Source organism: Agrobacterium sp. LEGMi-208b, from assembly GCF_059511785.1.
Map to the genome: position 1 here is coordinate 114,144 of NZ_JCALIC010000003.1, position 55,866 is coordinate 170,009.

The following is a 55,866-nucleotide window of genomic DNA, read 5'->3' on the forward strand; positions in this document are numbered from 1 at the left end:
TCGATATTTCGAGATTGCCGAGCAGACGTCTGTCCTGGCGACACTTTTTGTTCGTCCGCGAGTTTGCTGTTGTTCGGATTAGGTGGAAGCGGTGTTGTCAGGGAATCACCAGATAGGCCTGCGCTTGCATCCTTGACCCCGAGCGAGACCGAACCCGAATTCGCATTTTGATATCGCGCAGAAGTGTTTTCACCGTGCGATGTTTTGGGCTTGGAAGATATGTGCGCCAAAAAAGTAGCGCCGGCAGTCATGCCAACGATGATCCAGAAACTTCGATAGGGTGCGGACATCGGTTGTTATCCTCTGTCAACTTCGACTTGTTTTAAACGAACCAGCGCGTCAAGCATCGTTTGCGGCGGCGCATTACGAAAAGTCTCTGTTGCTTCCTTTAAGCGATGTAAATCATCAGATGCGTTGCCGAGTTCGCGTTCGATCTTCGCGCGTTGTTCACCAATTTTGTTTTTGACGTCTTGAACAGCTTGGGGGTCCGTAGGGATTGACGCGTTGAAAACGAACTTCTTGGTGATCGAACTCGCCCATGCCTCCATTTCCCCCACAAGAGAAGGTCCGAAGCCCGGTATGCTACCAATACGTCCGTTGCGAACGTCCCATGCCGTTTGGAAACCGTAAGAGGCAAGCGTGACTTTGCGACCCTGCCCGATGCCAGAAATTTTCGCACGATCAATTGATTGGGATTTCATGTAGCTGATGAACTGAATTTCGCGCTTTTTCTGTTCAAGCGCGTTGAGCATCTCACGTTCTTTCGCTGGAAGCCCTGTATGAATGTTCCCAAGCGACAGATAGTGATTTCTTGTGCTCTCGAATTTCTCGGGTCCGGCTTGATCTCGCCAAATCTTTCTTTGCTCTTCCCAGGCTGTTTGGGCATTCTCGTGTTGCGCTTTAAATCTTGTTTTTATGTCTAACGAGCAAGCAGTGGTGAATATTGTGCCAACCGCAAGCGCGGTTCCCCAGAAGCCATGCACAGCCAATGCGAGGAAGGAGCCAATCGCAAGAGCCGTTGCGCCAGCAAGGACGGTGACATTGCGTTCAAATCTTGCCGCGCGGCCCGCCGCCGATATCTGCACGACGGGAAGTGGAGCGAGCGCTGCTTCAAGCTCCGGTGGTGCTGTGGGAGCAGGGATCGCTCGGATTGTCGAAAGAAGCTGGCTAATATCCATAGTGATTCAGTTAGCGACGATACCGAAGGCGTTGAGCACTTCGGGCGTAATGGTTCCGGTGACTTTCAAATTGTAGTCGGTCTGCATGGCGATCAACGCGGTTTTACTGCCTGGGCCGACCTGCCCGTCGATCAAGCCGGAATAATAGCCATACGCGGTCAACGCTGTTTGCACCTGCATCACAATCCGTTTGAACTTGTCGGTGTTGCCTGCAAGAGGTTTCAGCGGGACGGCAGGTGGTGTCGCCGGCGCACTATAAAGCGGTGCAGGTGTTGCCGGCACGGACGGTGCTACGGGTACGCTGGGTGCAGAGGGGTAGATTGAGCGCGCGGGCGGGCTATAGGATCGAGAGGGTGATGAATAGGTTGATGACCCACCATAGCTATAGCCTCCGCCGCTGCTTGATCTATGGCTTGAGTGTGAGCGATGACTGGAATGAGATCGGTGTGATCGGTGGCCCGCAAGGGTGAAAACATGTTTGAGCTTCAACCGCTCCAGGATAGTTGGAACCGAGCTCTTTTTCTCAACGACTTCGCCAATAGGCATGGCCGCTGTCTTTGACGGCAGAAAACCCGCCGCCAAAAGCGACGGGATCAGGAATAGCCGCGATTTCATAATGGCCCCAATGCAGTAAACCCCTCGCTATGATCATACCATTGAAAAAAACCACCACAAGTTTCACGAGCGCTGCAAATATCGCAAAAATCAAGATACTTTCGTTTCCAGTCTGAAATCGTTGATGGAGCATTGGAACGGTAGGATTCCGGGACGGAGCAGGCCGGGAAATTGTAGAGCCAAGCCTGTGTTCCTCGAGCTGTCACAATATCAAGCGCCCGAGCGAGTGGATCAAAATCGACAGACGTATCTTTAAACGACGATGTCCAATTCATGCGGCCATAGCCTATGCGCTCGAGCTGCATGACTGCCCAAAACGAAATAAAATTCAGCCTCGTGGCGATGAATTCGGCAAGCGCCGGCAGGTCATTCCAGTTTTGTTGCAGGATAACCGTCCGAAGCTCAACAGAGGCGCCGGCTCGCATCAGCGTTGAAAGTCCCCGTTCAAGCGTTTTAAATGCACCCTCTTTTCCTACTATTCGATCATGAACTTTGGCTGTTGCAGAGTAGAGTGGAACGCCCCACAGAACACGATCCCAACCGAAGGCTGCGATTCGTTCGACGTCATTCCCATCAAGGTGCTGTGCATTCGTTAGAACATGAAATCGGATGTCGGGTCTTGATTCAATGACGGTCGAAAGCATTTCGAACAAGCGATGCTTGTGAAGCAGCGGCTCGCCGCCGGAGATGCCGATTGTCGCACCCGATGGGGCAAGCATCGCCGCCAGAGCGAAATGCTCAAACATGTCGTGGTGATACTTTTTCGGGGGTTGCGAGCACATAACGCAAATCTGGTCGCATTGCTCGGTAACGAGAAACGTGTTGTGCTCCGAATGAGCTCGGATCAGGCGATGGGCGCTGACTTGTCCCGGCAGGAGTAGCAGCACGTCGCCGTCCATACTCTCACCGGTTCGTGCATAGACACCCATGGAAAAGCCGTTGAAATCATACTCCCGGCGGTCTCCAGCAACATCCAGCAGAACAGCATCGTGCGGACCTCGGTCTTCGCACAGTTCTTCACGGAGCCGAACTACGAGCGGAGTGTCGATCGGTAGCGGATCAACTTTGAGGCGCAAATCGATCATCGGTGAAACTTCGAAAATGATCGGTCGAACCGGACAGATCCCGACCAAATCGCGAGGGACTTCTGGACCTTGGGATCCTCTGAATAGATCAGGGAAAAAATCTTGTCGAAGATATAAGTGTGGCGCTGGCAAAAGTCAGTGAGATGCTTTGGATGGTCGATACGTCCATAACGTGATAGATCGTCGACCAGATCAACACCGCAAAAAGCCTGATAGGGACAGTGCACGCAATCGGGATGGAAGTTGTTGATCGCTTCGCCGTTCAGGACCTTGATCTTGTCTGGTTTCAGACCAGTGAAAACATCCCCCATTGACAGATCGAGTTGCCCCACACGGGTGACCATTCGCGCTTCGTCGGTCGGATAAAATTTCCCATCGTAGTCGATCACAACATAGCTTTGGCCAATGATGTTGGGGTTGCGGAGATCGGTGTGATGGTTGTGGCCTGACCGCAGGACACGCCTTAGACAGTGCGTAAAGTAATATTCTTCTACGGCCAGATTTGCATCCCAGTTGTATGAAATCAGTTCATCGATGAACAGGGAGTGATATCGGTTCCAGGCAGCAGCATTCGCCCGGGCATCAAACCTTTTGCGTGCAAAGCCCTGATAGTTGACGGGCCGCAGATAAATCGACCGGATTCCATAGTGAACAAAAGAGTCGATCAGCGCCCTTGGGGTCGGAGGATTGCGGGGGTCAACGGTTGGAAGGGCAGAGACTTTGTCGGCACCGAGCCGTTCGACCGCGGCATCAAGGTTCTCGAAGAACGCAGATGTTCTTTCCGTTGTTACGGTGCGCTGAGCCTGATGAATTTCCCGGGTTGCATCGAGTGAGGTGCTCGTGAAAACGTCTGGTTCATTCAGGACTGTCCACGCCTCGTCCGAGACTTCCTGCAGGTTTGTGCAAATAACAAACTCGCATTGATCGAACCTACCCCGACAGAATGCCAGCACCTGTTTGATAATATCCAGACGGAGTAAAGGTTCACCTCCCTGAAACTCAATCTTGATGTTGCTGGTCGACAGTCCGTCCAGGAATTCAAAAACAGCTGCCAGCGTCTTCTCGCTCCAGTCGAACCCCGGCGTACCTTCGTTCACCCGCGAAACCTGGCAGTAGCCGCAGGCGAGATTGCATCGCAGCGTGGGTACCAGGATCACGTAGTCCATTTCGGACGGGAGGTAGAGGCGACTGGCGAAACGGTGTTCAAAGCCCAGATAGGCAAGGTCACCTAATTCATCAAAAGCGTGCCCATTGGTCTTTAGAAACTGGAGATCGGCAGAACTCAGTTCGTCGCGGGCATACCGGTCAAGAAACCCCTCGTCTGCTTTGAAATAACCGCCGGCGTCATCTGCGAAAAGTACGTGCCCGTCGTTGCCGATGCGAAACTTAAGAGGAGCGACCAGCAAGGCCGGTTACTCCCTCGATCAGTATTTTGCGTAGTGGCAACGTCTGCTCAAAAATTTTCTGACGGTAGAGACAGAACTGGAAGTCCTGTTTCACGCGTGGATCGTCTGCATTCGGTCCCGTAAAGCGAACCGAACTCCCTTCCACGGTCAAGTCGACCTCCGGGTATAAATATCGGAAGCGAACGGACGCATCCGGGAGCCATGGCTGTAGCTTCTCATCGATGAACAATTCTGAACCGCTTCGTTGTGTTTCCATTTCTAAACCAGTCCACAGAGTTGACCCTCACAGGCTGCAAGACAAGAGATATACTATCTCAGGTTTTGCGAAAGGGAAGTCAAGCATTGGTCGGATGCGCCGACTTTGTGCTTTAAAAGCTCGATCCATTCGCCGTCATCGAAACCGTAAAACTGGATAACACATTCGCCTGATTCAGAGTCTGACCATTGGGCTGTCATCAACCGGCTGGAAAGCTCGTATTTCAAGGTAAGGTCCAGGTTGGCTCGGCCCCCCACGGGCAGCTTGAATACTTCTCCGGTGCGTACGTTCCCGACATAGGCGTTTGAACATCGTGCCCCGCAATCGATTTGAATGACTGCAAGTTCACCGGCAAAAGCGGGACCTTCGGCCATTCTGCTTGTGATCTTGTCCTGGTAGTTTCGAAGCGTTGCGCTCGGACCACCAAGATCGGGTGGGTTCCTGGGGCCTGAATAAATGCGCGCAACAGGCAATTGTGCAGGTTTGATCCGTGCGAGCGATATCTGTCTTTTACGTCCTGCAGCCATATTATCCGTCGGTTGCCAAACAATCGGACGATATCCCACATCAACCACCGATGTCGTCCCGCGAAGGGTCTCAAAGTAACTGATATCAGAGAGCGCCACGGAGTGGAGCGTAGCCACAGTAGCCATGTGAGCATACGCATCGGCGCCGTACCGGCGTTTGAGATCGATGAGACCCGAGCGACTTATCGTCGTCACGAAGGTTGCGACAACGGCAGAGTCTGCGACCTCGTAAAAACTCGAAATCGCCACACCACCGTCCGAGGTGCTCACTACGGGCGAACCACTTGCTGGCATTATTCCGAGATTGCCGAAGCGCTGCCTGATTGCTGCGAGGGTTGTTTTACCGAACCGAAAGTCTGAAAAATACGCGAGTTGAGATAACCCTCGGCCGTCCCATGCGGCCTCCAGGCGCACCAGTTTCTCTGTCGACTTTTCGGATGTTATGGACACCTTGACGCCATTTGCGACATTCAATGTTCCATCCACATATGCGGCGAAGCTATTCTGCCAGGTAACATTTTCCAGCTTCGACCGATTTTCGCCGATGGAATGACCGGCAATTGACTGAGCCGAAGCGCGCCCACCAGGGATGAGAGAAAGCATGGCTGCAAGACCAAGCAAGCCGACCCAACGGGAAAAAAATCGTGACTGTTCAGAGAACATTTGTGCCAGCCCCCCGCGGCAATTTTTGACACCCCGATTGCCTAACGGCGCTCCCACACCTTTAGATATGGCAAGACGTCCATTTCAGCGACGGCCTCTGCAGCTTCCTCGCACGACATATACGCAGGTGTTTTCGCAATTCGCGGCCGGAATACCTGCAACTGCGATTTTGCTCGTTCGTATTCTTCATTTGTCAGATTACTCCCAATAGTCGCGTCCACAAGTGAGTAATAGTCGTCGCATCGATCTTCAACTGCGAGAACACCGGCTTCAAATCGAGCGAAGCGATCAACTGCGTCAGCATACGCAACTAAGGGGACCGCGGTCATTACAACTGAAATGACAAGTTTTTGGATTTTTGTCATTGAGTTGCCTCTCGAGTAACATTCGCGGCGAACCTGCTGCTGATGTGATCTTGGTTGTATTCGGATACGTGCCGCAGCTGCATTTGCCTCAAGAGGGCTGCCCGGTTTTTAAGGCTGCTTTCCAAAATAGCTATTTCGCTTGCCAGATGGGGTCCGCGATAAACGATGGAGGTTTCATGACGAGCATAGTCGCCCGATCGATGGGCGCTGCACCAGTTGAACGATCCGACCGCAAGGAGCGCATCATCGACCCAAAGCAGTTTGCTGTGTAATTGTTCTACGGGGCGAACAGCAACTCCAAAACTGGAGAGAAGATTGTCTGCCTCTTCGAATAAATCTGCATTGCTGGCTTTCCCCCGGGTAAGAACCGGATCCGCATAGACGCTCATCTGAACGCCGCGGGCTTGAGCCGCGCGGATCGCGGAGATCAGACCGACTTGCTCCATCGTTCCGATTTTGATCCATGGCGACACAATCGCGACGCGCTGTTTTGCCTCTGACAGCGCGCGAAGCATAAAGGCGTCATGCTCAGCGGAGTCCCGCAGCATTTCAACTGCAAGCGAACCCTTGGAAAGATCGATGCGAGCTTGTTGCTCGAACACGATCTCGTTTTCGGGGTGCTCAAACAGAAAGCGGGCAAGAAGTGAGCGGGGCGTAGCTGGTGCGGCGGCCGCAAAGACATCCATGTCGCCAAAAACGAGGAACGCGTCCTTGGCGCGTGACACCGCGACATTCAACATACTGGGAGACTGGTCGATAAATCCGCCGTCCGCATGCTTCGTATAGACCGGGGAAAAAATAACGATCTGCCGCTCGGCACCCTGAAGGGCATGGACGGTCCCGACGGTGATTCCGGTTTCCTTGCTTACGTCGATCCCAAACTCCCGGCAGACGGCGCGGACTTCAGAAACCTGCCGGCCGAAGGGTGTTACCACGCCAATAATGTCACCTAATGGCTTTTTGTAGCGTTTCTCCAGACTTTCGGCATTGGCTTTTATCCATGCGGCAATCATGCGTGCTTCGAGCAGGTTGTAGCGGCTGCCGCCGGCTGCCTGGGCAATTCCGTCGACATGCAGATAGCCCATCGGAGGAATGTCCATATCGACGGATGGACCACGTTTTGGCTGAAGTGTTCCCTGGTAACAAAGCTCATTGCAAAACCGAATAATGTCGTCGTAGCAACGGCGGTGTTCGAAAAGATAAAGCCCGCGTTCGAGGTTTTCGTAGGGATGGAAGCGGCAGGCCGATTGAGCCAGGCGCATCACGCTGCCGGTTCTTGATGTCATGCCAACGGCTTCCAAGTTCTCCAGGGCTTCTCCCGCGCGCCCATGAGGTATCAGTCCTGCCTCGGCGAGATTGCCTGCGTCGACAGTCGCGGTCAGCGATGTGATCGGTTCGATTTGCTGCGTATCTCCAATGACCAACGCCCTCTTGGCCAAAGAGAACGACGGACCGGCAACTTCGGGCAGTACCTGTCCTGCCTCATCGACAATCAGAAGATCGATGTAGTTGTAGAGGTATTCAGTCTGGTAGCTGCGTCCAACCTTGTCGCGGCAAGTCATCTTGCCGGGCAGGGTGGCAAATGTCGAAACTGCGCAGGGTGTGATCATCATGCGCATCCGCCAAAGCGCCTCAACCATATCGCGGTCGCTTTCACCTCTTTTATCCTTGCGGACCTTCTCCAGCGCGGGAAGGACCTTTTCCAATTCAAGAAGCCAGCGACCCTCCCAGTAATGCGTCGCCAGTAGAAACATCGAAAAGCGGATGGTCACATCGGCGTGGCGGTCGAAGTCCAGAATATCAGGATCCGCTTTCTTGCCGCCGATACCACTATATATTGCCTGGAACGCACTGATGTGGTCCCGCAAATTCGTTATTTCGCGTTGCGACTGGTGATAGGTTTCAGCAGCTTGACGCGCCGCGTTCTGCTTATTGGTGACGAAGGCTTTGAGATTTGCTTCGATGTGTTCAAGCCGTGTCTCGTCGAGCAAAGTCCCGTCAACGCCCAATTCGCGCAAGAAAACTCTGGCGCGGATAACGCGCTTTTGCGCAACAAAAGGAAGGAAGCTGAGCGCGGAGGTGAGCCATGGTTCTTTGGCCAGCCAAATATCCCAGAGCTTTAACAATTCGCTTGCCGCCGCCGCAATGGTTTCGCTCTCTACCTTCCCCGCCAACAGCCGCTGAATGGCATTGTCGGGATCGACGCCAAGCGTTTGGCGGAGCTTGGCGCGTGCATTTACAAGATTGCGCCAGGTTTCATCAGCGTCGAGGAGCTTCCGGCTGTAATGCTCGATGTTTGCGCGTAGCTGCTTGACCACTGTTTCAACGGTCGGTTGTTTCAAGTGCGGAAATCCGAGTTTTGCGGCGTTTAGATAAGCAGTCCTTGCTTTTGAGAGGAATGGCGCTGTTTCTCTCTGCCTGAAAAATGTATCGGTCTGGTACTTTCGCGTTGCTTCATTTTCTTTTGAGAAGGATGCAAGGAAAAAGCCAAAGCTGAAGAATTCCGGCAGCCATCGTCCTCCAAAAACTCCATCTCCTTTCGCAAAATCTTTCGCGAATGCATCAATGATGTTGGTGACAGCTTGATTGTTCGTTGAAGCCGCGATGATGAGCGGCGGATTGCCACCGGCAAGTGCTGCCTTTATCCACTCTCCCGCAATTGCCGACAGCAACATGGTCGTCTTTCCGGTTCCGGGAGGTCCGTTCACGGCAAGGATTTCACCGGTTCCGGCTTGAGCAAGATGCGCCAGTACTTCCCTCTGCTGGTCGGCGACTGGAAACGTCTGATTGGAGTGACCCAGTCGATCGTGAAGAATGAAGGGCAGTCCGATGGTGGGCTCGATCTCCCGGATTTTCGTCCTTGCAAAATTGGCGAGCAAAGGTGCGTCCGGCCGTTCTTTGATCAGAGTATCGCTTAGCGCGAGTATCTGGCGAACGGTCTGTGAGGTATTGGTTGCCAGACAGATCAGACCAGAGTCGATAGTCGTGTATTCTTCGTCACCGTGGGGCCAGCTTGCTCCAACCTCTTCCAACATCTTTTTCCAATAGGCCTGGTATGCAGACCACATGGCGGGGTCTGCAGGATTGGCTTCAAATGGCCTCATGGTAAGAAAGCGGTCGAAGTCGCGCATGTTTCCGATGGAAAATCCACCACCAAGAAGAGGGTCAAGGATATCGCGAGCGATCCGGGTGTGGCCGGGTATGATGCGGCCTTTTCGATCGACCGCCGCGTCAGTCAGAATAGGGGCAACCTCAGCTGGCAATCCGTCGTTCTTGACTGCGCCACGATCAAGCATCCTGCGAACGTGCAGTGGCCTGTACAGCACTTCGACCTGTTTGAGGGTATCCGGTTTATCTTTGAAAAGCGCGTTGATCGTTTCCTGAGACAGTCGTCCGGTTTGCGCTTCCTCAGACGTGACCGTTTGAAACTCTTTGCTTGCCTTCGTTGTCAAGCAAGCATCCCGCGATGCACTGTCGGCCACTGCGGCGCGCCAGTATTTCAGAACGGACAGATTGGCTTTCATGTTGTTGCCTCAAGCAGATGCACTTTGTTCTCGCTGGAGCCCAGCCGCGTAGTCGTAGTGCGCACCTTTGCAATTTACGCGTTAACACTTTGTGTTATGCTCGCTAAAAGCTGGCTGACCAAGCCGAAAACGGCTTCCGCCTCCCAGCAAGTGCGGCATCGGTTGGCCGCTATCGCAATTTGGATATTATAAACTGACAGTATGCTCGCGGCCCGCCAATCGGTGTAACCGGTGTTCTGGCCCCACGTTGTCCGCTGTGCCTAATCTGTTATCGAGTTTCCATGGATGAGCAAAGGGGAGATTCTCCTTGGAGACCACGTTGGAGGTTCTCACCACGCGGCGGGGCCGACCTGAGGCTCATCGCCAATGGCCGGACGAGGTTAAGGTACGGGGGTGTGTCGGAGAGTTTGCAGCCGGGTGTGACGGTGAACGAAGTAGCGGAACGTTGCGGGCTGAAGGCCAATCATCTGGCGTCATGGCGAACACTGGCGCGACAGGGCAAGCTGGTTCTGGCCGAGCCGGAAGATTCGGCCGAGTTCGCCGCCGTAGTCATCGAGACGCCTGCGCCGGAGCCACCGACGGTCAAAGCAGCCTCCCGCGCCGAGATCGTCGTCGGTCTAGTCACCATCCGTCTTGAGGAAGGTACGTCTGCCGCCCGGATCGCCGCCATCGCGCGTGCCCTGGCGGTGGCGTATGATCTTCCCGTCGAACCGCGTGCGGATCATTGTGGCGACCAAACCCGTGGACTTCCAGATCGATGAGCTTTTGCCGTGGAATTCTCCTGCCCTTTGCGTCCAACTCGCCACTTCCTAGAGGGTGGTTCTTGAAGTAAAACACGTTGATGAAAAACGAATTGGTTCATGAAATCTGGCTCGATCCTGAGCCAGATGGTCAACTGCTCCCCGGTCTTTGTCTGGCTGGTCCCATGGGAGACAATTTTAGAGCGCTCCTCAATGAGGGGGCCGTGAAGGCAGGCGAAATAACCGGGCACAGCTATTTCGATGTCATGACGAAATACTGGAAGCTTCAGAGCTGGGGCGAGTACCAGACGGAGCACCGACAGGATCACGAGCCATATCCGGACGAGTGGGTTCGAATCCAACGCCCTTTTATCGACAGTATGTGAATTGCAGATTGACTGCGATGACCACTCAGTCGCTTGGCGCTGAACACCACTGATCTTACAGGTGAGCACCGTACTTTTGGTCAAGTGTGATCGACACATCGCTTACCAATCGGTGATACTATCAAGCCAAGTTCCTGATGAGCTTACGGGTCTCACGCTGAGGGAATTTGTGAATAACAGCGCAGGGAGCAGGCTTTGCTCCTGAAACAGACGGTAGCACCTCAACCAACTCACCGGCCGAGGCTGACGCCAATCCTGGCCGACAGCAGGCGCTCGGAAACTTCGTCCATACGGAAAACCCGATCGCCCTCACCGCCGCTGATAGGGACAGTGAGGCAAAGTGCCTCCGGCCTAGTGGCCGATTTTCGTGGGGTGTTGCTACTGTATGAATATTCCATTAGGCCTTGACTTCAGCCAGAACTAGTGTGGACTGTTGCATAGTATTGCTGTGCCCTGAGTCCCCGTCATAAGGTACGCGCAGGCTTATTTTCGTAGATCAAGGAAGGAGAGCATTCATGGCACTTAAACCAGGACCAAAGCCGATAGCGAAATCCACAGGGAAACCGGATCAGCGCCGCCGCGATAACAAAAGCACACCAGGGAATACACCGTCCCTCAAACCTAGCAAGTCCACCAAATAAGGCACCTCAGAGAGGTGCTCTCGCTGATTTGCACTTCTACCGCAGTATTCGATTGAACCTGCGCGAAATGCCGCGCGGACTGCGTGCCTGTCGGATGTAATGTCCAGCTTTCTCGAATTCCCCGCCGATACCGGTCAGTCCGATAACGGCCCCAGAATGGGACCTTCTTTCATCGCCGATCGACGGCCTCTTCAGGCATGGAGGGTCCGTTAAGCTATTGGATTTCGCCTCAGACCCTTTCAACTTGTTCGACCTCGAACCCTTACTCAACTCATTTCTTAGGTAAGACTTTCTGTTTCGGTTGATACAGACGCCGTTTGACGTTTGAGCGCAGAGCGTTGCGGAGATCCTTGTCCACCACCGCCAGGTCGAACCATTCCGGGTCAAAGTAGCCGCCGCACCAACGAATGGTCTCGGCATATTCTGGATCTTCCCGATCGGCGATGATCTCCAGGAACCGCTCATAACCTGACACACCACCAACATCTTCCGGCGGTCGCGCCCTTTCGCCGGCGATGCAGCTACCGTTTTTGGGTGTTGACGCGAGCGTCAGGAACTCCTCCACCACAACCGTATGCCGCCAGCCATCCCCGAAATCATAGTGGTAGCTAAAGACTGCACCTTGCTCGAAGTCCAGCAAGCGAACCTCTCTCTGATCGAAGACCCGAGGATCGTCATCGGTCGCATCCTCCATCAGGGCCTCGACGTCGCCATACCGCAGACCACCGATGCGGAATTCATAGAGATGATAGTTCCACCAGTTGAATGCGGCCTGAATTCCGAGATGCAGGTGCTCCAGGTTCCAATGGGCAGGCAGGACCAAACGGCGCCAGACGTCCGGCTCGATCTCGTCGATGGAAACTCTGATCTGCACAGCGTTTGCGGCTTTGAACATTGGAAGAATGAACAAGGTTGGGAGAAGATCGTCAAGAAGGCCGCTCGATCGTGGCACTTTTATTGGAGTTGGATCGTCCTGGCGGCGATCCGCGGCTTGTGCAGCCTTCGACGCTCACTATGTCTGAGATGACCCTGAACAGGAGCATCGCATGGATCAAATCGCGGCCGATCTGCTGTCGAAAGTCTGCATCGAAATTCTTCCGCCGGATCGCGATGAAACGTGGGCGTCGGATGCAACGACATGTCCGTGTTGTGGAAAGTTGCGCCCGGCATCCAGCATGGATGACGACGGCTGCGGGATCTGTGACGAATGCCTCGCGCCTTGACCTCCTGCAGAAAAGCACCTCCACCTGTCCTGGCGACGTTCGAAGAAGCGCTTGCGAAATTGCCGGAAGGCTATGTTGACGGAAATTTTGGTAATCGATCATGGGGCGTGACCGTCAAGCGGTCGGAGGATGGCAAACGAACCTGGCTTTATGGCGAGGAGCTTGGCGGAACCGATATCGTCAGCTTTAACTTCTATCAATCGATTGGGTCGGGGCCGATGCTGATGCCGTGCGAAATGTCCTCTGCGACGGTGGTCGAATTCGTTCTCGGCTTCGAGCCGAGTACGGAGAAAGCTGCGCCAAGGCAGCGCGGCTGGATGCCGCGCGCCACTCGCTGAAATCCAATCCTCATGATACTCCTCTTGCCTCAAAAAATGGGGAAGAAGGCGTCTACAAATCTCGGGGCTATTCAGGCCGTCATCGCAAGACGGCCTTCACCGTCTTGCAATTACCCACATCTGAGTGTCGTTGCCATTTCGGTTCCGAGGCGAATGTCTGTCAGCCGACTGAGGCCGCGCCAGACGACCGTATTTCCCGGTGGCGGATCTGATGTTCTTGCAAGATAACCACCCAAACGAGCGAGTTTGGTGAGATAAAAGTTCAGCGATCCCGGCGTCGCTTGCCGGTTGCCTGCGTTGCTGACCATTTGATCGAGAATTTCAATTTCCTGTTCGGTGAGAGCCACGGTTGGCGGTGTTTCGGGCGCAGTGCGCGCGAGCATTGTCAACCAAAGCACTCTCCAGCTCATGATGCAGAACACAGCGACGAGGTTTGCCAGTCGATCGGCTGTTCGTAATCTTGCATCTTCAGCCCGGCAACCGGACTTGAGGATCTTATGGAAGACTTCAATCTTCCAGCGCATTGCATACCATTTGATTTTTTCGATTGCGTCCTCGCAGCTATTCACCTCCAGATCGGTCAGTAGCTTCCACTCGATGCCCTTGCGGCTGGCCGGGGGGTTGGGCTCCACTGCATGGATGACGGTCAGGTCTAAAGCAGGATATCGTTTCTTCTTGCCGATGGGCGGCAGCACCCGGATCCGTTTGAATCGGATATCCAGGTGGACTTTGGTGACCTCGTCGGTATCGGCGCGAACTTCGATGAGATGCCGGCCAACATTTTCAACATCGCGCATTTCAGCCGATATCGTGTGATCCCCGTTGCCAGCTAGCCGGTCCACGATGGTGCGCACGATGAAGTGCGTGCCAAGCTCCTTGGTCAGGCAGTAGAGTTCGTAGATATCACTTTCGCGATCGCCTACATGAATGCATCGGTCCGGTTGACCGAGAAGCCCGACGGATTGGCGCAGATTTTCAAGCCAACGGATGCTTTCCTTGGTTTCGATCGGAACACGTGTCGGATTGATCTTGCGTTTGAGCTGAGCCGTGCCCTTGAATTTGTCGCGGCTCCAGAACTTGACGGCCGCCAACCCTAAGGGTAGCCCATCCAAGGTTACCGCAAGGCTCGAATGCATCAATATCCCGCAGACCGTATGGTGGCGCAGTCGCTCCTGTTTGTCGCGGCCACTGTTGACGCTCTTCGTAAAGCCGACGGCATGCGGATTGCGGCGTTGATAGGTAAACTCGGTCGTATCCTGCAGCACCAAGATCGGACCATTGGATGCGTCGTAGCGTTGAGCGGTCGCGGCGAAATGCCCGTTGAGGATATCACCTTCCTCAACGTTCGGATTGGAGAAAAACCGATAAGCGGCTTTTGTGTTGGCCCAGTCCTGGCAGGCGAAAGGAATGGAGCCGCCCATATGCTCTCCAAGCTGTCGTAAAAGTTCTGTGCAACGTCGGCCAAGACGAGCATCCTTGAAAGACCCCGCGTCTATTTCCTGCTTGCTCCAATGGCCGTCACTATCAGCCATCACATCGTCTCGAACCGACATAAAGCACCGCCTTAAAAGAATCAGGTGCTCGACACAGAATCACAAGTGATTCTTTCGATTCAAGATTTCGGCGAAAGCTTTTCGTAAACGAGTCCGTTACTTATGGGTAATTGCAAGCTTCACCGTGGGCTTACGACCTCAATGAGGTCGAGACGTTCCTCTTCGAACTTTTCAAAATTCCAGATCATCGCAGGCGGGCTCCCGGTTGGACTTTGCCTGAAACGTAGCATGAGCGGATCGGTTCAAACCGTTAGCATTTAGCGTAAATTTTATCTAAACTTTTATCTAAACTTTGCGGCCTGCTGCGGCTTCCGTGGACACCGAGTTATTCCTTATGACATGTTCCAGCTGTGAAAATCTTGACGAGGTCGTGCGCATCAGGACGCCGTATGAGCTGTTTTCGGTAGTCAGAACAGTGCGGCAGGCGTTAGCTGATGGTGATATCGAGGGAATTGACGCTGGTCCTATGGAGGGTAGGACAGCGTTTTGCGATTTGACCGCTAACGGCCCGCTCGACGATCTTTTACTTTATCGGTTTCGGTGCGCCGAATGCTCGCAAAATTTCGAGTTAAGCGCAGAAACGTATCACGGAAGCGGTGGATCTTGGCGCAAATCTACGCCCATTGAATCTGCATGATTGACGCCGCGCCAATCGGTTGATTCAACGCTGCCTTTTGGAGGCAGGTTTGAGCCGGGGTGATCTCACCGAAGCAGAGTGGCGGATTTTGAGGGTTTTGCTGCCAATCGAACCTAAGAACCGTAGTCGAGGCAGGCGTCCCGAGCAGAACCGAGCTATCATTAACGGAATCCTTTGGCGGCTCCGATGCGGAGCGCCTTGGCGCGACGTTCCGACCAAGTATGGGAATTGGAACACCGTCTATCGTCGGTTCGGAGGTGGAGCGAAGCCGGAGTCTGGGAGACCGTGGCGGTAACGCTGGCCGAGGTCATGGCAGACAGCGGCCACTACAGCATCGACAGCACCACAGTCCGCGCCCACGTCTCGGCAGCGGGCGGAAAGGGGGACTCATCGACGCGCTCTTGGCCGCTCGCGGGGCGGGTTCACCAGTAAGCTTCACTGCCTGGCTGATGCCCTTGGACGACCGCTCGCCTTCCATCTGACATTTGGCGAAGCAGCAGACAGCAAGGCCTATGAGGAACTGATTGACCTGCCCGAGCGCACGCCGAATGCTTTGCTTGCCGATAGGGGCTATGATGCAGACGCCATCCGCGCCAACCTTGCGCAACGGAAGATCGAGGCTGTCATACCCGGCCGATCAAACCGCCGCGTGAAATCGAACATGATCGGAAGCTTTACAGGCAGCGCAACCGCATCGAGCGCATGTTCGGCCATCTCAAAATCAACCGTGCCATCGCTACCCGCTATGACCAACTGGCAAACAGCTTCCTCGGCATGGTGCATATCGCCACAGCCAGATACTGGCTCAAATTTGTTCACGTCGCCTGGGTTGATGGCCCGAAGCGAAGAGCGTTCTCTCAGAAAGCACTGACGTTGTTCGCTAGATAGAGCACGTTGATCAAACGCGCATCACGGCTCATGGACAGGCTCTTCGACGAAGGGTAGATTAATTTGGTATCCGCTCACAATGGTCGCAAAGTCTGCTCACCTCTCAGCAGAGATCGGCGATCCTCGCTCGAGGTCAGATGGTAACCGCGATCACCAGCATGCGTCAAAAAACCCCCACGAGATCGGCGATCCTCGGAATATTTCTTTCTGGATTCGCGTCAGCAGCAATTGCCCCATATCAAACGCTCTTAGCACTTCAAACTTTCGGGCTTAACGTTGAAACTTACTCGCTCCTGCTCGCTATCAATTCAGGCGTCGCCGTATTAGTCGCAATCTCTATCGGATCTTTGACTGATAGGTATTCGCAACATCGTGTGACTTTCCTCAGATTGAGTGCGGCATTGGGCGCGGCGGCCTTTCTCCTCATCTTCCTTTCTCGATCGGACTACTTCTTTGCTGTCGCGTTCATCCTGATCCTTCCAATTCCGGCGACCCTACCTGGACAGAACTTTGCAATTCTACGCGAGCAGATATTGAGCCTCGCAGCAGAACGACGTCCGTTCCTCCTTGCAACTGGCCGGGCGTCGTCTTCGTTAGCATGGACGATGGCGCCTGCTTTAACGGCTTTCCTCTTATGGCAGGGCACGACATTGGTGTCGCTCACTCTCGTCTCCGCAGCGTGTTATGGAATTTTGCTCTTTCTCATATCGGGCTCCGCAAACCCAATCCGTAGCGATCGGTATGGTGACGGAACAACAATCAAAGGGTTACTATCTCGGACCACAATCGCGCCCCTATTGGCAGCAGGTCTTCTGGACGGCTGCCTCAAACTTTATGGGTTGATTTTTCCACTTCTTATAACGGAAACCTACGCACAAAGCGTGGGCATGCTCGGATTAGCTAGCGGTGGTATCGCACTTTTGGAAATTCCGATGATTTTCGGATGGGCCGTCCTTTTGAAGCGCCTGACCAACCGAAGAGTGTTAACGATCGCAGCGCTCATCGAGGCGATCCACCTGCTTCTGGTTCCATTGATCAACTCTCCAATTCTCTACTATTTATGGCTATCCACCCATGTGATCGCGGCTTCGGCAATCCTGAGTGTAAGCATAGGCTACGTTCAGGAGATTGTGCGTGGACCCGGCCTCGGAAGTTCTCTTATTACAGTAACAGGGTTTCTGGGATCCATGATTGCGGCGACACTATTCGCTTACACTATGTCAGTTGTGGACCTGCACCAGATACCACTCGTCGCCGGCGTCTTATGTCTTGTTGGGGCAGCGATGGTCTCCGTTAATTGGACAGATTTTTTCAAATCTGTGGCCGCGTCGGAGTCAAGCAAAAGTCCACCACAACTTGAGGCAGATAACATCGAGACGCGCGAGGGTATTTGATCGCGCTCTTCATGCGGGAGATCAACTCCCCGACGGCGTGTCTACGTATATTTACTTATTTTACTATTTTCAGCTGATTTTGTTCATAAATTTCGTGAGTATATTCTTGATATTTATCGGAATTTGCTGTTTTGTTTTGCTAGTAGATGGCTGGCTGCATCGAAATTTATCCTCTTAGGCGCGCGGTGCTAGATAGGACTGAGTGTGGCCTTGAGCCACCGGACCAGCACAATTTCGCCTTAGGGCAAGAACTGGAGTTCGTGATGAAAGCTTCGGAGAGGGACGTGTCTTATCCTGATAGTTTCTATGAAGCTCACCGTGACGGAATGACTCGCTCAGCGAAGGTGGTGCTTTCGGTTTTGTATGAGATCTTCAAACCTGAGTCGGTGATCGATATCGGATGTGGTCGAGGTGCGTGGCTCCGCGAGGCTGGCTCTCTTGGTTCAAAGATTCTGCAAGGGGTTGAAGGTGCCTGGATCGGAAAAGAAGACCTTCTCTCGCCTGAGATTGATTTGCAGACGGAGGACCTTGAAAACCCAAGTATAGCCGTTTCGATGCGATACGATTTGTGTTTGTCCCTAGAGGTTGCTGAGCACCTACGTCCGTCGTCTGCAGAAACCTTCGTGGAGCTTTTGTGTCGAGCGTCGGATGTCGTGCTTTTTAGCGCGGCGATCCCGTTCCAAGGTGGAACAAACCATCTGAACGAGCGGTGGCAGAGCTATTGGGCGGAGCTGTTTCGCACGACGGGCTACGAGTGCTACGACGTCATAAGGCCGAAAATCTGGACAAACAATGCTGTGGAGTGGTGGTACCGGCAAAACATTTTGTTGTTTGCCAGGGAAGGAAGTCCGGTGAGTTTCCGATTTCATGCCGAAGATCGCGCGGGCGCGTTTTATGATCTTGTTCATCCCGCTAATTTTGTAAAAAACATCCAATATATTAACAGCACCGAGGCGGAACTGCGGGCGCAGATTGCTCAACTAGAATTCAAATTGCGCAACTTCGACTGATGCTTAGCGGCGGGATTTTGGGGTCGATCCTTGCCCCAAGGACTTAAAAGAGCATGGCAACAAACGTTTCGTATTCACTTGTTCCCTCGATTTCTCGCGAATTGGTTCCGGGATTGACCCGCCCCACTTTCGAGCACAATCGAATTCAGGATTTTTGCTTGACCTCAAGTACTGTTGAGGTCCTACAACCGTAAGATCGTGGTGTTACAGGTATGACGAGGTCCGATGATGGTGATGATGTTCAGGTACTCGACCAAGAAGTTCCCGCTTAGATTTGCGGTGGCGATGGCGATCGGAATATACGTGGTGGCGGTCGCAGTCGCGATATGTATCTTCGCGATCATTGGTACGTTTCTCGGAAAAGCATTTGTTCTTTCAGAGCTTGCGACGGTATGTGTGGTCGGTGTGCCTGCAGGCTTTTCCTCCGTAGCGCTGAGCTCTCACCCCCTTGTACGTCGCCGGATCGCCGTTAGTTCGGTCCCTGCCGTGGTCTTTGCTATTGTCTACTGGATTGCATCAACATCGAAACCTGATCTTTGGCTTTCGAATTTTATCGCGAGCTTCGGTATCGGCGGTGGGGCGGCAGTGCTATACGCTTTGCTATTCCTAAACCCGCCCGTCATTCCGCGGGTGAAGTGAATGTTGCGGATTGCGCGTCCAAAATAAGAGGCAGTCGCCCCTCATATTCTGCGGCATTCAATTACCTTGTCGGTCATCATAGACATGCAAACGGACGTTTCGAAAGCTGGGATTGATCTGAATCGTGACGGCCTTCATGAATTCCCGGCGTGGCATCATCACGGCAATATTGTAGTCAGGAAACCTCTCCCCCGCCTCGATAACCTGAGACAGGGATGGATTGAAGAGCACGTGGCTTTCTTTGCTGGTTGGAATGCCGAAAGCTTGGGTGCGAGCGGCGAATTCCATGGCCAAGACGCAGCGCGTCCAGTCTTTCGAGGAACTGCGAGGATCGAAATAATCTTTTACAATGTGCTGGAGCCTTACGGCGAAGCACGGATGCTTATTCTCAAATACGAGCAGATTGGACGACCAGCGTTCAAAGCGGCTCTGCTTGTCCAGTGTCTCGTGGTGTTGATGGTATGCCGCAATGGCAGGATTGAAAACGAGCTTGGAACCAGTGGAGACGAGCCTAAAGGCAAATTCGCAATCTTCCAATCCCCAGCCGGTGAAATCCTCATCAAAGCCACCGACACGCATCAGCGTTTCGCGTCGCACAGCAACGTTATGCCCGTAACATAGGTGCCAACCCATTCTTATCGAACTCATATTGCAGGAAAGTAGGTCAAACACCCGGAAGCGTTCGTCGGGCCGAGAAGGTTGGTGCCAAGGTGCGTCTCCAGAGACATCGGCAGAGTCCGTCAGGAAATTACGTTCTCCAAATTGAATGATATCGTCCGGGTACTCATCAAATGGCAAGCAACTGTTTTCCACGAAATCCGGCTTCGTCACCTGGTCACAATCGAGAAATATGATGATCCGTCCGGATGACCGTCTCCAACCGGTATTTCTTGCCGCGCTGATGCCCCGTCTTTCTTGGCTGACGAAGACAAAATGAGGCTCCGAGTATTGCGTCATCAACATCGCGTCCGGTTGTTCGATACTGCCGTCATCGATGACAATGACTTCAAAGCGACGGGATGTGACTTGTTTTTCAAGCGAGGCGAGCGTTGCGCCCAGAGCCGATTGGCGGTCACGATGTGGAATGATGACGCTACAGTCCATAATGTTCCTCTGTCATTGGAGGGGTGCCAGTTTTCTTGAGTTGTTTGATGAGAATACTCGCCGCATGTTATGCGTTCTCGGTGGAAAAGGGGCCGGGTCCACTGTTTCCACTGGAGCGATGGTCTGCATGTCGCCAAATCACGCTCGGAGAAATCACATCACCATTCAGGCGTGTGCGGTAGCGGAATACGGTCTGTTGCATCTCCTGAAGCAAATCGTCCGCTAGCGTGTGTGGGCGAAGTCCGAGGTCTCTAAACCGGTTGGATGCGACCGCAAATCGGTGATCTTCCACTTCCCCGCGGGGGTTGGGTATGGTGCCGATTTCGGCTCCGGTAAACCGCGCGACAGTTTCTGCAACGGCGCTGACGGAAAGCGTCTCTGCCGTTTGATGATAGACTTGTACCCCTGGTGAGTTGCGGCGTGTGGCAGTGAGCGCGGTTTCGATGCATTTGACGGTGTCAGAAATGTGGATAAAGGCCCTGGTTTGTTTTCCCTTTCCGTAGACGCTAAGCGGGAGGCCGAGACTTCCCTGCACCATAAAGCGGTTAACGACGGTTCCGTAATATTCGTCATAGTCGAAGCGGTTGACGAAATTTTCGTGCATCTGCGTTTCGGCCGTTTGCGTTCCCCATACGATGCCTTGGTAAAGATCAACCACGTCGAGGCCGAACATAGATTGATAATAATCGAGCAAGACGCCAATCTGAGCCTTTGACGCATGATAGAGAGAGCCGGGGTTGACCGGGAATCGCGCTCGGACGCGAGCGGGGCGCTCGTTGCCTGCGACATAGCGAAAGTCGACGAGGCCTTCTGGGATAACGCCCGGATGATCGCTGTAACCGTAAACGCCGATCGACCCTAGGTGAACGAGCCGTACGCCCCAAAACTCGGATGCGAGCAAATGCAAAACATTCTGAATGGCGAGTATGTTGTTGAAGATTGTGTAGTAACCATTTACTTGGTCCCCCATTGAATACGGGGCTGACCGCTGTGCGGCGAGATGAACGATCGCATCCGGTTCGAATTGCCGGAGTGCAGACCTCAGCCCATCGAAGTTCTCCGCGATATTCAGTGACTGGAATTGTAGGTTTCCCGCGAATTCCGTGTTCCAGGTTATAACGCGGTGCTCAAGGCTAGCGATAGGCGTAAGCGACTGCGCTGCGAGATCGTCGGCAATTCGCCGACGCGAGCCATCATCGATGATGAGGACCTCATGTCCTCTGTTGGCAAGATGCAGCGACGTTGGCCAGCCGCAGAACCCATCGCCGCCTGTAACTACAACCTTCATTTTGATCTCCTTCAAACGTCAATTGCGGATGGCCGCTCGGGGAGAGATATTGAGTGTATGAGCTCCTGATCCGGATTTTCTCGCTTGCTATAATTATTTTGCCAGGGACCACCGTTCCGGGCCCAAGCATGGATCTCCGGCGCCCGCTCGTGAAACAGGTGCAGGAAGACACCCCGATGGCGAATGACAGGAACGAGGCCGGCGACCTTGTTGTAGAAATCACGATCTTCGCCGCCCCATCCTGCGAAGCCTTCGTTGAACCCGCCGACACGCTCGAAGATTTCGCTTGTTACCCAAATGCAGCCGCCTGGCGAGTTTTTCGTAAGATAACCTGTAAGTGGGCCCGTGCCTTTCACGCCTTGTGAACGAAGGCGGGAAGAACCGAGAATGTCGATAAAGAACATGTCGCGGAAAGGCATGGACGCACAGTCGCCGCGTAGAAGCGAACCGGTAATGCAAATGTCTATGAAAAACCGATCGAGATAGGCGTCGCTGTCTAGGACGCAAAGCAATTGCGGCTTGGTAGGGAGTGAACGATATCCAAGGTTGATGGCGGCCGACTTATTGAAAGGTCCAGAGTCTTTCTGGAACCGATAGATGGCGCCGCTCGCCGTAACCTCGCCCTCATATCGACTGATGGTGTCTGACTCGACGACCGCCACCGTCAGGTTGGTAAATCGCTCTCTGGCTTCTGCCAGTCGTTGGAGGGCAAGCCGGAGATTTTCTAGGCGCCCATCTGACGCTGCTGTTGCACGAAAGGGAATTATTATCGCGATAGACACCGACGTATCCGAGAATTCGCTCAGTTCCTGGTCAGCGCGGTCGAACGACTGTCGGCAAAAAAGTTGCGTCGATTTTTCGGCGACCTCCGCGGCGACCTCCGTGATAGAAGCGCTCCGCTGAGATTCTGGAGCGGACAGAAAGGCGACGATCGGACCTCTTACCAGCGAGTACAACATCTCATAGTCGACCGGTCCACCTCGGTTAAATTGGAACCTAATATGCTCGGGAACCTCGTAACTGTGATGCAGAGCGGAGAATGCTTTGGCGTGGATTTCCCGATTTTCCAGCCAGCGTTTCGGATTTATGAACTTTGGATAGGGATCTGCGTGGGTGATCGTGGAACTGATCAGCGCCCGCTCAGTATCAAATTCGCACTCAACATTTTGCGCAAACATATCAATGATCCTCGTTGCGTTCGTCATCAAAAACCGATTGCGGTATGGGTGCCTCAGTGCTTTGGCGCCTTGCACCTCGTCGGGGATTAACTGAATCACTTCCCTTCAGTGCTGATGGTCAAATAAAGTGGCCCTTCCATCGGCTAATTCGGTTGTACTGGCAGTACATCCGAGCGAGTACTGCGCCGCGAAGATCTTCTTTGTACGCAAAAGGCCTAGTTACAGTCCGTCTGCCCTCACGACGCCAAGTGCGCTTCACCAAAGTGCGATGGCGTAAGAAACATTCCGGTTCGGCTAACAGTCCAGTTAGTAATGGGCATAGTTCGCGAAAACGAGTGCGGTATCTCGCATGAAGGATGCACCATCGACTTCCGCACATCGACGGATACGATCCGTATCTTCGGCCAATAACCCGCAACCACGGTCTTCGAGATGCTTTATCCAATAATTCGGCGGCTGTAGATTGACATGGTGGTGACCGCGCTGGCCAGGCAGTGCGTGAGTCATGACTATGATTTTCCCACAGCACAGGCTGGAGAGGACATTGTCGAGATGCTCTTCATCAATGTGCTCAACGACCTCCTGGCACAAAACGAGATCAACGTTGCAATGAACGGCGGATTTCGTGAGATCGTGCATGAGGGTAGGGTAAACTGCGTTCCTGACGTTCTCGCCAAGGCCGTCCACTGCGATAACGCTCACGCCCTGCCTGTAGAGAAAGTCTGCCGCATAGCCGGTGCCGCTCCCTACGTCCAAGGCGGTTCGGACAGCAAAGCGGGATACGACGTACCGCAATACAGACGGGCAGTATGTAAAGGGATCGCCGTACTTGATATTTCCGCCAAGGTGCTTGTGATCCGCTGATAGCGTCGGTACGAGACCGCGATAGTTATTCTTTCGGTTCGATGCGGTTGTCTGTTCCATATTCATCTGTCCCTCCAGGCCTTGGGCGTGCCAACCAGGCAACGGTAACGCAGTCAAAACTCAGGGATTGATGGCACCCGGCTTAACAGCCACTTTGGTGCTCACCATCCAGCGGCCTCAAGAAAGGTTTCATTGAAGACCTGCGGATACATTCCTGCAAGCATCATGCCGTTGAGCCGGAGGTTATAGGGTGTCATCGAGATCAGACTCGATTCCCTGTTCCTAAACTTGCGATGAAAATATTTCTTATTTTCAACATCCGATCGGTCGGACTGTTCATTGTCCTTTTCTTGCGGGTAATGGACCGCTGTTGCCGCTCGGCGGAAGCAAAACCGGTTTCCGGCAACAAAAAGACGATAGCCCAAGTCGAGATCTTCAAAACCCCAGGCTCTGTAGTTGGGATCAAACATTCCAACTTTCATGAGGGCGGAACGTTTTGCGGAAATATTGCAGCCCCAAAAAGCGACCCAAGGTGCAGGCTGTACCGCAAGATCCTCTCCATAAATTGCGTAGAATTTCTCGTCCCGGATATCGTGACCTGACCTCACTGTTTCCAACCGCAGGATGGTCGCGGTAACATCATCGGGATCAACGAGATGCTCGAAATCGGCATAGTCCTCCATCTGTCCGCGGAAGCCATAGGTGTAGCCGACGACTGCAGCATCGGACCGAAGGTCCTCGTTGTGACAATTGACGTGCTCATCAACGAAACGAGAGGATGGCAGGACGCCGGCGTCAGTGAATATGCAGATGTCTCCGTTGGCAGCGATGATCCCGGTATTGCGCGCCTCCGCAAGGCGAAAGCCGATATCCTCCTGAAAATGATATTGTAAACAAAGCGCACCGGTGTGTCGCGCCACGATCGCCTGTGTGTCGTCGGATGACCCGTCATCGACGACGATGACTTCAAATGCGTGACGAGTCACTTGCCTCTCAAGGCTCTGCAATGTCCAGTCCAATAACTGCGCCCTGTTATAGGTCGGAACTATAACGGACGCTTCAAAACGATCATCCATGCGCATTCTGCTCTCCGATTCAGTTCAAATGGATCTTGTGGTGACTGTGCCAGGGCAAAGAAGCGCGCCGATTATTTCCCGCTGTCTGGTTAAGTAGTCCTCTGTGTCGTGTGTTCGTGCTGTGGCGCTTTCGCTCCCCGCCCGGAGGGCGTCGAGAATTGCGCCGGCAGACAGATTGCGTAGCACAACGGAATTCTCCATTCCGTCGAACGTTCTTATGAACGGTTCGATAGGACTGAAGAGGATTCTCACTTTGTTGGCGCAGAAGACTTTTGCCTCACACGCAACGATTCCAAATGCCTCAAATCTCGAAGCCAGAATGACATACCTAAGGTTACGGCTTGACAGGACAGCATAGGGCGCGTCCGGATCAAATTCCCACCCGATCGTGACTCGGTCTTTCGGTAGCACCTCCGCCAACGCCTTGACACGATTGAGATAGTCTGGCTCGGCGGTCGCGTCCGGCATCAGTAGTGCCAGGTGGTACTCATCAAAGTCCGGGTCGGTGAGGAATGTTGCAGCTGCCTCGAGAATGAGATCGAATCCCTTTTGTGGCTTGCAGCGCCCCCAAGAGAATATGAGGGGACTAGCTGTCGGCAGTAGGTCGATAAAATCTGATCGGCTACCGAATTTTTTCTGATAGCGCGAGGAATTCAGGTCGAGCACGTGTTCGAAGGCCAACATATCGACTTGAGACACACCATATTGCTCGCGAAGTACTGTTTGGAAAAACCCGCTGACGTACCCCACCCGACCGTGCAGCGAAGTGTGTATTTGTATGGCGTGCCTTTCGAATTCGTACCTGTCCGTATCAATGTCAAATATCGAGCCCAGGCTGTGTGGGACCCAAACACAGGAGAGGCGTTCAGGAGATTTCAAATATTTCATCGTCGCCGCAAAGGGCGTGTCGTGAAGGACCGCGACCACTCGATCGTATCGCTCGCAAAGCTCATCCAGCTTCTTTGCTGCTTCGCGGCTCAAGAAAGACCATTGCTGAAGAACGGAGTTCATCGAAGTGCCGAACCACATGCTGGTCCACTCGCGTGCGTCCGACAACGTGGGGAGGCAGACGATGCCTCCGCCTGTCTCGGCGCATTTCTGCTTTGTTATTGCCAATAGGTCCTCGCGCAGCCCAGTTGCCCCTTCGAGCATTTTAGGAAAAAAACAATGCAGAGAGACCGAAACTTGAGTGCCCGACACTTCTGCTTCGACCGCCTCCGAGAAGTGTTCAATGAATGAGTTGACGACGACACCGACACCGGTCTCCATGCTTTCCATTCCGTCGATTGCGCACACAACGATCGCAACTTTCTCCACCGGCGCCTCCTGATGGTTATCTATTTTTCGCCGACGATCATCGTGTAGCGAGCCAGTGCCCCGATCGTCGTTGCGGTCGTTTGCAGGCCTACCCCACGCAGCAACTCAACAATTGAATCAGTGGGATGAAGTTTGCCGTGACGCGTATTCAGCATCATGTGAAGTGAAAAGCCTGCTGCACTGGGAGGCGCCGTCCCGGTGGGATCAAGCGTCATCGTCAGAATGATAAGTTTGCCGCCCGGGCGGAGTAGCGAGACCACGCCCTCAATGATCACCTGGATTTCGGCGTAGGTGAAATAGTGCAAGCAGTCGTTTAGCATGCACAGATCACACTGCTCATCCGTCCGCCAATCAGTTTTACGTATGTCAATTTCGCGGAAACTGAGGCGGGACTCCAGGGCACCCGAGCGGAACTGTTGCTCTGCAACTTCTCTTGTCGTCGCCAGATCCCAGACCTCACCGGTAACGTTCGGGTATTGTTTGGCTATTTCCGCTAGATAGGCACCATGTCCACCGCATATATCGAGTACTCGTCCGGCACCTGCAAACAGGCCGCTCTCCAACAACTGGGCAATGTTATCCTTTGCGAGCCGTATCATCGCCTGATTGAATGCAGCGTTGGCCTTGCTGTCACTGGCCAGCCGATTCTCCTGCTGATGCACGGTGGAATGCTGTGTGACAAGAGACTGCCCTATCATTGACCAAAGGGACCATTGTAGCCGTTGATGATCGATAATGGGACCAACGAACTCTGTGGATGTGGAGCGAAGGAATGAGCCAGACGAGAGCGTATTCTGGAACCTCTCACCAGCCTTGCGAAGCAATCCCAAAGCGGTCAACGCGTTAAGGACGATTTCGCTTTTCTCCGGCAGCCAACCGCGGCGTGCTGCAAGTTCGGCAGCGCTGGTCTGATCAACAAGGTCATCGAAAAGCCGTTCGGCGACGGCGAAATGTAGAAGCGCTGAATCATGAAACTGGTCGCCCATCCTGAAAATGGAGCCTACCGTCATTTCTGGAATTGCGTCGCTCATTTTCTTCCTCGTCGTTCCTGTTTGTTTGGGTTATGCCGATCACTGCACACACTCGGACCAAGTCCTGAAAGTAGTCGGAGGAAGCCGCGCTTGGCGATCAGCAGGCATGCCAGGTGCCAAGTAGGATCACCGGCCAGGGCACGCTCGTGCCAGATCCGCTGCTTTCATAGTTCGTTGGAGGGACGCATGCGTCGGCTCAACAGCAAGACATGCCTCAGTTGCTTGCCAAAAGCTGAGAGGCATATCGAAACGCAATCTGCGCTGTATTTTTGGCGCGAAGCTTCTTCATGGCATTGTATCGATGGACCTCAATGGTTCTCTTACTGACCGCGAGATCCACAGCTGCTTCCTTGGCAGACCGCCCCTGTACGATCAGCCGAAGCACGTCTTTTTCTCTTTTCGTGAGGGTCGCAAGCTCGTTTGCAACACTCATTGAAGACATATCAGTGGGTGCTGGTTCCATCTCTTCAAGCTCTCCGCTGGATTTTGGGCGGATCTGAAGAATCTTCAAAGACATCGCCTCGAATCCCCGATCTTTCCCGAATGGAACGGATCGAGTCGGCAGACACGTCAAAGACGCCGGCAACGGTAGGTAAGCCGTCGTACTCGTAAGGCGATCCCAAGCGATCGAACCGACATCCCGCCCTGCGGAGAATACGCTCAAGGAACAAATCATAAACCGACACGATGTTCAGAACACCCGCACCAAGCGCAATTTCAAACAGGCCTGTCAACAGCTCGCCGGTGGTATAGTTTAGTCCGTGGTCAGTGTGGGCAGTGACGGCTTTGGTGTCGACACAAAATCGGGAGCTCTCCCAGATCAACGGATGGCGAATGAGAGGTGTCCTGCTCATTGTCTCGGGAAAAACGTCCGAGAGCATGTGAGGACCTGTTGTGGGGAGGAGCCTGAGCGATGCGAGAAGTTGCCCCTGCTGGCTCACCGACAGAACGTAAAGCGGATTTAGCTTGTCAAAGCGATCAATTTCTTTCCCGGCGTTGACGACGACAGACCAGCCTCTCCTGTCGAGAAACGATCGGGCTCGAAGTCGATAGAGCTGGTCAAGCAATTCCTTATTTGTTTGCGCGAGCTGGTCGGCATAATCGAAAATAATCATCAAACCGCTCCTCCAAGACGGTCGCAACATATTCATGCATGTCGTGTTGATAAATACTCGATTAGTTGAGTATTGACTTCATAATATGCCCCGGCGCACGGCAACAGCAACCGCCTGAGTTTTGTTGGACGAGGATAGTTTTGAGATCGCATTTCGGAGATAGAAGTTTGCCGTGTTCTCGGTCAAGCCCATGATCTTTGCGCTTTCCCAAGCGGACTTGCCTTCTGAGGCCCACTTCAAAACATCCGTTTCGCGCTTTGATAACTGAGGCGCTTGAATCTCCATTGCACCGCACAAGGCCAGAACCTCGAGGTGAAAAAAGTAAGCAAACATGGCGATTTCGCCAAATCTCAGGGATTTGAATTGTTCCCAGTCGCGGGAAGAGAGATCGCTATTGATCGAAAACATTGCCTTTTCGCCGTAGGCGCCACGAATGGGAAAGGAGAGGCCTTGGTGGCTAACCCCGAATTCCTTTGCCTCTCCAAAAAATCGCTTTATTGCGGCCCCTGTGTATGGCCGTGAACTCCAATCGAATGGGAGAATGCCAGTCAGGCCTTGTATAATTGCAGGATCAATTCGGAAATATTCCCTGCCGAGGTAATGACTCGCCCATTCTGCCGAGTAGGTGGCTATGGCGAGTGGAGCGGCGTCCTCCGCAAAAGGAAGCGAGATTGCGAGGTACGCCAGGTTGGTTATGCCTGCAATGCCCACAAAGGACCTGAGGTAACGTCTGGCATCCTCGAGCGTCTCGAAAGCCGGTGGATTTCTATCGAACATAGCAGGCCTCCCGCCTGATATTCAACCTATGCGAGATAAATGGATCACGATTGCATAAAGAGGTCAATGTTAGTTGTGTTCACAATTTTGGGTTGGCCTCCACGACGTCATGATGTGATCGTTTCTGCCAGCCGAAAACCCATTACGTAAAACGAACGGTCAAGCGGACCGCCATGTCGGCGTCGACAACGGGCCATGTCTCGAAACCGCGTAAATGATCCACCCCTCGCGACCCGATACTTATCGCCCAGAAACGAGACGAGATCGTCACGGACGAACTCGCCACCGGGATAAGGCATATAACAATCACTGACATATTCTTCGACCGTCCCCGCCATATCAAAAACACCGAAAGGAGACGCGCCTTTTGCAAAAGAACCAACGGCCACGGATCGAAAGAGACCGAGCTCAAGGGTGTTGGCAGCTTCGGTGTCGAATTCGTCGCCCCATGGGTATTCAAGACCAGTTGAGCCGGCGGCGGCGTACTCCCATTCGAATTCGGTCGGGAGCCTGAAGAGGCGACCGGTTTTTTCGGACAGCCATCTGCAATATCGGTCGGCTGCTTCCGGCCTAACGGAATAGACGGGATGATTGCTCCTTTCTAAGGGAAAATAACCAAACGGCCAGGATGTAGGTGGCGTTTCCCTGGGGTTTTCGACCAAGAAGCGGCGATATTCGATGTTGGTGACCGGATATTTGCCGATTCTGAAAGCCTCGAGATTGATCTCAAACGACGGTGTCTCTTTGATCAACCACTCTTCTTTCAATCCCAGATCCGGATGTCGCGCACAAATCGCACCTACCTCAGTGGGTGAGGTTCCTATCTTGACCTGCGCCCGCGGCACTTCAGCCATGCAAGGAGCCGTTGCAGCCAGACGATGGTCTCCCATCAACCCCAGCAAAATCCCTGCAGCCAGACGATCGGCCAGTGATGCCCACGCCGATTCCACCACGGCCGCGAGTTCTTCGTTGCCGCTGCCCTTCAAAGCGAAGATATTACCCTTGATCGAGTCAAAACGACATGAACGAAAGCCTTCCGCGGTACCAAGCGCTTCCCGGTCCGACATAGCATTGATATCGGCGGCATCTCCGATGTAGCGGCTGACGCCGGGCATATTTATATCCATCTGATCTCCTCCCTGATGGCCAATGTCTCGCGATCGATCTCGCCTGCAGTGCAGGCAGTTTGAAAAAACGTCATCCGCTTCCTGTAAGGTATCGCTCAGAGCAATCCGGACCTGACGCTGCCCAATTGATGAGTTCGAGAACCGACGTCGGACAAACATCATCGGCTCCCAAAGGTGCGAGCATCAGCCGTTCGTTACCACCAATACAGGGTCCTATTGTAGGCGGTCGCGCCCTTCGCAGTCGCTCCAGCCTCTCGAAACGCATTCTTTTAGGCATGCGGTCCTCCGATCGGACTTGTAATGTCGCGGCCGACGATTTTGCCGTCCAGGACGATACGTATCCGACAGACGGGTTGGGAAAACGCCCCCCCCAACCGGTGCTGATGAGAGTTAGCGCAGTCATGTATTGTGCGTCACCCATCTGTCTGCTCGCTGGAATTGTCAGGCGCATCGTACTTTAACAATTGCGCCAAAGACAAGTTTGAGTTAAGCGTTTACGAAATAAAATCGTATAAAAACAAATGCTTAAGTAAAAACTACTAGATTTCAGCTGAGTACACCTCGGTCGATTTTTTGCGTCATTGAATCAAAATCCGGGAGGTTCTGAGAAAATGGCATCACATAAGATTACTGTTCGCCAGCGCGTGACAATCCCGCTGGGAATCAAAGAAGCGATCGCGGAATTCATCACCTTCAATGGATTCCTCGATGGCAAGGAACATTTTGCCCTTTGCGTGAACCCGCATCTGATTGAGGGTCTGCCTCTCGTTCGGGTGCACTCCGAGTGTGTCACGGGAGACGTTTTTCAGTCTTTGCGATGCGACTGCGGCCCTCAATTGAACGAGGCGATTGAGCGCATGACTGAATGTGGTGGATATATAATCTATCTGCGCCAGGAGGGACGCGGGATCGGTTTGAACGCCAAACTTGATGCCTACAAACTCCAGGACGAAGGATTGGATACCTTCGAGGCGAATGTGCGTCTCGGGCATGCCGCCGATCCCCGCTCCTTTGAAGCCGCCGGTGCGATGCTTTTGGCTCTCGGACTTGGCGCGATCCACCTCATCACCAATAACCCTCTCAAAGTAAGAGAAATCCGAGAGGCCGGTATCGCCGTTGTGAAGGCTTTGCCAACAGGCGTTCACCTCAATGAGTTCAATCGCCGATACCTCGAAAGCAAAGTCGCTTTCGCAGGCCATAACATTGAGTTTGTTCCACAAACGAGGAGAACAGTATCATGAAACACATCGCGCCAATCAGCGGCGTTGCCAGCTTCCAGGATATGTACGTCGCCAGCGCGGGGTACGACAATCAGGTGATCCTCTGGGATGCGCGGTCGCATCAAGCCCTGGCCAAGGTCAATCACGACCATCTGGCTAACATGTGCGTATTCTCTCCCGTTGGCGATCTGCTCGCCAGTGCTAGTAGCGATTATACAGCACGCATTTGGGACGTCCCATCAATGCGGTTGCGAGCTGTCCTTTCGGGTCATACAGATGACGTCGAGATGGTGGCGTTTTCCCCTGACGGAAAACGTGTCGCAACCTGCTCACGAGATCATTCGATCCGCATTTTCGACATTGACGGCAATCATCTGGCAACTTGCCTCGGACATACTGCTGATGTGATCTCGGTCGCGTGGATGCCTTCAGGTACCGAGATTGTTTCGAGCAGCGACGACGGATCCGTTCGCCAGTGGACAGCCGGCGATGGTTCGCAACTCTCTGTCAGCAACTTTGACGGGATCGAAACCGATACGGTAGCGATAACCCCCGAGGGACTTATTTTTGCGGGAGATGATGAAGGCCGTATATCGATCCTGCGCGGAGAGACAGCAATTTCGAGTGTGACTGCACATGAAGCCGGCATCAAACGACTTGTTTACTCTCCGGTGTCGCGGCAACTGGTCAGTCTCAGTTATGATCGGAAGATGAAGATCTGGCAAGTCAATGCGGAAGCGATCGTCAAACTCGCCGAGGCTGCATTGCCAAATATAATCTGGCCTCGGTCTTGCTCCTTCGTGGGTAAAGAGAAGATCGCTTTTGCCACGTTCGGCTCGACCTATGCAGTCTACAATATTCGAAACGGTACCTGGGACGATATTGACTATGAAGCGAGCAAAAGTGTGAACGCGGTTTTGCCAGTTGGAGACGCGTTGTATACGGTCGGCGACGCTGGCATTGTAAGGAAAGACAACGCGTTTGTTGCCGATATGAACGGTCTTTGCAACTTTTTTACGCGCTTCGGCAGCACTCTCGTGACCGGCGGCCAGATGGGGAGTATTCACAATGCGATGACGGGAGAAGTCGTTTATCAACACCACTCTCCCCTAAACTGTGGATGTGCGTTTCTGCGCGATGATATTCCGCATGCCGCAATCGGAACTTACACCGGCGAAGTGGTTATCATTCGTGAGATCGACGGCAAGGTTGAAGTCGTGACGTCGATCAAGATGCACGAAAATGCGATCAAGGGCGTGGCGACAGATGGCGAAGTGATCTTTGCAGTTAGCGCCAACCGCAACGCGGCCGTCGCCTCCATTGGCTCGTTTTCAGTCATTGAGACTTGGATCGGAAAGCACCGCCAGATCGCAAACGGATGTGCCGTCGTCGCGCCAGGCGTATTTTGCAGCGTGAGCAGGGACCTAACCTTACGGATTTGGCGACGGAGCGAGATAGAGGAAATAAAAACGCCCCATCGAAACTCTTCGAAATGTGTCGCTGCTAATGAAACGTACATCGCCACGGGAGACTACGGCGGACGCATCGCAGTGTATAACCTCGAGACTAATACGTGGCTCAATGTCGTGCGCCCAAGCACCAGCGGCATCTCATCGATTTCGACGGATGTACGAACAAGCAGCTTCGTGGCGAGTTGCTACGACGGAAGAGTCTATGGTGTGACCATTTGCGACGAAACCGTTTCGGTGAGTGTGAGACTAGATGTGCCCTATAATCAGTTAATGGCGGCCGAATGATCAGTGACAGGTTCTCGATCACAGATACAACGTATCGCTTATCACCCATTCTGACCGTCAACAGAGCAGTTGAGAAACTGCTGTTTGAAGGAGATCATCATGGCGTCTAATCCAACGCTGGAAATAATAAAAGTCAGCGAGATAAAACATCTCAACATCCTGGTGAAGAACTTGGACATTTCATGGGCGTTTTACAGTGAAGTTTTGGGCTTCTCGTATGTGAACCATCTGGGCCCCAGGAAGATCGCCGCGTCTTTCCGCGGTTTCGATTTTTTCTTGGAGGAAGCGGTCGATTACCAAGGAAAACCTGATGAGAGGATCCACTTTGGAATTCGGACTGACCGTCAGGGAGTGCTGCTTTGGGGGGAGCATCTGAGCAACAATGGAGTCACCCTTGTAAGGGGAAACAATCCCGAGGCAACTATCTATGAGATGACAGGAACGTCTCGTGTTGCTCTTTATTTCCAAGATCCCGATGGATGGACAATTGAGGTATATAGCCCAGAATAACAGCTGTTTCGATAGGGATCTAAATGGGTGTTCTTGCGGAATGGAAGTCGCTGTTTTTAGGCGGTAATTTTTCTAAGATAGTGGTCTTGGGTGGCGGAATAGCTTTGCACGCGATCAACATTTTTGTTGGATCGACTTTGATGCCCTCAATCGTAAAAGATATTGGTGGTGTTGATCTTCTCGCTTGGAACACTACTCTCTATATAGTGGCCTCGATACTCGCATCGGTGTTTGTTGCCCACCATCCGGCGGGCTTGGGGCCTCGTCAGGTTTACGCAATCGGAGCGGCATCATTCGCCATCGGCAGCCTTCTCTGTGGTACTGCGCTGCACATGGAGAGCATGCTCTTAGGGCGTTTTGTTCAAGGGTTCGGCGCGGGCATTCTTGTCGCCATATCCTATTCTATGGTCCGGGCGTTATTTATAGAAAGTCTATGGCCGAGAGCATTGGCTTTGATGTCGGTGGTGTGGGGGGGGGCGACTTTATTGGGACCCGCAATCGGCGGAGTCATGGCTGCCGCAGAATTATGGCGGCTCTCTTTCTGGATACTTCTGCCTGCGGCGTGTTTTCTCTTTTTCATTGCATGGTCAGTACTGCCTGAGGAGTTTGCTGGTTCGAAAGACTCGCCGCCACCATTGCTTCAGATTGTTCTTCTTTCGGTGTCGATCATGTTGCTTTCGTTGGCTGGCACCGCCGCAGAATTGAATATTCTCATTGCAGGGGCCTTTCTTCTTCTCGGATTTATATGCGCGGCAGTGATTGTATGGCGCGAGAATTATTCCTTGGCAAAACTCCTTCCCACGGGTGCATTCTCAATGCACTCACCGTTATTCATTTTGTACCTTATGATGATCTTAATCTGCGCCTGCCAAGCGAGTGAAATTTATGTACCGTACTTCTTGCAGCTCTTAAAAAAACAGCAACCGCTTTGGGCTGGCTATATGGTGTCGACCATCGCTTTTGGATGGATGTTGGGAGCGATCTGCTCTGCGGGACTTATCGGACGAAAAGCCCGAATTGCCGTCCTCGTTGGGCCCATCGTTGTTTTTCTGTCGTTTGTAGGGCTTTCAATTTTTCTTCCTGTGCCCAGGGTCGCCGTCGACCGAAACGAAACGGTCGCGATAGTAGTTTGCTTGTCCGGATTGGGTTTAGGGATAGGTGTTTGTTGGCCACATCTGCAAAGTTCGGTGTTATCTCGCGCACTGCCTCGCGAAGAGGATTTAACCTCGGCGTCTATCCCCATTATTCAACAGTTCGCTAGCGCTTTGGGCGCTGCGGTTGCCGGATTGGTCGTGAATTTCAACGGCGTGTCGGACGTAGTGAATTTGAATAGTTTATCGAATGCTGCATGGTGGCTGTATTTCACTACCTCTACCGTCGCTGCGCTTGTTGTGCCGCTCGCCCTCTTCGCAACGCGCATCGTCTCGCCGATTAAGACCTCTGACCCAAATGGGATAAAATCATTGAATAAGACCTCCCTCGACAGGATTACTGATGTGTAACCCGAAGGTACCGATCGAGCGAACCCGTATGCTAGATTGCCACAGATCCTCTAATAGTTCCAGTTGCATAGGGTGTGATTAGACGGATCTAGGGTTCGAATCCTGTCAAGGCGACACGATCGGCTAGCTCTCGCATTTGCCGTTAAACCGAGGGTTGGTCTGCGATTGAGTTGAGAAAGGACTCCAACTCTTCAATGCTGGCCATGACAGACCCGAATTTGGGCGGCGTCCCAAATATCATGGAGGACATTCTCTCGTAGTCGGATGCGAGTTTTTTGCGCATCTCGGGCGTGGGCACCAGCCGAAAACTTCCTGGGACGGCTCGATCATATCGATGGTCTGGCGCGCGATACATCAGCTCTTTATGCCGGCGGCAAGCCTCGGCAAGGTCAAGCATCGATGCAGTGGCCTTGCCGTAGTCGGGATTCATCCAGATTTGATGAACATCGTAGTAGTGGCGCGAGTATCGGTTGAGGTCTGGAACTTTCAGCGCAGGACTATCCGGCATACTTCGTTTTTCGGTCATCTCCGTCATCGCGTGAAGGATCAGAGCTTTCTCCCAAAAAGTGCGCTCTGGCTTGACGGTCGTTACATTCTGGACCGTCAGGTCAAGTGCCCTTTGGCATTTCCGAGGCAACGTATGGAATGATCTCTCGCTTCTCGGCCGGAACCGGATCCGGGCGTGCCCCGCCTTCGATGCGCACTGCGGCCTCGACATAACCGCCGCTCGTGTCAAAGACGCTTTTGTATCCCAGAACGAGTACGTCAAGCGCCTCCTTCTTTCGGTAGAGATCGTATCCGAAGTCGAGCGAAAAATGCCCCGATTGTCCGGTCTCTCCCTCGACCGCAGCGATTTCCTCATCGAGCAAACGCTTGAGAGGTCCGGACATATAATGGCGCGCCGCCTCATCTACTTGCTCGGCGAGAGCCTTCTGCTGCTGACTGACGGAGGGAAGGGCTGCGATATCGGCTTCGAGCGGAACCTTTAGATCTGCCTTGTAGATGCCGATGTCGATATCTTCAGAAAAACGCGTTATCAGGCCATATGCTTTGCTGAGGCTGGTGCCGCCCTTAAAGTAGAGACCGATAGCATCGTCCTTGCGCCGGTTGAACAGGAAGTCCAGCACCCAGCAGACGTATAGATCCTTCTCGATATTTTCGGCCCGCGTCTCGAGGTCGGACGCAGCGGCGGAAAATAGTGCTCGACGCTCGTCAGCGGTCGAGCGAAGGATATCAATGAAACTCTGGTGCATGTTCATCCATTCCCCCGCGGCCCGGCGGAGTGTTTCCGTCTTCCTGAAGTGGCGGATCGGCGGTTATCGTCTCGACAGCCTGGTACATCCAGGCTGGGATGGCGTGAATGTTTTCGCGCAGATCTTCGACGATCGGCTGCCTATGATGGCTTCGTGCCAGGTAGCGGACGATACCATCGACAACGGTCTCCAGATTGGATCGCTCGTCGCGAAACCAGTGAAGGGCTTGGATCACTCGCATTGCCGGCCGCCCCGCCCAGAAAGCGGTCTTTGCCGAGATGCGCTTGAAGTCCAAGATGTAGATCACGGGCTTCGTGGCCTCCGCATCGCCGACATTGGCCTCGATCTCGATGGTTCGGGGATATGTGTCCGCATAGATTGTTGACCTGGCGGGGACGGCCGTCGTCAGGCCAAGATCATTGGCAGCCGTCATGCCATCGACGCAAACACGAAGCTTGTCACGTCGCGCGATTGCATCGATGAATGAGGCCCGTGGCGGAAACACCATCTTGCCGATCAGTTGGCTGACTGCTGGCTTGTCGTAAAGACCACGATGAGGGCGGCGGATGTCGCCGCGATTGGTCAGCCTCTGCAGCGCCTTTTCGACGGCGTTCGGTGTTGCGATATCCAGGAAATCGGAGCGGGACCAAACCCCCGAAGGTGCCGCGTCGGCGATCCGTTGGTGAATGCGTTCCAGAGTGTCAGATGTGGGATCCGGCATAATTATCCTACATTGTGTCCAAAAATTGTATACAAAAATTGGTCACTAAAAGCAACCCCCCTCTACTGACCAATTTTTATATCGAAACATTGGTCAGTATCGTAGGCCGGCTAGGCTTCCATGTTGTGAGGTGGATGTCTTTCCAACGGATGCAAAGCCGGCGCAGACAGATTACTGAAGCAGCTGCGCCTTGATCGCCTGTCCGACAATGGTCAACTGCAGCACCGGTGCGCCGCGGATGAAGCTCTCCTCGACTAGTTCCATCTTTTCCAGTCGCTCGACAAGCTTCTCCGACAGCCGCTTGTCACCCACCAGCCAACCCCTGCCCACTTTCCTCTGTCGCCGGAAGAAAGCAATTGCTCGAAGCGCTTCTTCTTGCGTCCGGGTCGGACTGCCTATTGCCTCGACGGCGGCAGGATGGTCTGCCGTATTGTTCATGGTCTCCGCCCCCCGTTTTCGTTCGACGGGTTATCGGCTGCGGGCCACTCGTTGGCCGGTTCTTCTATCGGTTCATCCGCGGGATCAGGGTTGCGATCATAGGCGTGCTGTCGCTTTGCCAGAACTTCCTGAAGTGTCTCTACGACACGCGCTGTTCCGTGTCCCTCACTTGCGAAACGATCGATGATCTCAGCGACGGCATCATCCAACTGCTGAAACAGTCGTTCCTGATTTTCAGATCTCTCACTCATCAAAAATCCTCCTGATCAGCCACCGACCCGGCGCTGCTGCCAATCCTTGTATGGCGCCATAGCTGGCCCGGAAACCGATCCTCGATCGCCGTCTCCACCATGGCGATTTGGGCGAACACATCGCTGTCATCGCGGTCTTCAGGACGAATGCTCTCGCTTGCTTCCTCAAGCTTCTTCATCAGCCCAAACACTTCCTCGTCCGTCCTCGCCGCCAGACGGTCTGCGAACTCTACGGCGTCGAAATCTTGCATACCGTCACTCCTATGGTTCTCTATCGGCCATCGCCACGGGTGGTAGGCTTGGAAACGACCGCACCAACATGTCCTTGAGATATGCTATTCATCATCCAGTTCAATCCAGACCGGCGCATGATCGCTGGTGTGCTCCCAGGCCCGCGCGAACTTGTCGACGCTGCAGGTCTGCAGTCTTTCCCGCAGCAATGGGCTCAGCAGGAAATGGTCGATGCGAAGACCGGCGTCCCGGGCAAAGGCGTTGCGGAAATACTTCCAGAACGTGTAGATTCGCTCCTCCGGATGCAGCAGCCGGATGGCGTCCGTCCAGCCCATGGCAATGAGTTTGGCAAAAGCTGCGCGCACCTCAGGGCGAAACAGGGCGTCATCCCGCCAGCGCTCCGGCTTGTAGACGTCGAGATCGGTCGGCATCACATTGAAATCGCCGACCAGAGCCACAGGAACATCGAGTTCGAAGAGTTCCTCGGCGTAGGAATGCAGTCGCTCAAACCAGCGGAGTTTGTAGTCGAATTTCGGCCCAGGTGCTGGGTTGCCGTTCGGAAGATACAGGCAGCCAATGACGATGCCATGGATAGCAGCCTCGATATAGCGGCTGTGGCTGTCGTCGGGATCTCCCGGCAGTCCGCGTCGTGTCTCGCGCGGCTCCTGATCCTTAGCAAGGATTGCCACGCCATTCCAGGATTTTTGGCCGTGCCAGATGGCACCGTAGCCCGCACGCTCGATCTCGCGGCGTGGGAATTTGTCGTTTGGCGCCTTCAATTCCTGCAGGCAGACGACATCAGGCTTTGCCTCGGCGAGCCAGCGGAGTAAAACATCCAGCCGACCGTTGATGCCGTTGACGTTGTAGGTAGCGAGCTTCACCGGCGTGTCCGTCAGTGCTTGCGATCGCCCGTGTCGCCCTGACCCGGTTTCGCATCGTGCTTCGCGTCGTGGCGTGCATCGGCCGACAGCGAGCGAGAGACGTCGACACTCTCCTTGAATTTCCCCTCCTTGTCACGGCGGACATAACGCTTGTCGGTTCCCGTATCGATCAGTTCGCGTTTGCTCATGGCAGTGCTCCTTTAGGTTTGCTCCATGAAGAAACGCGTGTGACCAGGAAAAGATGCACGGGAATCAAGAGACTAGCGCAGACTCGCAAAACGAGTTGGCCTGATCGCGCTAAGTCCTTGAAAATTGATTCGTTTCGACTCGGAACAATTACATGCTGATTCGCTTGAATCGCCTAGGTTGTGTCAGGAGTTCTGCGTCATGGTTGCCCCGAGAGCGAATTGGAAAGGCTTCATCAAGTTCGGAGAGGTCGCTTGTCCGGTGGCGCTGTACACTGCAGCATCATCCTCGGAAAGGATCGCCTTCAACACGCTGAACCGCAAGACCGGCAACCGGGTCAAGCGCGAGTTCGTCGATAGCGAGACAGGTGATCCGATCGACCGGGGCGACCAGGTGAAGGGCTACGAGGTCGAAAACGGCCAATACATCATCCTTGAGCCCGAGGAGGTCGCGGCCGCAGTTCCTGACAGCGACAAGACGCTCAAGATCGACGCCTTCATCCCCTGCCACGAGATCGACGACGTCTATTTTGACGAGCCGTACTATCTGGCGCCGAACAAGATGGGCACGGATGCTTTTTTTTTGCGCGACGGCATGAAGAAAGCCAAGGTTGCCGCGATTGCCCGGACCGTTCTCTTTCGCCGCGTTCGAACCGTCCTCATCCGTCCGCATGGCAAAGGGCTGATCGCCACAACGCTGAACTTCGATTACGAGGTGCGCTCCTCTCAGGATGCGTTCGAGGAACTACCCGATCTGAAGATCGAGGGTGAAATGCTGGAATTGGCTGAGCACATCATCGGCACCAAGAAGGGCAGCGTCGATGCCAGCACGTCTGAATAGGGGAGGGCAATTGTCCTGCTCCGCGTCGCCTGGGTGAAGTCGGAATATTTGATCTTCACCGTCACCGTCTTGCCGCTGAAACCTTTGGCCTCGCAGTAGCCCCAGACCTTTTCCGCAAGCGGCCGGAGCTCGTTGGTCACGAACTCGAGGTCGTCAATGTCCGTGGCAAACGTATCTTCCGCGCCGACGGACTTACGCACCCGGTCCGGCCTGACCTGCCGCTCATTGATGCCCCGGGCAATGCCATAGAAATACGGTCCGAACTTTCCGAAATGCTCGACCAGAAAAGGCAAGGACTTTGCCTTCAGATCCGCACCGGTCTCAATACCAAGCCGGTGCATCTTTTCCGCTGTGGACGGGCCGACGCCATGGAATTTCTTGACCGCGAGCTGTTCGACAAAGGCCGGACCGTTCTTCGGCGTAATCACCGCCTGGCCGTTCGGCTTGTTCAGATCCGACGCCATTTTGGCCAGGAGCTTGTTGTATGAGATCCCGGCCGAAGCGTTCAGTCCGGTGACCTCCTTGATCCTTGCCCGCATTTCCAGAGCAATCTCGGTGGCAATGGGCATAGCCTTCAGATTTTCGGTAACGTCGAGATAAGCCTCGTCGAGCGACAAGGGTTCGATGATCGGCGTGTAATCCGCAAAAATCTCGCGGATCTGTTGCGAGACGGCGCGATAGACTTCAAACTTGGGCTTTACGAAGATCAGATTGGGGCATCTTCGCGCCGCCGTGACTGACGGCATTGCCGAGCGCACGCCGAACTCCCGCGCCTCGTAGCTTGCTGCTGCAACGACGCCACGGGCAGCCGCTCCGCCAACAGCCAGGGGTTTACCACGAAGCTCCGGATTGTCGCGCTGCTCTACCGACGCGTAGAAGGCATCCATGTCCACATGGATGATTTTTCTGACGGTTGAGACGGAGGCGAGATCCATTGCGATTAAGAGTCTCTAGTGAAACGAAACAAGAACATAGCAGCTGCCGGTGACGCATCCAAGTCCTAACCCTCAATTGCTGCATCTGCCGAAGGAAACTCCTCGGTTCTTCAGGCGTTTGATCAATAACCCTAGCGAAGTGGAGATTGACCGATGGCCAACGATAGCACCTCGACCACAGCAGTTTTCGAAACGCGTGAGGCTGCCGATCTTGCGGTGGAACATCTCGTCCAGCAACATGGTATTGCCCGGCCTGACATCTTCGTCCAGTCGACCTCGGCGAAGAATACCTCCGGCTCTGCTCCCTCCGGCGGGGACGTCTCTTATGACGGTAGTGCGCGCAGCGATGCTCCGCTAGAAGGAGAGATCGAAGTTTCCGCCGATATCAATTCCAGCATGATCCGCACTGTTCAGCGGACGTTCGGTGACCTTGGCGCGACCCGGGTCTCCGGACGCTGATGTCCAGCGTCTGGGATGGAGGGCTGACATGCACATCGATGGCGCATGCCAATGCAAAAAGATCACCTATAAAGCCGAGATCGATCCGCAAGACGTCGCGATCTGCCACTGCACCGACTGCCAGAGATTGACGGGAACCGCCTACAGGGTGACCGTCAGCACACAACGCAGCCATTTTCAGATAACGTCCGGCGAGCCCAAGCTTTACATCAAGACCGCCGACAACGGCCGCAGGAGGTTCCAGTTCTTCTGTGCTGATTGCGGATCGCCGATCTATACGACGGGCGAGGATGAAGACGCCAAGCAGGTTGGGATCAGACTGGGAACGGTAAATCAGCGTCGGGAGTTGGAGCCCCGCTCGCAGATATGGTGCTCCTCGGCGTTGGCGTGGGCTCAGGATCTGACCCGACTTCCGGAGCGAGCTGGGGATTGAGCGTCTCTGTTGAAGTTGACGAAGTTGGATGGACAGTTCGAGACAGTTTACCGCCCGGGGACCAGCATTGTCGTGTCGGGCCAGACCGCAGTGGCGCTCACGGTCGCAAGAATTGCGCAAGCGGCGGGACACGACGTGACAGTTTTGAACAATGGCGAAACATACGAGGGTTCTTATCCAACGATCGACCCATTTACCGCCGTCGTGCTTCTGCACCACGATCTCGATGCGGAGGAGCGGATTCTCGAACGCGCACTGCATTCAACCGCGTTTTACATCGGCGCGCTTGGGAGCACGCGTACTCATCTGAAGCGCCTGGAACGTCTGCGGCGCGCGGGTTTTTCGAATATTGAGGTAGACCGCATAAGGGCACCCATCGGATTGTTCGGACCGACCAGGGACACAACCTCGCTGGCATTATCGGTCCTGGCCGACGTCGCCGCTTCCAGATTGACCATCTATGCTTGACTACGCGCGGGGTGATCGGACAAGGGGATGTCTTACGATTGCCGCGCTCGTCCTTGCTGCAGGGAGATCGACCCGCACTGGTGGCTCGCACAAGCTGTTGGCGACATTCGGCGGCGTCCCGCTAATTCGGCGATCCGTCTTGGCGGCGAGTGGATCAGAATGTGAGAACGTGATCGTGGTCACTGGACATCTGGATGACGAAATCCGTTCCGCGATCGAGGATATTCCCGTACGTGTTGTTCACAAGTCGGACTTTGAGTCAGCAATTGCGACGTCCATCATCGTTGGACTGCGCGAAGCGATCTGCTTGCGCGCCGCCGGGGTTATGATCTGTTTGTCCGACATGCCCGATCTCACGAGTGAGCATCTCAATCTCCTTGCCACCAAATTCCAACAATGCGATGGAGAACCAATTGTTCGGGCTGTCGCTGCCGGCGAACCTGGCCACCCGATAATCTTTCCTGCTAGCACTTATCCGGAGCTATCGAAGCTAGCTGGGGATGTCGGCGCGCGCGAGGTCGTTCGGCACCATTGGAGGTCGACGATCGTCGTGGAGATCGGACCAGCAGCCAGGACGGACCTCGATACGCTGGAGTCGTTGCGGGAAATAGGCTGGTTGCCCGCCCAATGTTGAAAATCGGGTCGGCCAATCCTATAGCGTTGGCTGGGGTTCAAAGGCCGATGGAGGCGGCGGTTGTGGATACGCAGCGCGGCCATTCCCTCAAAGATGATTTAGGTGGCACGACCCATTAGCGCCGAAGAGGAAGCGGCATCGTCGCGTCTCGTTGACGACGAAGGCAACCCATAAAAGTATGAAATTCCGTCTCTGGAAGATTTTTCAGGCCGGATGAAGGGGAAAGCCGTGGCCGACTCACAGTATGAAGCCGCGGTTAGCAGCGTCGATAACTAGGAGGTCGTTTGTTGCAACGGCTTGGGTGGAAGAGCGACGATCTTCGTCGGTTACCGTACGAACCTCAGTATGGTCGGAACGCTACGTTCGCCTCACCGTTAGGACCTAATCCTGTAGTAGATAGCGTTGGAGCGCGTGCGTACGCGCCATTCATCGACGGCGCCTCGGTCAAGCAGATCTTCGACCACTTTGGGGTCAAAGACATGGAACGTGATCTGACGAGCCCGCCCATTCAGCCGGACCGTTCTGGTCCCCGCGCTCGTGAGACGTCCGTCGGCAAGCCAGCGATGCCTTTCCCCAGCTTTGATGGCGAGAAATCCTGTATCTCCCGGGGAATGATCGGCAGGAGTTCAATTCCTTCCAACGCGCGCGAGATGATCACAGCTGCCGTATTAAAGGCAGTTTTCTCATCTGCCGGCATTGCGAGGATCAGATCAGGGCCATCGAGTGAAAGGGCTTTTTTAGAAACGATGGGGAGCCGGGACTTTGTCTCCTGAAGGATGCCCTTCGCCCGCACTGCTGAGCCAAGCGTGGCGGGGGGCGACAGCGTCCATGTCCTGAGCAGTTCTACGTGGGTTTTTTCAGTTTTCGGCATGCTTGATAAATGGGTTCAGCACCCTGTCAGGTCAACCACAGTATCGAAACGAATGATCGCTGGCGCTCTGGGCTTACCCTAGACATGACGAATGAACGGGATGTCGTCGCCGCCTTTTGAGACCGGTGCGTCGTTGCGGCGTGCAGCAATTGCGTTCCGTTGCAGCGCCCAGCGCCAAAGCAGCAGGTGAACGCCAAGTCTCAGCGCGAGGTGGTTTCAGCAAGGATTGCCTCCAACCCATCTATTGTGAACGGCTTCGACAACTGGAGTGCATCCGAAATGCCAGATGTCGATCTTGCGCCATCGTCACCACTGGCAAACACGATATGCATGGCCGGCCAGCGCTCCCGAGCCTGCCGCGCCAGATCAGTCCCTGACATTCCCGGCAAACCGACATCCGTCAGCAGGACGTCGATTTTTTCTGTCTCGAGAACGGCAAGTGCCTTTTCTGCCGAGCCAGCTTCAAATACCTTGTGGCCGAGTTCACTGAGCATATCGACTGTTGACATCAGGATAAGCGGCTCGTCTTCCACGACAAGTATTCGCACCTGCGCCAGGCTGGTCATCGGATGACTTTGCATAGGTGCTATCTCATCGCGGTCGAGCCGCTCGACGGCGATTTGCTGTTGCCGCGCGTTACTCAACACGTGGCGAACCTTGCGGGCAAGCGCTTCACGCGTATACGGCTTGGACAACAATTCAACACCTGTATCCAGCCTGCCGCCATGGACGATCGAGTTTTCCGTGTATCCCGACGTGTAGAGAACAGCGATACCGGGAAAAAGACCCTTGACCTTTCGCGCAAGTTCCGTGCTCCGCATAGGGCCCGGCATGACGACATCGGTAAAGAGCAAATCGACATGCACGCCGCTGTTGACGATGGCAAATGCCGATTGAGCATCATGTGCTTTCAGCACCCTATATCCCAGATCGGTCAGAAGCGCGACGGACGTATCGCGCACCCCGTCGTCGTCTTCCACGACAAGAATAGTCTCTGTGCCACCGCTTGTCGGGATGACACTAACGTCTGCCAGGCTGTCTTCCACTTGCATGGTTCGCGGCATATAGAGCTTCATGCTCGTGCCAAGCCCGACTTCGCTGTAAATTCTCAGATGGCCCCCGGACTGTTTGAGAAAACCATAGACCATGGAGAGGCCTAGACCACTGCCTTTGCCTTCGGTCTTGGTGCTGAAGAACGGCTCCAGAACATGTTCGATGATGTCCGGGGGTATGCCTGATCCGGTATCGGTCACAGCCACGAGCACGTATTGTCCCGGGTGCACGTCGTCGTGCGTGCGTGCGTAGTCTTCGTCAAGCACGGCATTTGCCGTCTCGATTGTCAGTCGCCCGCGGCCATCCATTGCGTCCCTCGCGTTGATAGCAAGGTTTAGGATGGCGTTTTCCAGCTGTCCGGGATCGATCAACGTATTCCACAACCCGCCAGAAACCACAGTTTCAAGCTCGATCTCTTCTCCCAGTGCCCGGCGCAACATGTCGTCCATATTCTGGATCAACTTGCGGACATTGACGACTTTTGGTTCTAGCGGCTGCCGACGCCCAAACGCTAACAGCTGTGAAGCCAGTTTCGCACCTCGGGCGACGCCGGCCAGCGCATTCTGAAGGCGTTGTTCTGCACGGGCGTTACCGCCGATGTCCTTGGACAACAGCTGCAGGTTGCCGCCGACAACCTGGAGGAGATTGTTGAAGTCATGCGCGACGCCGCCGGTCAAATTGCCCAGCGCCTCCATTTTTTGCGCCTGCCTCAACGCGAGCTGCGCGGTCTCGCGCTCGACCGTTTCTTTCTCCAGTTCCAGAAGCGCGCTGCGTAGTTCGTGGGTGCGCTGCTCCACCCTCTGCTCAAGCGTGTGATTAAGGCTCTGTAACTGTTCTTCCGCCCGCTTCTGGTGCGTGACATCGAAACCATCGACGAATATGCCCGTGACATCTCCGGTCTGATCAAAGATGGGCTGATAGATGAGGTTGATGAAGCGCCTGTCAGGCTCTTTTTCATCGTCTCGCTGCAGGGAAACCGGAAGGGAGCGACCGATGTAAGGTTTGCCGGACCGATACACTCCATCCAGCAACTCAAAAAAACCCTGGTCGGCAACGTCTGGGAGCGCGTCCCGGACACTCATGCCGATCAATTGACGATGCCCGACCAATTGAAGATAGGCGTCGTTGACGAGTTCGAAAACATGATCCGGCCCACTCAGAATACACATGAAGCTGGGGGCCTGCTGAAACAGGGCCCGCATGCGGTCTCGTTCCGCGGTCCGCTGCTCGACTTCAGAGGAGAGCTGGCGGTTAAGCTGCTCAAGAGCTATAGCGGCTTTCTCTTTGAGTTCAGCCGCCTCGGCCAGTGTGGCCGCTCTTTGCCGTTCCGTCTCGAATGCCTCGGCATTGGCAAGGCGAGATGTAATCTGGCCTGCAACGAGCTTCAGGAAATCAAGATACTCGTCGGTCACGGCGCGGTGAGGATTAAGACCGCTGATCAATACACCCCTCGGTTTGTCGCCGCCCTGGCCAATCAGGGAAATCACAGCCGCCTGTCTCGCTGCTTTTGTCCATGGACCAGAAGGAACATCGGTAATGCGTGACAGGTCGATCAAATCGACAGGCTGTTGCTTCCACGTGGTTTCGCGGTCCCAGATGTTATCTCCGCGACATATTTCCGGCGGCAAAAGCATATGGTCGTCCTCTGCACCACAAACCCATTGGCGATGCGCATTCCCGTCTACATCAAACAGATACAACGCGCTAAAGGGCAGGTCCCGGGAGTTTTCGCAAAGAGCTGCGCGTGACGCCTTGATCACTTCGCTCGACGTTTCAGCAGACGCCAGTCCCGACGCTAGTGCCCGCATCGTCGATACACGGCGTTCTGTGATGACCCGCTCCGTATCTTCGCTGACGGTGCAGAACACGCCCTCAACGTCGCCGTTCTCGCCGATAAGCGGGCTGTAGGAAAAGGTGTGATAGGTTTCCTCGGAGTAACCGTTTCGCTCGAGCAGCAGTAGAAGTGCCCTGTCCCAGGTCGCCTGACCCGTTTCGTACACGGTTGCCAACCTGTCCTTCACATCATCCCATATTTCAGCCCACAGTATTTTTGTCGGTACACCGAGGGCGTTAGGATGCTTGTGTCCCAGCGTCGGGCGATAGGCGTCATTGTAGAAGAAAGCAATGTCCGGGCCCCAGCCGAGCCACATCTCAAACTTTGACGTCAGCAGCAGGCGCAGCGCCACCTTCAACGTTTCAGGCCAGGTGTCAGGCGGTCCGAGAGCGGTACTTGCCCAATCACGCTTACGCATTAATTGCGCCATTTCGCCATCACCTACAAAAATGTCCTTGTAATCGTCCGAAAATTTTAAGGTCATGGCCCTTCCGTGAGAACATCGCATGGTACAATTCGCCATTGATAACGCTCGCCCCGCCAGTTAGTTCTGGGGCTAGTCGGTTTTTGCAACTGGTGGAGCAATGTGACGATGAGCCAGGCGTTGTTGCAGCCTGAATGGAGTGCTGACGATCTCAAGCGGGCAATCAAATCGGCCGGGGTCGCTCTCTGGACCTGGATCGTGGATGACGATACGTTCGTGATGGACACCAAAGCCTATGAGCTATGGGACATCGGCGTTGAGACAGACCTTACCTTCGAACACCTGTCGGCGAAGGTCCATCCGGCTGACCGGGATCGCGTGCGAGCGGCGTTTGTCGCTGCCCGGGGAATAGACGGCCCCTTCGAAATTGATTTTCGCATCCTGACGGACGCCTCGGATGTCCGTTGGATTTCCGCGCGGGGCCAAGGCAACGAAGGTGACGCTGCAACTAAGAAAATGACCGGTATTTTCCTTGATGTCACGGGACGTAAGCAGGCCGAGGAGGGCCATGAGCTGCTTGCCGGCGAGATGAGCCATCGCGTGAAGAACCTTCTCGCCCTGGCTTCCGGCCTGACCCACATTACGTCGCGTACCACACAGACAAAAGAAGAAATGGCGCAGCAGTTAACGCAGCGTCTGACTGCCCTTGGCCGCGCACATGAACTGGTGCGACCTCTGCCCGACGGTCAAGGAAACGCAGCTTTGCTTGGTGATCTCTTCACCGTGCTTCTGGCGCCCTACGATAACGTTGGAGCGTTCGCCGGCCGTATACGCGTCGCGGTTCCGCGCATGGGGCTGGGTGAGAAGGCTGCCACGAGCCTTGCCCTTGTCGTCCATGAACTGGCAACGAATTCGCTGAAGTACGGGGCACTGTCGAATGATGTTGGATTGCTGGATATTTCAGGTGCTGTGGTGGAAGATCACGTCGAGATTATCTGGAACGAGCAGGGTGGCGAGACCGCCGAGCCCCCTGCATCGACGGAGGGTTATGGTAGCAAGTTGTTGCACAGAACAGTTTCGGGCCAACTGGGTGGGGCGATCAGTTATGACTGGGTTGAGGGCGGCGTTATAGTGACGCTGAAGTTCAAGGCGAGTTGCCTTACGTCCTGAGGAGTCGTCGCCGTACCCGCTTGGCGTAGGCATCCATCCCGTAACACAGACGGAGCGGGATGATTAAATCTCGGCGCCGCCGAGGGTGCCCTCAACACAGGCTTGCCATGCAGGGATGTGCAATCACGGGGCTGAAGTTTATCACTAGTGATGGTCGGGCAAATGTCGATGGGGCGAGGCTTCAAAGCCAATATCTACCAAGCCGCAACTGACATCTATGACAAGAGTTCCCTGAGCACGGTCACTGCCAGATTGTGGTCTTCGACATTCGGAAGGCCACTGACTGCAACTGTGCCGATAAGCGTTCCACCTTTTAGGATCAATGGAATGCCGCCTCCGCTTGCGACGTAGTCGGCCGGTGGAAGCTTGAATTTTAGATTGAAATCATAGCCCCCTTTCTCAGCCTCGAGCCTTAGTTGCAGCGAGCTGCGATGGAAACGGTGAACTGCCGCGCATTTCCGGCGAGTCCAGTCGAAGTTGTCGATCGTCGCGCTGCCGACAAGTGTTGCAAAAATAACGTCCATGCCGTGGCGAACTTCGATGGCCACCGGCAAATTGCCTTGATACGCCCTATGGCGAATTCGTTGTCCCAGCGCCCAAGCGAACTCGTAGTTGAATGCCGCTAGCTCCAGCGACTTTTGCTCTTCGGCCAAAGCCGCCAGTGAAGGTGTTGGTTCTGTCATTTTAGCGGTTCTCCTCTCGTAGCATTGGGGTTTATTCGGCGCCGAATTCGCCCCGGCCTCTGCTTTACCCACAAGTGCTTCTATTCACCGATCTGGATTTTTCCCCAGCCAGAGTGTGATTCAGCCGCGAAGTGGTTCCGTTCTTTTCCTGCGCGCGGCCAGGAAGACGTTTTTTAATATGGGATAGCGATTGATTCATAAATCAGCCTTCCCTGAAGGCATTAGGCGTTAATTGATGCTTTTTCGATTTATTCTGAGGCTATAATATAAATATTCTCACAGAAACCGGCGTATCAGCTTTGATATTTTTTAGCAGTTTCCATTTCCATAACTGAAGCGGCGCGCTCCCGCCTTTCGGCGAAATAATCTGGGAACCATCACCCACTTCCTTTGTTAGGGCGGTCATCTAAACGCGGCGCACGTTTCTGAACCGCTCTTCTTGAGCAGGATGACAGGGGCGTATTATTGCGTCGGCATCGGTGTCAGCCGCAAGGTGCAGCGCGCTATGAAAAAATTCTTCACCGTTTTTGCGGGTCGTACGGCATCTTTTTCCGGTTCGCCAACAGCGTTTGTGGTGGCGCTCGGCACAGTCATCATCTGGGGTATCAGCGGGCCGCTGTTTGGATTTTCGGAGGTTTGGCAACTCGTCATAAACACGGGTACGACCATTGTTACATTTCTCATGATCTTCCTCGTGCAGAATTCGCAGAACAGGGACTCTGCGGCGATGGAGGCAAAACTTGATGAGCTCTTGAGGGCTGTTGAGCAGGCTCGTGCAGACTTCATCGGGATCGAGCACCTCACGGAGGAGGAAATCGACGATATCCGTGCGCGCCTGGAAAAAGAGTGTGGCCGGGAAGGTGAAAAGCCTCCTCCCCACCACGCCATGACCCGGTTGCTCTCGCGACGTTGATCACGGGAATTTTGCAAGAGGGGAGGGCGGAACTTTTTCAGGCGCTGCTCATCGAAACCAGTAAACGGCGAAGTATCGCCTGTTAGAAGGAGTTACCATGGCCCTCAGAGCCCTTGCATTAAACGCGACCCTCAAGTCCTCCGCAGCAACTGGACACTCATCGACGGAAAGATTGCTGGAGCTCATCCTCCAGGAGCTTGGTGGTAATGATGTTCAAGTCGAGACGATCAGGCTTGCCGATCATGACGTCAAAGCCGGCGTCACCTCCAATGAGGGGGAAGGAGATGCCTGGCCAGCCGCCCGGGAAAAAATCCTCGCCGCCGACATTCTTCTTTTGGGAACACCGATATGGCTCGGACAGCCATCAAGCGTATGCAAGAGGGCGTTGGAGCGCATGGATGCATTCCTTGACGAAACCGATGAGCAGGGTCGGATGGTCTCCTACGGCAAGGTTGCTGCGGTTGCGGTCGTCGGAAATGAAGATGGTGCCCACCATGTTTCGGCGGAACTTTTTCAGGCGCTGAATGATGTCGGTTTTACGATCCCCGCAAACGCAGTGGCCTACTGGGTTGGCGAGGCGATGGGTTCAAAAAACTTTGTCGATCTTGAAGAAACGCCGGAAGCTGTGAAGAGCATGATCAGTATGCTCGTGCGAAATACCGTGCATCTGGCCACTCTTTTGAAAAATGCTCAATATCCGGCCAGTGGAGACTAAGCATTTTCAAGTCGCGGGTCATCGCGGCTTTTCTTTCACTGTTTCCGACCACCGGGAGCTTGAAAATCCCGGGTTTGACGCGCTTTGATCAATCACGCCGTCTCGGCGGTTGTCCTCAACAGGAGCCTTAAGGGTTCGCTCCCGTGCGGTCACTGCCATCGGACAAAACGGTATTTTCCATCGTCGCTCACTATTTTCGGAACTCTCGTCAATCCGGTTTGTTCGGGAGGGCGTTCACAAAGGCCAGACGGGATTCCCGTCTCTCAAAGGGGCGCGCGACATGATCCAAAACGGAGGAAAATCCAGATGAAGAAGACTGTTTTCGTGGCGTTGCTTCTAGGGGGCTCTGCCCTTTCGGCTTTTGCCCAGCAGGCACCGACAACCAATCCCGGCGGCGATACGCCGGCTGTGTCGACACCGGATACCAAGAACCCCACCGCTCCGGTGGAAGGCGCCAACAGCTTCACCGAGGCTCAGGCCAAGGAGCGGATGGAAGAAGCCGGTTACACCCAGGTCAAGGACCTGGCAAAGGATGACAAGGGCGTGTGGATGGCATCGGGGATGAAGGACGGAAAAACCGTGACCCTGGCGCTCGATTACCAGGGCAACGTCGTCGCCAAGTAAGGCGCGCAGATTTTTTGGGAGAAGTAATATGAGAACCGTTACTGGACTTTTCGACGATTATGATGAGGCAAGCAATGCCGTCAGTGAACTTGAGAATGCGGGCGTCCCGTCAGGCGATATCAGCATTGTCGGCAGTAACGCCGACAGTCGACATGGAGAGGATTCCAATGCCGCCGAAGGTGCCGGTACTGGCGCGGGAATTGGCGCGGTAGTCGGTGGTGCCGGCGGTTTGCTTACCGGTCTCGGATTAATGGCGATCCCCGGCGTCGGGCCGGTCGTGGCGGCCGGCTGGCTTGCTGCAACGGCCGTCGGCGCCGCAGGTGGCGCCGTTGCCGGTGGTGCCGCAGGTGGACTGATCGGGGCGATGACCCGATCCGGCGTTTCCGAAGACGACGCCAACCTTTATGCGGAAGGTGTGCGAAGAGGCGGCACCGTCGTTACGGCGAGGGTGGACGACGACCTCGCATCGGTGGCGGAAGATATCCTCAAGCGGTCCAACTATGTCGACCTGCCGGAACGTCGCGCTGCCTATCGCGACCAGGGCTGGACCCGTTTCGACGAGACGGCAAGGCCTTACGCAGCTGAAGATATCGAACAGGAACGGAACCGGTATCGCCGTTCGGCAATCTGATCGGGCTGTCCGCTTTCCTTGACCAAGGGGCACGGCTGCGCCGCTGGCCCTTGGTCAATCTTTCTCAGGAGCTAACATGGCCAAAACACCACAACATCCCTCAACCGCCGGCGCGGCAGCCCCCGTTACCATTCATGACCAGAAGCTCTCCCGGGGCATGGGTGGCGAATTGCACCAGAGGGCTACCGGTGACGAACCTGTTTTGACCACCGCCCAGGGCGGTCCGGTTGCTGACGACCAGAATTCCCTCAGGATCGGCGCTCGAGGACCGCTCGTCGTTGATGATTTCCATTTCCGCGAGAAGATTTTCCACTTCGATCACGAGCGAATTCCCGAACGCGTGGTCCATGCGCGTGGTTATGGGGCACATGGTTATTTCGAGACTTATGAATCGCTTGCCGCCCATACCAAGGCTGACCTCTTCCAGAGGGCGGGTGAAAAGACCCCGGCCTTCGTGCGATTCTCGACCGTTGCCGGCAACAAGGGGTCTGCTGATCTTGCGCGGGATGTGCGCGGCTTTGCCGTGAAGCTTTACACCAAGGAAGGAAATTGGGACCTCGTCGGCAACAACATCCCCGTCTTCTTTATTCAGGATGCGATCAAGTTTCCGGATCTCATTCATGCCGCCAAGCAGGAGCCCGATCGCGCCTTTCCGCAGGCACAAACGGCGCATGATACGTTCTGGGATTTCATCAGCCTCACGCCCGAGAGCATGAACATGGTCATGTGGATCATGTCTGACCGCACCATTCCGCGTTCCTTCAGGTTTATGGAAGGCTTCGGCGTACACACGTTCCGCCTCATCAATGCGAAGGAGCAATCGACTTTCGTGAAGTTTCACTGGAAGCCGAAGCTTGGATTGCAGTCGGTGGCGTGGAACGAAGCGGTCAAGATAAACGGCGCCGATCCCGATTTTCATCGGCGTGATCTCTGGACTGCAATCCAGTCCGGCAATTTCCCGGAGTGGGAGTTGCAGGTGCAGCTTTTCGACCAGGACTTCGCCGACAGCTTCGATTTCGACGTCCTCGATCCCACCAAGATCATCCCTGAGGAGATATTGGCGCCCAAACCGGTCGGCCGGCTTGTCCTCGACCGTATGCCGGACAACTTCTTTGCCGAAACCGAACAGGTCGCGTTCATGACGCAGAACGTGCCGCCGGGCATCGATTTCAGCAATGATCCGCTACTGCAGGGACTGCAGGGCAGGAATTTTTCCTATCTCGATACGCAGTTGAAGCGTCTCGGCGGGCCAAACTTCACACATCTGCCCATCAATGCGCCCAAGTGTCCTTTCGCGCATTTCCAGCAGGACGGCCATATGGCGGTGCGCAACCCGACCGGACGTGCCAATTATCAGCCGAATTCCTTCGGAGAGGGTCCAAGGGAATCGCCGATGCGTGGTTTCCAGCATTTCCCCGCTGAAGAGCAGGGGGCTAAGGCAAGGCTGCGGCCGGAAAGTTTTGCCGATCACTACAGCCAGGCGCGGCAGTTCTACATAAGCCAGACGCCACCCGAACAACGTCATATCGCATCGGCGCTCACGTTCGAACTCAGCAAGGTGGAAACGCCAGTCATTCGTGAGAGGATGGTCGCGCATCTTCTCAATATAGATGAAACGCTGGCTGCGACGGTGGCGCAGAAGCTGGGCCTGCAAGCCATGCCGAAGCCCGCAGATGCCGCCATGCCGACCCGTCAGGATCTGGAGCCATCGCCGGCGCTCAGTATCGTTCAGCGGGGCCCCAAACGGTTCGAGGGTCGCAAGCTCGGTATTCTCATCACCGACGGTGTGGATGCAAAACTGCTGAAGGGGCTGACTAAGGCGGTAACGGCCGAAAAAGCCGTCTTCGAGTTCCTCGCGCCCAAGGTTGGCGGTGTGACGGCATCGGACGGCACCTTCATCGAGGCACATCACATGATCGATGGTGGTCCTTCGGTGCTTTTCGATGCGGTGGCGCTGCTGACATCGGCTGCGGCGATCGATGAGCTGATCAAGGAAGCAACTGCCCGGGATTTCGTCGCCGACGCGTTCCAGCACTGCAAATTCATCGGTTACGACCAGTCGGCGCTGCCGCTGCTGGAGAAAGCGGGAATTGCGGACGCCATGGATGAAGGGGTGCTGCCCTTGCCAGGCGAGGAGGGACTGGCGGCCTTCGTGTCCGAACTCGGCAAGTTGCGGGTGTGGGCGCGCGAGCCGTCGGTGAAGCTCGGCAAGGCCTCCGTTCCCGTTAATGAGCAATGACGAACATCTGATTTCCCACTCACCAACCAAAGCAACAGGAGACTAAAAATGGCTGAGAAGACATTGGAAGACCTTTTCCTCGATACGGTGAAGGACATTTATTTTGCCGAGCGCCAGATCCTCAAGGCGCTTCCGAAGATGGCGCGCGCTGCGCAATCACCGGACTTGAAGGCGGCATTCGAAAAACACAGGGATGAGACCGAGGTCCATGCGGAGCGATTGCAGAAGGTCTTTGAACTGCTTGGCAAGCCGGCACGCGGCAAGACCTGTGAGGCGATCCAGGGTATTATCGCGGAAGGCGAGGAAATCATGGAGGAATTCAAGGGCTCGTCCGCGCTCGATGCCGGGCTCATTTCTTCGGCGCAGGCCGTGGAGCATTACGAGATCACCCGTTACGGCACCTTGAAGACGTGGGCGGTTGAACTCGGTATGAAGGAAGCGGCCAAACTGTTCGAGCAGACCCTGGGCGAAGAAAGCGCGACAGACACGGCGCTCTCGTCGCTTGCCCAGGCCAGCGCAAACGTGAAGGCCAAATCCAAGGCGGCGTAAGCCGTCCGTCACCTGGGAGGTGCCGCTCAAACCGGCGGCACCTTCGATTTTGCAGTTGTCTCTTTCATGCGAGGCTGAACCATGAGGCTGTTTCGCGACAATGGATTGACGATTGTCCTTGTCCTGACTTCTCTGCTCACTATTGGGGGCATGCTTGCGACGGGTTGGGTCGTCCACAACGATGAACTCGCACAGCACCACGCTATGCCTCTCACGCTTTTGTCTTACGCGAAAAGCGGCCATTTTCTGTCTGCCCTGTTCGAAAATTGGGAGAGCGAATTTCTCCAGATGTCGGCTTACGTCATGCTGACCGCGTTTCTTTTTCAGAGAGGCTCGTCGGAATCCAAGAATCCCGACGAAACGGTGCCTCAGGATGAAGACCCTGCGCAAAAAGAAAGCGATCCCAAGGTGCCTTGGCCGGTGAAAGCGGGGGGATTTATCCGCACCATTTATTCTTATTCCCTTGGTCTGGCGCTGTTTTTCCTCTTTCTCGTGAGTTTTGTCCTGCATCTGAGATACAGTGCGGACGCGGCGGCACTGGAAGCCGCCATGCATGGCGAGCCTACGACAGCGCTGTTTGCGCATCTGGGAAGTGTGGAGTTCTGGTTCGAATCCTTTCAGAACTGGCAATCGGAGTTTCTTTCGACCGCGGTTCTCGTCGTTCTTTCCATCTTCCTGCGCTTCCGCGGATCGCCGGAATCGAAGCCCGTTGCCGCTCCTCACAGTAAGACCGGCGGATAGGGGGAGAGGAATGATCGAGTTTTCATCCGAGGGAGACTGGCGGCACCTGTGCGTCGACATGCAGCGTCTCTTCGCCGAGGATACACCATGGCATGTCGAATGGATGGACCGCATCGGTGAGCAGGTGGAGGCTGTGGTTCAACGCGATCCTGCCCGGTGCGTCTTCACCTGTTTCGTGCCGCCGGAAACTGTCGGGGAGGCCCCCGGCGCCTGGAGGGCCTATTATGAAAAATGGCCGATGATGACGCAGCAGTCGCTCGCCCCAGAACTGATTGGTGTTGTGCCGGAGCTGTCGCGCTACATCCCGCCCGCCCGTATCTTCCGTAAAAGCGTGTACTCCCCGTGGCAGGATGGGGGGCTTGGCGAAATCCTGCGGCGGGAACAGGTTTCAACCCTGGTGATTACCGGTGGGGAAACGGATGTCTGCGTTCTGGCCACCGTTCTTGGGGCGATAGACCAGGGTTTTTACGTTATTCTGGTCGAGGATGCGCTTTGCAGCGGAAGGGATGCGACACACGATGCAGCGTTGACGCTGCTCTCGCGTCGTTTTTCGACGCAGTTGCAGGTATGCGATACGGCAACCCTTCTTGCCGGGCTTCCTCCGCAATCCGCTCCGCGGTTCATGAACTCCTAGCACCGGAACTGCTCCGGGCGGTCAGCGAAGGCAGCCAGTTGCCTGTTCTCACCAAAGAGAGGGAACAAGCTTGTCCGACTGAAGTTAGGCCGCCTATCTTAACACGAACCGGAGGTTCCAG

At 54.6% G+C, this 55,866-nt stretch carries 53 protein-coding genes and 5 pseudogenes (1 of these 58 cut by a window edge); 26 read left to right on the forward strand and 32 right to left on the reverse strand.

Going from position 1 to position 55,866, the window contains the following annotated elements; translation table 11 throughout:
- From AC5YUO_RS25930 to AC5YUO_RS25965, 8 genes are all read right to left on the reverse strand, one after another.
- Positions 1-290, reverse strand: partial view of an SH3 domain-containing protein gene (locus tag AC5YUO_RS25930; RefSeq protein WP_496156657.1) — the start only. 373 nt of this gene lie to the left of the window's left edge; the window shows 290 of its 663 coding nt (coding positions 1-290); the start codon lies at positions 288-290; its stop codon lies off the left edge, out of view.
- Between the two features lie 6 nt (positions 291-296).
- Positions 297-1,178: a hypothetical protein gene (locus AC5YUO_RS25935; protein WP_496156658.1), complete on the reverse strand. Its 882-nt coding sequence runs from the start codon at positions 1,176-1,178 to the stop codon at positions 297-299.
- A 6-nt stretch (positions 1,179-1,184) separates the two neighbouring features.
- A complete protein-coding gene (gene hxsA, locus AC5YUO_RS25940; RefSeq protein ID WP_496156659.1) occupies positions 1,185-1,793 on the reverse strand; it encodes a His-Xaa-Ser repeat protein HxsA in 609 nt (202 codons plus the stop codon).
- Positions 1,790-2,878, reverse strand: coding sequence for a His-Xaa-Ser system radical SAM maturase HxsC (hxsC, locus tag AC5YUO_RS25945; protein ID WP_496156660.1), 1,089 nt, complete (start codon positions 2,876-2,878; stop codon positions 1,790-1,792). Before hxsC ends, hxsA begins: the two co-directional genes overlap by 4 nt.
- A complete protein-coding gene (gene hxsB / locus AC5YUO_RS25950; RefSeq protein WP_496156661.1) occupies positions 2,875-4,284 on the reverse strand; it encodes a His-Xaa-Ser system radical SAM maturase HxsB in 1,410 nt (469 codons plus the stop codon). The genes hxsC and hxsB overlap by 4 nt, the downstream gene beginning before the upstream one ends.
- 309 nt (positions 4,285-4,593) lie before the next feature.
- Complete coding sequence (locus AC5YUO_RS25955) at positions 4,594-5,730, reverse strand: hypothetical protein (RefSeq protein ID WP_496156662.1); 1,137 nt, start codon at positions 5,728-5,730, stop codon at positions 4,594-4,596.
- 41 nt (positions 5,731-5,771) lie between these two features.
- A complete protein-coding gene (locus AC5YUO_RS25960; protein WP_496156663.1) occupies positions 5,772-6,095 on the reverse strand; it encodes a hypothetical protein in 324 nt (107 codons plus the stop codon).
- Positions 6,092-9,619: an AAA domain-containing protein gene (locus AC5YUO_RS25965; RefSeq protein ID WP_496156664.1), complete on the reverse strand. Its 3,528-nt coding sequence runs from the start codon at positions 9,617-9,619 to the stop codon at positions 6,092-6,094. Before AC5YUO_RS25965 ends, AC5YUO_RS25960 begins: the two co-directional genes overlap by 4 nt.
- A gap of 425 nt (positions 9,620-10,044) precedes the next feature.
- On the opposite strand from AC5YUO_RS25965, the gene AC5YUO_RS25970 reads away from it, so the two are divergent.
- Together AC5YUO_RS25970 and AC5YUO_RS25975 are read left to right on the forward strand one after the other, a co-directional pair.
- Positions 10,045-10,380, forward strand: coding sequence for a hypothetical protein (locus AC5YUO_RS25970; protein WP_496156665.1), 336 nt, complete (start codon positions 10,045-10,047; stop codon positions 10,378-10,380).
- Between the two features lie 80 nt (positions 10,381-10,460).
- Entirely contained in the window at positions 10,461-10,745 is a 285-nt protein-coding gene (locus tag AC5YUO_RS25975) for a hypothetical protein (RefSeq protein WP_099086639.1), read from the forward strand.
- Between the two features lie 912 nt (positions 10,746-11,657).
- On the opposite strand, the gene AC5YUO_RS25980 is transcribed toward AC5YUO_RS25975, so the two are convergent.
- Complete coding sequence (locus AC5YUO_RS25980; RefSeq protein ID WP_496156666.1) at positions 11,658-12,281, reverse strand: plasmid pRiA4b ORF-3 family protein; 624 nt, start codon at positions 12,279-12,281, stop codon at positions 11,658-11,660.
- Between the two features lie 151 nt (positions 12,282-12,432).
- On the opposite strand from AC5YUO_RS25980, the gene AC5YUO_RS25985 reads away from it, so the two are divergent.
- Entirely contained in the window at positions 12,433-12,609 is a 177-nt protein-coding gene (locus AC5YUO_RS25985) for a hypothetical protein (RefSeq protein ID WP_162993110.1), read from the forward strand.
- Complete coding sequence (locus AC5YUO_RS25990; protein WP_121593410.1) at positions 12,594-12,947, forward strand: hypothetical protein; 354 nt, start codon at positions 12,594-12,596, stop codon at positions 12,945-12,947. The genes AC5YUO_RS25985 and AC5YUO_RS25990 overlap by 16 nt, the downstream gene beginning before the upstream one ends.
- A 110-nt stretch (positions 12,948-13,057) precedes the next feature.
- Here the strand turns inward: AC5YUO_RS25990 and AC5YUO_RS25995 are convergent, their stop codons facing one another.
- A complete protein-coding gene (locus AC5YUO_RS25995) occupies positions 13,058-14,479 on the reverse strand; it encodes an IS4 family transposase (protein WP_496156667.1) in 1,422 nt (473 codons plus the stop codon).
- Between the two features lie 707 nt (positions 14,480-15,186).
- Between AC5YUO_RS25995 and AC5YUO_RS26000 the strand changes: the two are divergent.
- From AC5YUO_RS26000 to AC5YUO_RS26015, 4 genes and pseudogenes are all read left to right on the forward strand, one after another.
- A pseudogene (locus AC5YUO_RS26000) lies at positions 15,187-15,962 on the forward strand (IS5 family transposase); the annotation flags it as partial.
- Positions 15,963-16,162: 200 nt separating this feature from the next.
- Complete coding sequence (locus AC5YUO_RS26005) at positions 16,163-17,419, forward strand: MFS transporter (protein WP_496156668.1); 1,257 nt, start codon at positions 16,163-16,165, stop codon at positions 17,417-17,419.
- A gap of 263 nt (positions 17,420-17,682) precedes the next feature.
- A complete protein-coding gene (locus AC5YUO_RS26010) occupies positions 17,683-18,429 on the forward strand; it encodes a class I SAM-dependent methyltransferase (protein ID WP_162993111.1) in 747 nt (248 codons plus the stop codon).
- A 225-nt stretch (positions 18,430-18,654) separates the two neighbouring features.
- The gene (locus AC5YUO_RS26015; protein ID WP_496156669.1) at positions 18,655-19,068 is read left to right on the forward strand and encodes a hypothetical protein; all 414 of its coding nucleotides are present in this window, start codon (positions 18,655-18,657) and stop codon (positions 19,066-19,068) included.
- A 57-nt stretch (positions 19,069-19,125) separates the two neighbouring features.
- On the opposite strand, the gene AC5YUO_RS26020 is transcribed toward AC5YUO_RS26015, so the two are convergent.
- The 11 genes from AC5YUO_RS26020 to AC5YUO_RS26070 all read right to left on the reverse strand — a co-directional run bounded on the left by AC5YUO_RS26020 (position 19,126) and on the right by AC5YUO_RS26070 (position 29,945).
- Positions 19,126-20,172, reverse strand: coding sequence for a glycosyltransferase family 2 protein (locus AC5YUO_RS26020; protein ID WP_496156670.1), 1,047 nt, complete (start codon positions 20,170-20,172; stop codon positions 19,126-19,128).
- Positions 20,173-20,239: 67 nt separating this feature from the next.
- Complete coding sequence (locus AC5YUO_RS26025) at positions 20,240-21,460, reverse strand: NAD-dependent epimerase/dehydratase family protein (protein WP_209159724.1); 1,221 nt, start codon at positions 21,458-21,460, stop codon at positions 20,240-20,242.
- A gap of 11 nt (positions 21,461-21,471) precedes the next feature.
- Complete coding sequence (locus AC5YUO_RS26030) at positions 21,472-21,879, reverse strand: galactosyltransferase-related protein (protein ID WP_410489582.1); 408 nt, start codon at positions 21,877-21,879, stop codon at positions 21,472-21,474.
- Between the two features lie 1,065 nt (positions 21,880-22,944).
- On the reverse strand, positions 22,945-23,568 hold the full coding sequence (locus AC5YUO_RS26035) for a class I SAM-dependent methyltransferase (protein ID WP_112403193.1): 624 nt from the start codon (positions 23,566-23,568) through the stop codon (positions 22,945-22,947).
- A 95-nt stretch (positions 23,569-23,663) separates the two neighbouring features.
- Positions 23,664-24,584, reverse strand: a complete 921-nt coding sequence (locus AC5YUO_RS26040; protein ID WP_121593424.1) for a glycosyltransferase — start codon at positions 24,582-24,584, stop codon at positions 23,664-23,666.
- Positions 24,585-24,602: 18 nt separating this feature from the next.
- The gene (locus tag AC5YUO_RS26045; RefSeq protein WP_496156671.1) at positions 24,603-25,895 is read right to left on the reverse strand and encodes a glycosyltransferase; all 1,293 of its coding nucleotides are present in this window, start codon (positions 25,893-25,895) and stop codon (positions 24,603-24,605) included.
- A 20-nt stretch (positions 25,896-25,915) separates the two neighbouring features.
- Positions 25,916-26,926: a methyltransferase gene (locus AC5YUO_RS26050; RefSeq protein WP_496156672.1), complete on the reverse strand. Its 1,011-nt coding sequence runs from the start codon at positions 26,924-26,926 to the stop codon at positions 25,916-25,918.
- Between the two features lie 214 nt (positions 26,927-27,140).
- Positions 27,141-27,389 (reverse strand): LuxR C-terminal-related transcriptional regulator, encoded by a 249-nt coding sequence (locus tag AC5YUO_RS26055; RefSeq protein ID WP_179171775.1) that lies wholly within the window; start codon positions 27,387-27,389, stop codon positions 27,141-27,143.
- A 4-nt stretch (positions 27,390-27,393) separates the two neighbouring features.
- Positions 27,394-28,041 (reverse strand): acyl-homoserine-lactone synthase, encoded by a 648-nt coding sequence (locus AC5YUO_RS26060; protein WP_496156673.1) that lies wholly within the window; start codon positions 28,039-28,041, stop codon positions 27,394-27,396.
- Positions 28,042-28,119: 78 nt separating this feature from the next.
- Positions 28,120-28,818, reverse strand: a complete 699-nt coding sequence (locus AC5YUO_RS26065; protein ID WP_121593434.1) for a LuxR family transcriptional regulator — start codon at positions 28,816-28,818, stop codon at positions 28,120-28,122.
- A gap of 107 nt (positions 28,819-28,925) precedes the next feature.
- A complete protein-coding gene (locus AC5YUO_RS26070) occupies positions 28,926-29,945 on the reverse strand; it encodes a formylglycine-generating enzyme family protein (protein WP_496156674.1) in 1,020 nt (339 codons plus the stop codon).
- Positions 29,946-30,556: 611 nt separating this feature from the next.
- Here AC5YUO_RS26070 and ribA point away from each other — a divergent pair.
- From ribA to AC5YUO_RS26090, 4 genes are all read left to right on the forward strand, one after another.
- Complete coding sequence (ribA, locus tag AC5YUO_RS26075) at positions 30,557-31,186, forward strand: GTP cyclohydrolase II RibA (protein WP_496156675.1); 630 nt, start codon at positions 30,557-30,559, stop codon at positions 31,184-31,186.
- Complete coding sequence (locus tag AC5YUO_RS26080; protein ID WP_121593436.1) at positions 31,183-32,922, forward strand: WD40 repeat domain-containing protein; 1,740 nt, start codon at positions 31,183-31,185, stop codon at positions 32,920-32,922. Before ribA ends, AC5YUO_RS26080 begins: the two co-directional genes overlap by 4 nt.
- A gap of 99 nt (positions 32,923-33,021) precedes the next feature.
- Positions 33,022-33,432 (forward strand): VOC family protein, encoded by a 411-nt coding sequence (locus tag AC5YUO_RS26085; protein ID WP_162993114.1) that lies wholly within the window; start codon positions 33,022-33,024, stop codon positions 33,430-33,432.
- A 23-nt stretch (positions 33,433-33,455) separates the two neighbouring features.
- A complete protein-coding gene (locus tag AC5YUO_RS26090) occupies positions 33,456-34,934 on the forward strand; it encodes an MFS transporter (protein WP_496156676.1) in 1,479 nt (492 codons plus the stop codon).
- Between the two features lie 142 nt (positions 34,935-35,076).
- Here AC5YUO_RS26090 and AC5YUO_RS26095 read toward each other — a convergent pair.
- From AC5YUO_RS26095 to AC5YUO_RS26125, 7 genes and pseudogenes are all read right to left on the reverse strand, one after another.
- Positions 35,077-36,187, reverse strand: a pseudogene (locus AC5YUO_RS26095) (nucleotidyl transferase AbiEii/AbiGii toxin family protein).
- On the reverse strand, positions 36,168-36,908 hold the full coding sequence (locus AC5YUO_RS26100; protein WP_496156677.1) for a DUF6088 family protein: 741 nt from the start codon (positions 36,906-36,908) through the stop codon (positions 36,168-36,170). Before AC5YUO_RS26100 ends, AC5YUO_RS26095 begins: the two are co-directional and overlap by 20 nt.
- A 171-nt stretch (positions 36,909-37,079) precedes the next feature.
- Complete coding sequence (locus tag AC5YUO_RS26105; protein WP_496156678.1) at positions 37,080-37,346, reverse strand: hypothetical protein; 267 nt, start codon at positions 37,344-37,346, stop codon at positions 37,080-37,082.
- Entirely contained in the window at positions 37,343-37,597 is a 255-nt protein-coding gene (locus AC5YUO_RS26110; protein WP_496156679.1) for a hypothetical protein, read from the reverse strand. Before AC5YUO_RS26110 ends, AC5YUO_RS26105 begins: the two co-directional genes overlap by 4 nt.
- Positions 37,597-37,848 carry a hypothetical protein gene (locus tag AC5YUO_RS26115; protein ID WP_496156680.1) on the reverse strand — a complete coding sequence of 84 codons (252 nt, stop codon included), beginning with the start codon at positions 37,846-37,848 and terminating at the stop codon, positions 37,597-37,599. The genes AC5YUO_RS26110 and AC5YUO_RS26115 overlap by 1 nt, the downstream gene beginning before the upstream one ends.
- A gap of 84 nt (positions 37,849-37,932) precedes the next feature.
- Positions 37,933-38,709 (reverse strand): exodeoxyribonuclease III, encoded by a 777-nt coding sequence (gene xth, locus AC5YUO_RS26120; protein ID WP_496156681.1) that lies wholly within the window; start codon positions 38,707-38,709, stop codon positions 37,933-37,935.
- Between the two features lie 11 nt (positions 38,710-38,720).
- Entirely contained in the window at positions 38,721-38,897 is a 177-nt protein-coding gene (locus AC5YUO_RS26125) for a hypothetical protein (RefSeq protein ID WP_496156682.1), read from the reverse strand.
- 199 nt (positions 38,898-39,096) lie between these two features.
- On the opposite strand from AC5YUO_RS26125, the pseudogene ku reads away from it, so the two are divergent.
- Positions 39,097-39,717: pseudogene (gene ku, locus AC5YUO_RS26130) on the forward strand (non-homologous end joining protein Ku); the annotation flags it as partial.
- Here ku and dinB read toward each other — a convergent pair.
- On the reverse strand, positions 39,621-40,670 hold the full coding sequence (gene dinB / locus AC5YUO_RS26135) for a DNA polymerase IV (protein ID WP_496156683.1): 1,050 nt from the start codon (positions 40,668-40,670) through the stop codon (positions 39,621-39,623). The pseudogene ku and the gene dinB sit on opposite strands and share 97 nt — an antisense overlap.
- Positions 40,671-40,823: 153 nt before the next feature.
- On the opposite strand from dinB, the gene AC5YUO_RS26140 reads away from it, so the two are divergent.
- The 4 genes and pseudogenes from AC5YUO_RS26140 (at position 40,824) to AC5YUO_RS26155 (ending at position 42,664) form a co-directional block, all read left to right on the forward strand.
- Positions 40,824-41,129 (forward strand): hypothetical protein, encoded by a 306-nt coding sequence (locus tag AC5YUO_RS26140; protein ID WP_496156684.1) that lies wholly within the window; start codon positions 40,824-40,826, stop codon positions 41,127-41,129.
- A 28-nt stretch (positions 41,130-41,157) separates the two neighbouring features.
- On the forward strand, positions 41,158-41,562 hold the full coding sequence (locus AC5YUO_RS26145) for a GFA family protein (protein WP_496156685.1): 405 nt from the start codon (positions 41,158-41,160) through the stop codon (positions 41,560-41,562).
- 27 nt (positions 41,563-41,589) lie between these two features.
- Positions 41,590-42,030, forward strand: a pseudogene (locus AC5YUO_RS26150) (XdhC family protein); the annotation flags it as partial.
- The gene (locus AC5YUO_RS26155) at positions 42,023-42,664 is read left to right on the forward strand and encodes a nucleotidyltransferase family protein (RefSeq protein ID WP_496156686.1); all 642 of its coding nucleotides are present in this window, start codon (positions 42,023-42,025) and stop codon (positions 42,662-42,664) included. The pseudogene AC5YUO_RS26150 and the gene AC5YUO_RS26155, both read left to right, overlap by 8 nt.
- Before the next feature lie 416 nt (positions 42,665-43,080).
- Here AC5YUO_RS26155 and AC5YUO_RS26160 read toward each other — a convergent pair.
- Both AC5YUO_RS26160 and AC5YUO_RS26165 read right to left on the reverse strand, forming a co-directional pair.
- Positions 43,081-43,535, reverse strand: a pseudogene (locus AC5YUO_RS26160) (hypothetical protein); the annotation flags it as partial.
- A 200-nt stretch (positions 43,536-43,735) separates the two neighbouring features.
- Positions 43,736-46,852 (reverse strand): response regulator, encoded by a 3,117-nt coding sequence (locus AC5YUO_RS26165; protein ID WP_496156859.1) that lies wholly within the window; start codon positions 46,850-46,852, stop codon positions 43,736-43,738.
- A 162-nt stretch (positions 46,853-47,014) separates the two neighbouring features.
- On the opposite strand from AC5YUO_RS26165, the gene AC5YUO_RS26170 reads away from it, so the two are divergent.
- Positions 47,015-48,016, forward strand: coding sequence for a sensor histidine kinase (locus AC5YUO_RS26170; protein WP_496156687.1), 1,002 nt, complete (start codon positions 47,015-47,017; stop codon positions 48,014-48,016).
- A 215-nt stretch (positions 48,017-48,231) separates the two neighbouring features.
- On the opposite strand, the gene AC5YUO_RS26175 is transcribed toward AC5YUO_RS26170, so the two are convergent.
- Entirely contained in the window at positions 48,232-48,699 is a 468-nt protein-coding gene (locus AC5YUO_RS26175) for a heme-degrading domain-containing protein (protein ID WP_496156688.1), read from the reverse strand.
- A gap of 505 nt (positions 48,700-49,204) precedes the next feature.
- Between AC5YUO_RS26175 and AC5YUO_RS26180 the strand changes: the two genes are divergently transcribed.
- The 8 genes from AC5YUO_RS26180 (at position 49,205) to AC5YUO_RS26215 (ending at position 55,745) form a co-directional block, all read left to right on the forward strand.
- Positions 49,205-49,612: a low affinity iron permease family protein gene (locus tag AC5YUO_RS26180; protein WP_496156860.1), complete on the forward strand. Its 408-nt coding sequence runs from the start codon at positions 49,205-49,207 to the stop codon at positions 49,610-49,612.
- Positions 49,613-49,709: 97 nt separating this feature from the next.
- Complete coding sequence (locus AC5YUO_RS26185; protein WP_496156689.1) at positions 49,710-50,327, forward strand: flavodoxin family protein; 618 nt, start codon at positions 49,710-49,712, stop codon at positions 50,325-50,327.
- 306 nt (positions 50,328-50,633) lie between these two features.
- Positions 50,634-50,951: a PepSY domain-containing protein gene (locus tag AC5YUO_RS26190; protein WP_496156690.1), complete on the forward strand. Its 318-nt coding sequence runs from the start codon at positions 50,634-50,636 to the stop codon at positions 50,949-50,951.
- 28 nt (positions 50,952-50,979) lie between these two features.
- Positions 50,980-51,582, forward strand: a complete 603-nt coding sequence (locus AC5YUO_RS26195; protein ID WP_496156691.1) for a general stress protein — start codon at positions 50,980-50,982, stop codon at positions 51,580-51,582.
- A gap of 76 nt (positions 51,583-51,658) precedes the next feature.
- Complete coding sequence (gene katE, locus AC5YUO_RS26200) at positions 51,659-53,821, forward strand: catalase (protein WP_496156692.1); 2,163 nt, start codon at positions 51,659-51,661, stop codon at positions 53,819-53,821.
- Positions 53,822-53,869: 48 nt separating this feature from the next.
- Complete coding sequence (locus AC5YUO_RS26205) at positions 53,870-54,370, forward strand: YciE/YciF ferroxidase family protein (RefSeq protein WP_496156693.1); 501 nt, start codon at positions 53,870-53,872, stop codon at positions 54,368-54,370.
- A gap of 81 nt (positions 54,371-54,451) precedes the next feature.
- Positions 54,452-55,111, forward strand: coding sequence for a DUF6766 family protein (locus AC5YUO_RS26210; RefSeq protein ID WP_496156694.1), 660 nt, complete (start codon positions 54,452-54,454; stop codon positions 55,109-55,111).
- Positions 55,112-55,121: 10 nt separating this feature from the next.
- Positions 55,122-55,745, forward strand: coding sequence for a cysteine hydrolase family protein (locus AC5YUO_RS26215; protein WP_496156695.1), 624 nt, complete (start codon positions 55,122-55,124; stop codon positions 55,743-55,745).
- Positions 55,746-55,866 lie beyond the last annotated feature (121 nt).

What these genes read in the sequence shown, in the direction of transcription:
- AC5YUO_RS25935 (WP_496156658.1), bottom strand. Translation starts at nt 1,178, where the DNA reads ATGGATATTAGCCAGCTTCTTTCGACAATCCGAGCGATCCCTGCTCCC.
- hxsA (WP_496156659.1), bottom strand. Translation starts at nt 1,793, where the DNA reads ATGAAATCGCGGCTATTCCTGATCCCGTCGCTTTTGGCGGCGGGTTTT.
- hxsC (WP_496156660.1), bottom strand. Translation starts at nt 2,878, where the DNA reads ATGATCGATTTGCGCCTCAAAGTTGATCCGCTACCGATCGACACTCCG.
- AC5YUO_RS25955 (WP_496156662.1), bottom strand. Translation starts at nt 5,730, where the DNA reads ATGTTCTCTGAACAGTCACGATTTTTTTCCCGTTGGGTCGGCTTGCTT.
- AC5YUO_RS25960 (WP_496156663.1), bottom strand. Translation starts at nt 6,095, where the DNA reads ATGACAAAAATCCAAAAACTTGTCATTTCAGTTGTAATGACCGCGGTC.
- AC5YUO_RS25965 (WP_496156664.1), bottom strand. Translation starts at nt 9,619, where the DNA reads ATGAAAGCCAATCTGTCCGTTCTGAAATACTGGCGCGCCGCAGTGGCC.
- AC5YUO_RS25975 (WP_099086639.1), top strand. Translation starts at nt 10,461, where the DNA reads ATGAAAAACGAATTGGTTCATGAAATCTGGCTCGATCCTGAGCCAGAT.
- AC5YUO_RS25980 (WP_496156666.1), bottom strand. Translation starts at nt 12,281, where the DNA reads ATGTTCAAAGCCGCAAACGCTGTGCAGATCAGAGTTTCCATCGACGAG.
- AC5YUO_RS25985 (WP_162993110.1), top strand. Translation starts at nt 12,433, where the DNA reads ATGGATCAAATCGCGGCCGATCTGCTGTCGAAAGTCTGCATCGAAATT.
- AC5YUO_RS25990 (WP_121593410.1), top strand. Translation starts at nt 12,594, where the DNA reads ATGCCTCGCGCCTTGACCTCCTGCAGAAAAGCACCTCCACCTGTCCTG.
- AC5YUO_RS25995 (WP_496156667.1), bottom strand. Translation starts at nt 14,479, where the DNA reads ATGGCTGATAGTGACGGCCATTGGAGCAAGCAGGAAATAGACGCGGGG.
- AC5YUO_RS26005 (WP_496156668.1), top strand. Translation starts at nt 16,163, where the DNA reads ATGGTAACCGCGATCACCAGCATGCGTCAAAAAACCCCCACGAGATCG.
- AC5YUO_RS26010 (WP_162993111.1), top strand. Translation starts at nt 17,683, where the DNA reads ATGAAAGCTTCGGAGAGGGACGTGTCTTATCCTGATAGTTTCTATGAA.
- AC5YUO_RS26015 (WP_496156669.1), top strand. Translation starts at nt 18,655, where the DNA reads ATGATGGTGATGATGTTCAGGTACTCGACCAAGAAGTTCCCGCTTAGA.
- AC5YUO_RS26020 (WP_496156670.1), bottom strand. Translation starts at nt 20,172, where the DNA reads ATGGACTGTAGCGTCATCATTCCACATCGTGACCGCCAATCGGCTCTG.
- AC5YUO_RS26025 (WP_209159724.1), bottom strand. Translation starts at nt 21,460, where the DNA reads ATGAAGGTTGTAGTTACAGGCGGCGATGGGTTCTGCGGCTGGCCAACG.
- AC5YUO_RS26030 (WP_410489582.1), bottom strand. Translation starts at nt 21,879, where the DNA reads ATGCCTTTCCGCGACATGTTCTTTATCGACATTCTCGGTTCTTCCCGC.
- AC5YUO_RS26035 (WP_112403193.1), bottom strand. Translation starts at nt 23,568, where the DNA reads ATGAATATGGAACAGACAACCGCATCGAACCGAAAGAATAACTATCGC.
- AC5YUO_RS26040 (WP_121593424.1), bottom strand. Translation starts at nt 24,584, where the DNA reads ATGCGCATGGATGATCGTTTTGAAGCGTCCGTTATAGTTCCGACCTAT.
- AC5YUO_RS26050 (WP_496156672.1), bottom strand. Translation starts at nt 26,926, where the DNA reads ATGAGCGACGCAATTCCAGAAATGACGGTAGGCTCCATTTTCAGGATG.
- AC5YUO_RS26055 (WP_179171775.1), bottom strand. Translation starts at nt 27,389, where the DNA reads ATGGAACCAGCACCCACTGATATGTCTTCAATGAGTGTTGCAAACGAG.
- AC5YUO_RS26060 (WP_496156673.1), bottom strand. Translation starts at nt 28,041, where the DNA reads ATGATTATTTTCGATTATGCCGACCAGCTCGCGCAAACAAATAAGGAA.
- AC5YUO_RS26065 (WP_121593434.1), bottom strand. Translation starts at nt 28,818, where the DNA reads ATGTTCGATAGAAATCCACCGGCTTTCGAGACGCTCGAGGATGCCAGA.
- AC5YUO_RS26070 (WP_496156674.1), bottom strand. Translation starts at nt 29,945, where the DNA reads ATGGATATAAATATGCCCGGCGTCAGCCGCTACATCGGAGATGCCGCC.
- ribA (WP_496156675.1), top strand. Translation starts at nt 30,557, where the DNA reads ATGGCATCACATAAGATTACTGTTCGCCAGCGCGTGACAATCCCGCTG.
- AC5YUO_RS26080 (WP_121593436.1), top strand. Translation starts at nt 31,183, where the DNA reads ATGAAACACATCGCGCCAATCAGCGGCGTTGCCAGCTTCCAGGATATG.
- AC5YUO_RS26085 (WP_162993114.1), top strand. Translation starts at nt 33,022, where the DNA reads ATGGCGTCTAATCCAACGCTGGAAATAATAAAAGTCAGCGAGATAAAA.
- AC5YUO_RS26090 (WP_496156676.1), top strand. Translation starts at nt 33,456, where the DNA reads ATGGGTGTTCTTGCGGAATGGAAGTCGCTGTTTTTAGGCGGTAATTTT.
- AC5YUO_RS26100 (WP_496156677.1), bottom strand. Translation starts at nt 36,908, where the DNA reads ATGCCGGATCCCACATCTGACACTCTGGAACGCATTCACCAACGGATC.
- AC5YUO_RS26105 (WP_496156678.1), bottom strand. Translation starts at nt 37,346, where the DNA reads ATGAACAATACGGCAGACCATCCTGCCGCCGTCGAGGCAATAGGCAGT.
- AC5YUO_RS26110 (WP_496156679.1), bottom strand. Translation starts at nt 37,597, where the DNA reads ATGAGTGAGAGATCTGAAAATCAGGAACGACTGTTTCAGCAGTTGGAT.
- AC5YUO_RS26115 (WP_496156680.1), bottom strand. Translation starts at nt 37,848, where the DNA reads ATGCAAGATTTCGACGCCGTAGAGTTCGCAGACCGTCTGGCGGCGAGG.
- AC5YUO_RS26125 (WP_496156682.1), bottom strand. Translation starts at nt 38,897, where the DNA reads ATGAGCAAACGCGAACTGATCGATACGGGAACCGACAAGCGTTATGTC.
- dinB (WP_496156683.1), bottom strand. Translation starts at nt 40,670, where the DNA reads ATGGATCTCGCCTCCGTCTCAACCGTCAGAAAAATCATCCATGTGGAC.
- AC5YUO_RS26140 (WP_496156684.1), top strand. Translation starts at nt 40,824, where the DNA reads ATGGCCAACGATAGCACCTCGACCACAGCAGTTTTCGAAACGCGTGAG.
- AC5YUO_RS26145 (WP_496156685.1), top strand. Translation starts at nt 41,158, where the DNA reads ATGCACATCGATGGCGCATGCCAATGCAAAAAGATCACCTATAAAGCC.
- AC5YUO_RS26155 (WP_496156686.1), top strand. Translation starts at nt 42,023, where the DNA reads ATGCTTGACTACGCGCGGGGTGATCGGACAAGGGGATGTCTTACGATT.
- AC5YUO_RS26165 (WP_496156859.1), bottom strand. Translation starts at nt 46,852, where the DNA reads ATGGCGCAATTAATGCGTAAGCGTGATTGGGCAAGTACCGCTCTCGGA.
- AC5YUO_RS26170 (WP_496156687.1), top strand. Translation starts at nt 47,015, where the DNA reads ATGAGCCAGGCGTTGTTGCAGCCTGAATGGAGTGCTGACGATCTCAAG.
- AC5YUO_RS26175 (WP_496156688.1), bottom strand. Translation starts at nt 48,699, where the DNA reads ATGACAGAACCAACACCTTCACTGGCGGCTTTGGCCGAAGAGCAAAAG.
- AC5YUO_RS26180 (WP_496156860.1), top strand. Translation starts at nt 49,205, where the DNA reads ATGAAAAAATTCTTCACCGTTTTTGCGGGTCGTACGGCATCTTTTTCC.
- AC5YUO_RS26185 (WP_496156689.1), top strand. Translation starts at nt 49,710, where the DNA reads ATGGCCCTCAGAGCCCTTGCATTAAACGCGACCCTCAAGTCCTCCGCA.
- AC5YUO_RS26190 (WP_496156690.1), top strand. Translation starts at nt 50,634, where the DNA reads ATGAAGAAGACTGTTTTCGTGGCGTTGCTTCTAGGGGGCTCTGCCCTT.
- AC5YUO_RS26195 (WP_496156691.1), top strand. Translation starts at nt 50,980, where the DNA reads ATGAGAACCGTTACTGGACTTTTCGACGATTATGATGAGGCAAGCAAT.
- katE (WP_496156692.1), top strand. Translation starts at nt 51,659, where the DNA reads ATGGCCAAAACACCACAACATCCCTCAACCGCCGGCGCGGCAGCCCCC.
- AC5YUO_RS26205 (WP_496156693.1), top strand. Translation starts at nt 53,870, where the DNA reads ATGGCTGAGAAGACATTGGAAGACCTTTTCCTCGATACGGTGAAGGAC.
- AC5YUO_RS26210 (WP_496156694.1), top strand. Translation starts at nt 54,452, where the DNA reads ATGAGGCTGTTTCGCGACAATGGATTGACGATTGTCCTTGTCCTGACT.
- AC5YUO_RS26215 (WP_496156695.1), top strand. Translation starts at nt 55,122, where the DNA reads ATGATCGAGTTTTCATCCGAGGGAGACTGGCGGCACCTGTGCGTCGAC.